Below are 43,466 nucleotides of genomic sequence, written 5' to 3' on the forward strand. Positions count from 1 at the left end.
GCCTTGGGCCGGGCGCCGTTCGGGCGGGCCTCGGTGCCGGGGGCGGGCGCGGGGCCCGGCGCGACGGAGTCGGCCGGGGCGTCCGCGGCGCCGGCCGGGACGGCGGCGGGCTCCGCCGGGCCCTTCTTCTGGCGCGGCCGGAACCACGCGCCGGTGGACTCCGACTCGGAGGTCGCGGGCGGGATCTCCCACTCCGGCGGCAGGTTCGGCGGGGTGGCCGTCCGCGCGCCGCCGTCCATCACCCCGAGGACGGGGGAGGCGGACGCGGCGGAGCGGTGCCGGGGTCCGGCCGGCTCGGTGGCGGCCGGCGGGGCCTCCTCGCCCTGGCCGTCCTCGTTCTTGACGGTGCTGCGGACCACCACGGGCGGGATCGGGCGCGAGCCCGGGATGTTGATCCGGACCCGCGTGGTCAGCGTGGTCTCCGTCTTCGGGGCTTCGTCCTCCCCGGCCGACGCGGAGCCCGGGGCGGCACCGGCACCCGCGCGGTCGCCGCCGGGGAAACCCGGTGTGCCGTAGGGCGGGGTGCCCGACGGGTAGGCGTCCGGGCCCGTCCGCCGAGGCGTCGGGTGGGCGTTGTCAGATTCGCGGCTGCTCAATGCTGCTCTGCTCCGGGTTCGCGGGCGGGCCGTGCGGCGCGACCGCGGTTCGTGGTCGCCGGGCCTGGCGGGCGGCGGTGGGGTACGGGCGTTCTGCGGCACCACCATACTGGGAAGAACTGACCGGTGAACCGGTTCGGATAGAACCTGATACGTCCGGTTCCTCCGGTATGAGAGTACGGCTGTGTGGTCCTGACTGCGCGTCGTACGCGGTACCGTACGCGGGCCGCCGGGGCGGTCAGCGCGGCGGGCCGGGCACTCCGGGGAACCAGCTCGTCCGGGTCGGCAGGGTGGCGCAGATCACGCCCAGGATCGAGCCCGCGAACAGCCAGGCGAGCGACGTGGCGTTGGTCCAGAGCACGTTGTCGCCCTCGGGCCGGGGGACCATCACCAGCAGCAGCGCCAGGAACCAGCCGGCCGCCGGCAGCGCGGCGCCGAGCCGGGTGCCGGTCACCCGCAGGCCCGCGTAGAACGTGGCGCCGGTGGCGGCGAGCGCCAGCAGGACTCCCACGGGCGGCCACAAGGCCTGCACAAATGCTCCGCAGACCGAGACCGCGACGCCCAGCAGGAAGAACAGGACATAGGCCGCGATCCGCCCGATCCGCGGGGGCTGCGGCTCGGCCAGCCGCTCGGCGCGGGTGCCGAGGACGGCCGCCGGGATCGAGCGGCGGCGGGCCTGCGGGGTGGCGGGCTCGGTCATCGGACACTCTCCTCGAAGGTGCTGTCCAGGCCGGCGAAGAGGTCGTCCTCCGGCAGCGGCCGTCCGGCCCGGCCGCGCACCAGCTGGTAGTACTCGGTGGCGACCAGCGGCTGGCCGAGGTCGTTGGAGAGCGTGAACCAGTCGCCGTGCACGGTGATCTGGGTGGCGTGGGCGGCCATCGCGGCCGCCTTGCGGTCGGCGTACGCGGCGCCGTCCAGCACGGTGGTGACCACGGCGTCGTCCACCACGCCGGGTACGTCGGAGGGGCTCGCGACGCCGGGCGACGGCGCCTTGGCGGCCGTCTCGGCCAGCCCCCGCTCGATTACCGACCGGGGCATCCGGTTCCAGTACACCTTGGCGATCCGCCAGGCCGGGCCCAGGTCGGGCCGGTACGCCGGGTCGGCGGCCAGTTCGTACGCGCGCATCGCCACCCGGTGCGCCTGGATGTGGTCCGGGTGCCCGTAGCCGCCGTCCTCGTCGTAGGTGACCAGGACCTGCGGCCGCACCTCGCGGACCACCGCGACCAGGTGGCCGGCCGCCTCGTCCACGTCCGCCCGCCAGAAGCAGCCGGGCACGTCGTTGTCGGGGACGCCCATCATCCCCGAGTCGCGGTAGCGGCCGGGGCCGCCGAGGAAGCGGAAATCGGCGACGCCGACGGCGCGCATGGCGTCGGTCAGCTCGCCGATCCGGTGGGGGCCGAGGGTGTCGTCCCGATCCGCCGTCAGGTGGGCCAGCTCCGGCGGGATCACCTCGCCACCCTCGCCGAGGGTGCAGGTCACCAGGGTGACCAGGGCGCCCTCGGCGGCGTACCTGGCCATCGTGGCGCCGTTGCCGATCGACTCGTCGTCGGGGTGGGCGTGCACCAGGAGCAGGCGGCGGCCGGTAGTCGCGGTCATGGGAGGAAGCCTAACGACCGCGTGCGGGGGGTCAGAGCTTCAGGCCGTTGATCATTCCGGCGAGGTTGCTGGTGACCTGGCTGATCGACGGCGCGATGGAGCTGGACGCCAGGTAGAAGCCGAGCAGCGCGCAGACGATCGCGTGCCCGAGCTTCAGGCCGGAGCGGCGGATCAGCACCACCACGATGACCAGCATCAGCATGGCTGCGGAGATGGACAAAGCCATGTCGGCTCACACCCCTTCTCGGGTGCGCCACCCCTCGGGGAGGGCGGCGGTCGGGACCGTGCGGGACTTGCGGTCGGGCGACCGGGGCCCGGGACGGGGCCTGACGATCACTCGTTGAACCAGTCATACCCGATGTGTGAGGGGCGTATTACGTTCAGTGAGGCTGCACGCGCCGGGGCATGGTGGCACAAATGGGGCGCATGGGCCGGTCGGAAGGGGTGTGGACCCCGTTCGGGGGGCCCGGTCGACGATGCTCCGAACGAGTGATCAAAATCCTCCGGGCGGGGGCGGGGGAACGTCGTAGGGTCTGGTGCCATGACCTCCCACACCCCTGCGGACACCTTCCCGCGGCAGTACGCGCGCACCCTGCGCTACACCGTCGGCGCCCCCCGGTCCTTCTCCGTCGCATCCGACGGCTCCCGGGTCGTCTTCCTGCGCTCCCTGCCCCGCCCCTCGGCCGGGGAGACCCCCCGCGCCGGCGACCGGGCCAACCGCCTCTGGACCCTCGACACCGCCACCGGCGAGGAGCGGATCGCGGCCGATCCGGTCGCCCTGCTCGGCGGCGGCGAGGAGGACCTCTCCCCGGCCGAGAAGGCCCGCCGCGAGCGCAGCCGCGAGGGCTCGGCCGGCATCGTCGGCTACTCCCTCGACGGCGCCGGCGCGCTGGCCGCCTTCGCCCTCTCCGGCCGCCTCTTCACGGCCGACCTGGTCGCCGGCGGCACCGTCGAACTGCCCGCCGAGGGCCCGGTGGTCGACCCCCGCCTCGCCCCGGACGGCGTCCACGTCGCCTACGCCAACACCGCCGGCGAGCTGCGGCTCACCCGCGCCGACGGGACGGCCGACCGGGCCCTCGCGCAGCCCGACGGCCCGGGCGTGACGTGGGGCCAGGCCGAGTTCATCGCCCAGGAGGAGATGAGCCGCGACCGCGGCTTCTGGTGGTCGCCGCAGAGCGACCGGCTGCTGGTCGAGCGGGCCGACGACACCCCGGTGCGCCGCTGGTGGATCGCCGACCCGGCCAACCCGGGCACCGAGCCCGCCGAGATCGCCTATCCCGCGGCCGGCACTGCCAACGCCGGAGTCGGGCTCTGGCTGATCGGCCTGGACGGCGGCCGGACGGAGGTCCGCTGGGACGACGCGGCCTTCCCGTACCTGGCCCGGGTGCACTGGTCGGCGGGCGGCGTGCCGCTGCTGCTCGTCCAGGCCCGCGACCAGCGCAGCCAGCGCATCCTCGGGGTGGACGTCGAGACCGGTGCCACCGAGGTGCTGTTCGAGGAGCACGACGACGCCTGGCTGGAGCTCTTCCAGGGCGTGCCCGCCTGGACGCCGGACGGCAAGCTGGTCCGGATCTCCGACGGTCCGGGCGAGGACGGCGTGCGGGCGCTGGTGATCGGCGACCAGACCGTCACCGGCGCCGACCTGCTGGTGCGCTCGGTGGTGGCGGTGACGGCCGAGGAGGTCTTCTTCACCGCCTCCGGCGGCGCCGGCGAGACCGACCCCGAGCCGGGCTGGATCGCGGTCGGCCGGATCAGCCACGACGGCAAGCGGCTCTCCTGGGAGGCCGCCAACGACCGGCCGTTCACCTCCGTCACGTCGGCGGTGCACGCGGCCGGCATCACCGTGCGGGCCACCGCCGAGCCCGACCTGCCGGGCACGCTGGTGCAGGTCGCCCGGGACCTCCCGGAGGGCGTGGTGGTCGACGTCGTCGCCACCGTCGCGTCCTACGCCGAGACGCCGGTGCTCACCGCGCGCCCGGTGTTCCGCTTCGCGGGCGAGCGCCGCATCCCCGCCGCGGTCTTCCTGCCCACCGGCTACGACCGCGAGCGGGACGGCCTGCTGCCCGTCCTGATGGACCCGTACGGCGGCCCGCACGGGCAGCGCGTCGTCCAGGCGCACAACCCGCACCTCAACTCGCAGTGGTTCGCCGACCAGGGCTTCGCGGTGGTCGTCGCCGACGGGCGCGGCACCCCCGGGCGCGGGCCGGCCTGGGAGAAGTCGATCGCCTTCGACTTCGCCGGCGCGACCCTGGACGACCAGGTGGACGCGGTGCGGGCGCTCGCCGAGGAGTTCCCGCTGGACCTCGGCCGGGTCGCCATCCGCGGCTGGTCGTACGGCGGCTACCTCGCGGCGCTCGCCGTGCTGCGCCGCCCGGACGTCTTCCACGCGGCCGTGGCCGGCGCCCCGGTGACCGAGTGGGAGCTGTACGACACCCACTACACCGAGCGCTACCTGGGCCACCCCGCCGAGCGGCCCGAGGTCTACGCGGCCAACTCGCTGACCGGCCACGCGGCCGGGCTGGAGCGCCCGCTGATGATCATCCACGGTCTGGCGGACGACAACGTGGTGGCCGCGCACACCCTGCGGCTCTCCTCGGCGCTGCTCGCGGCCGGCCGGCCGCACACCGTGCTGCCGCTCTCGGGCGTGACGCACATGACCCCGCAGGAGGAGGTCGCGGAGAACCTGCTGCTGCTCCAGGTCGACTTCGTGAAGAAGTCGCTCGGCCTCTGAGGCGGGCGGCTCCGAGGCTCAGCGGAGGGGGGTGGCCGTCAGGGCGCCGGGCCCCGCGGACGGGCGGTGCCGAGGCGCCCTCCGCTCCCCCCGGCCGCGGGTGCCCGCACGGGGTCGACAGGCCCGGCCCCGGTGGGGACGCCGCTCCCCCGGCACCGACAGACGGCGCGCGACCTGCGGCTTCGGTGGCCGGTACCCGTGACACGGGTACCGGCCACCGGCATGACATCCGTCATGCCGAAGGCACGACGGCGGCCACTGCCGCCGGGCCGGGGCCGCGCGGGACCCTGAGCTGGTGCGAACGACACCAGCAGGGGAGAGGACCGGGTCGATGGGTACCGAGGTGGCCGCCTTCCGGGGCGTGGGCAAGAGCTACGGACGGGTGCGGGCGGTGGACGGGCTCGACCTCGTGCTGCGGCCGGGCGAGACCGTCGCGCTGCTCGGCCCGAACGGCGCCGGCAAGTCCAGCAGCCTCGACCTGCTGCTCGGCCTGCGCGAGCCGGACCGCGGCAGCGTCACGCTGTTCGGCGGCGCCCCGCGGGCCGCGATCGCGGCCGGCCGGGTCGGCGCGATGCTGCAGAGCGGCGGGCTGATGGCGGACGTCAAGGTCCGCGAGCTGGTCGGGCTGGCCTGCGACGTCCACCCGCGCGGCCGGGCCGTCCGGGAGGTGCTCGTCGACGCCGGGATCACCGAGCTGGCCGAGCGGCGGGTCGACAGGCTCTCCGGCGGCCAGGAGCAGCGGGTGCGCTTCGCGCTGGCGATCGCCGGGGCCAACGACCTGATCGTGCTGGACGAGCCCACCACCGGCATGGACGTCTCGGTCCGCCGGTCGTTCTGGGCGAGCATGCGGGCGCAGGCCGACGCCGGGCGCACGGTGCTGTTCGCCACCCACTACCTGGAGGAGGCGGACTCGGTCGCCGACCGCGTCCTCGTGCTGCACCGGGGCCGCCTGATCGCGGACGGTACGTCCGCCGAGATCAAGGCGAAGGCCGGGGCCCGCCGGATCACCTTCGAGCTGCACGACGTGGACGGCCCGTTCGAGGAGGCGGCGCTGCGTCGCCTGCCGGGGGTGCTGGCCCTCGACGTCAGCGGCCGGGTCCCGGGGGTGCGGACCGTCCGGATCCGGACGGCGGACGCCGACGCGGCCGTCGCCGGGCTCTACCGGGCGGGTCTGTACCCGCGCGGGCTGGAGGTGACCGGCCTGGGCCTGGAGCAGGCCTTCCTGACCATCACCGGCGAGCAGGACACCGCCGACACCACCGAGTTCGCGACGGAGGCCGCCCGATGACCACGCTGATCCGGCTGGAGATCACGCGCACCCTGCGCAACAAGCGGTACGTGCTCTTCACGGTGCTCTACCCGGCGCTGATGTACTTCTTCTTCATCCACGCCTACGGCACCGACCAGGTGGCCGGCGGCCTGCCGGTGAAGACCTACTTCATGGTCTCGATGGCCACCTTCGGCGCGGTCGGCGCGGTGCTCACCGGCAGCGCGCAGCGGATCTCGCTGGAGCGCAGGAGCGGCTGGGTGCGCCAGCTGCGGCTGACGGCGCTGCCCGGCCGGGCGTACACCGTCGCCAAGATCGCCGCCGGCGCGGTCACGACGCTGCCCGCGATCCTGGTGGTCTTCGCGGTCGGGGCCGCCCAGGGCGTGCGGATGGGGGCCGCCGAGTGGGCCGGCCTGGCCGTGGCGCTCTGGCTGGGCAGCTTCGTCTTCGCGGCGCTCGGGGTGGCGCTCGGCTACGCGGCGGGGGCGGACTCGGTGCAGACCGTCGTGATGGTCACCTACATGGTGATGGCGCTGTTCGGCGGGACGTGGTTCCCGGTGACCGGCACGCTGCGGACGATCGCCCAGGTCAACCCGGTCTACCTGTACAACCGGCTGGCCGGCTTCACCCGGCCCGGACAGTCGCTGGACCTGGTCGCGGCCGGCGGTCTGGCCGGCTTCCTGGTGGTCTTCACCGCGGCCGCGGCCGTGCTGTACCGCCGGGACACCCGGCGGGCATGATGGCCACCATGTCCGACACGCCCCGCACCCACCGCACCGACGAGCCGGAGGCGGGGCCGGTGTCCTTCATGAACGTCCCCGGCGCCACCGTGGAGAACCGGCGGCAACTGCTGGTCAAGGTCAGCTGGATGCTGCTCTGGATGGTCTACCTGCTCTACCCGGTGGGCGACCTGCTCAAGGACGGGCACTCGCCCGCGGCGACGGTGGCCGGCTGGATCGCCCTGGTGGCGTTCGTCGGCTGCTACGTCAGCCTGGTGGTGTTCCGTTCGATGGCCGGCATGCGGCCGCTGGCCTGCCGGGTGGTGGTCGCGGCGATGATCGTGACGGCGGTCGTCACCTCCTTCGGCCTCGGCACCGCGTGGCTCACGTTCTTCACCTACGCCTCGGTCGCCGTGGCGATCATCGCGCCGGTGCGCTTCGCGCTCGCCGGGGTCGCCGCGATGGCCGGGCTGACCGTCGTGGTCGGGCTGCTCAGCCGGGCCGACCACGGGGACATCCCCACCATCGCGCTCACCGCCTTCCTCTCCGGGGCCGCCATGACCGGGCTGCAGCGCCTGGTCGCGACCATGCGGGAGCTGCGCGAGGCACGGGCCGCCGTCGCCCACCTCGCCGCCTCGGAGGAGCGGCTGCGGATGGCCCGGGACCTGCACGACCTGCTCGGGCACTCGCTGTCGCTGATCACGCTGAAGAGCGAGCTGGCCGGGCGCTTCATGGACGGCGGCAAGGAGGAGGCCGCACGGGCGCAGGTCGCCGACATCGAGAAGGTGGCCCGGCAGTCGCTGATCGACGTCCGGGAGGCGGTGACCGGCTTCCGCCGGCCCACCCTGCCGGTCGAACTCGCCGCCGCCCGGACGGCGCTGGCGGCCGCGCAGGTCACCCTGGAGGCGGCGCCGGAGCTGGTGGACGCCTGGCCCGGGCTGGCCAACGAGGAGGCCGGCGCGCTGGCCTGGGCGCTGCGCGAGGCGGTCACCAACATCGTCCGGCACGGCGAGGGGGCCACGGTCTGCACGGTGCGGGCGGACGAGACGTGGGAGGGCGGCGGCGAGCGGTACGCCGTCCTGGAGGTCTGCGACAACGGGGCCGGGCCGGGCAAGTCCGGGCCGGGCAACGGGCTCTCCGGGCTGGAGGAGCGGCTGGCGCTGGTCGGCGGCCGGCTGGAGACCGGCCCGGGCGACCGCGGCCGGGGGTTCCGGCTGCGCGCGCTGGTCCCGCTGCGCTCGGTCTCCGTCGTGTAGGGGCGCGGGCCTAAGGTCGTCGGCATGAGTGAGATGCGAAACGACGGTGCCCCGTCCGTCCGCGTGCTGCTGGCGGAGGATCAGGGGATGGTCCGGGAGGCGCTGGCCGCGCTGCTCGGGCTGGAGGGGGACATCGACGTGGTGGCCCAGGTGGGGCGCGGCGACGAGGTGGTGGACGCGGCGGTCGCCCACGACGTGCAGGTCGCGGTGCTGGACATCGAGATGCCCGGCATGACCGGGATCGAGGCCGCGGCGGAGCTGCGCCGGCTGCGGCCGCAGACCAGGGTCGTGATCGCGACCACCTTCGGCCGCCCCGGCTACCTGCGGCGGGCGATGGAGTCGGGGGCGGACGCCTTCCTGGTCAAGGACGCCCCGGCGGCCGAGCTGGCGGAGGCGATCCGCCGGGTGCTGCGCGGCGAGCGGGTGATCGACCCGGTGCTGGCCGCCGCCGCGCTCGCCGAGGGGGCGAACCCGCTGACGGCGCGCGAGCGGGACGTGCTCGCGGCCGCCGCGGACGGCGCCGTGAACGCCGAGATCGCCCGCCGGCTGCACCTGTCCGAGGGGACGGTGCGCAACTACCTCTCGATGGCGATCCAGAAGACCGAGGCCCGCAACCGCACCGAGGCGGTCCGGATCGCCCGCGAGAAGGGCTGGCTGTAGGCCCGGTGCGGACCGGACGGACGGGGTGCGGCCCGGCGGCGGTCAGTTGAGCCGGTGCCGGGCCGCCCGGGCCTCCAGGCGGACCTTCGCCGCGGTGTCCGGGTCGAAGGCGTCCAGGATCTCGGCGTAGGCGTCCATCTCGGCCGAGCCGCCGAGGAAGTCGCCGGTCCGCACCAGCAGTTCCGCCCGCTCCAGCCGGAGCTGGGCCGGGTGCCGGGGCAGCAGCAGGGAGAGTTCGGTGGCCCAGAGCTGGGTGCGGGCGTGCTCGGGGCGCTCGGCGGCCCAGGCGCGGATGTTGCCGAGCACCCGCAGCACGGTGTCCAGCGGCTGGGCCGGGGTGAGCAGTTCGGGCGAGAACGGGTGGCCGGCGGCCCGGACCAGGCCGGCCGCGTCCTCCAGGTCGAGCAGCCGCCCGCCGTGGAACGGGTCGGCCAGGACGTAGTCGTCCCCGCCGTCCGGGCCGCCGACCGCGACGATGAAGTGGCCCGGAAGCGCGATCCCGTGCACCGGCACGCCGGCCCGCCGGCCGACCGCGGTCCAGACCAGCGCGAGCATGATCGGCAGGCCGCGCCGGCGCCGCAGCACGTCGGGCAGCAGCGAGGACTCCAGCCGCCGGTAGTCGGACTGCCGCCCGTGGAACCGCTCCCGCCCGCCGAGCACGGCGGCCAGCAGCGCGGCCGTCTCCTCCGGCCCGGCCGGGGCCCGCTCGGCGACGGCGAGCCGGACGGCGGCGGCGTGCCGCTCCAGGGCCGCCTCGCAGGCGGCCAGCAGGGCCTCCAGGGTGGGCGGGTCCCGGGGGTCGTCCGGGTCCGGGACGGGGCTGTGTTCGGCGGCCGCGAGCAGGCAGAGCAGCACCGGATCGGGGTGCTCGGCCCGGGCCTCGGTCCGGAAGCGTGCTCGGCTCTGCTCGGTCACGGTGGCTGCGACGGCTTTCATGCGGGCGGACGGACAGGCGGAACGGAACTGACGGGTGGCACCGACGGGCGGGTGGGGCGGACGGACGTGGTGCCACGACCGCGCTACCCCTGGGGCAGGCGGGCGTAGTGGTAAGTGTGACTGGTCGTGAAGCCAAGTCCGTCATAGAGCGCGATCGCACCATCGTTCTCCGCCTCGACCTGGAGGTGGGCACCGGTCGCGCCCTCCTCGGCGGCCCGGGCGGCGAGCACCGCCATCAGCGTGGTGGCCAGGCCCGCACGGCGGGCGTACGGGGCGACCTCGATCGCGCCGAAGCAGGCCCACGGGCCGTCGATGACGCAGCGTCCGATGGCCAGCGGCGGTTGCCCGGGCGCGCCCGGCGCGGTGGCGAACCAGACCGACGGGCCGCCGTGGATCACCTGCCGCGCCGCCTCCTCCACCGCCGGGTCGCCGGTCACCCGCCGGTACAGCGACATCCACTCGGCGCCGGCCGTCCGGGCGAGCCGCACGCGCCGGTGGCCGGAGCCGAGCCGGGCCAGCGGGGCCAGCGGGGCGATCCGTACCAGCGTCGGCGAGTACGCCGCGCCCAGCCGGTCCAGCTCGCCGCGCAGGTCCTCGGGCGAGCCGGGCGTGCTGACCTCCACCCAGGCCGGCAGGCCGCGCGCCGCGTACCACCGCCGGACGGTCGCGAGCGCCTCGTCCAGGGGCAGGCCGGGGTCGCCGAGGGTCTGGACCGAGTTGGCCCGCCGGGTGAAGCCGGCGGACGCCCGCAGCGTCCACCCGCCGAGCGGCTCCTGCTCGACGGCGGGCCAGCCGCGCGCGGCGATCCGCTGGAGCTCCTCCGGCGGGGCGACGGGCAGCGCGGCCCGCCGGGCCGGGAAGAGCGGCACCACCTTGCCCGCGACCAGCAGCTTCTCCGCGAAGGTGACCGGAGCGCCGCGCCGCGGGGCGACGGTAAGCTCATGATCGTCCCAGGATGTGAGCACACCGATCACATCGCGGAATACCGGCCTGTCGTCCACGAACTCCGCGACACGCCGAACTGACACCCGTAGTCCCACGTCAGAGCGATCTATCCGGACCTCCGGACGGTCCTGGACCGGCCCGCCAGCCGCCATCTGGGCACCTCCTGTGCATTTGCGGTCTCCGACCCGCGATACTAGGGGCGGGCATCGACGACGCCGCGCTCACCCGCGCACGCGAGCAAACAGAATGGGCCGCCGAGCCCTTCCGAGGAGGAACGACAGCGTGACCTACGTCATCGCGCAGCCTTGTGTCGACGTCAAGGACAAGGCCTGCATCGAAGAGTGCCCGGTTGACTGCATCTACGAGGGCGAGCGATCGCTCTACATCCACCCGGATGAGTGTGTCGACTGCGGCGCTTGCGAGCCGGTCTGCCCGGTCGAGGCGATCTTCTACGAGGACGACACTCCGGAGGAGTGGAAGGACTACTACAAGGCGAACGTCGAGTTCTTCGACGACCTCGGTTCGCCCGGTGGCGCCTCGAAGCTCGGCCTGATCGAGCGCGACCACCCCTTCATCGCCGCTCTGCCGCCGCAGAACACCGACGAGCACTGAACGATCGGTGGCAACTGAGCTGTGAGTACCAAGAACAGCACGCACGCGCCGTTCCCGGGCCACCCGGGGGCGGCGCGCCGCGTTTCCGATCTCCTGCCGGTCTTCCCCTGGGACAAGCTGGAGCCGTACAAGAAGACGGCGCTGGCCCACCCCGGCGGGCTCTGCGACTTCTCGGTGGGCACCCCGGTCGACCCGGTTCCCGAGGTGATCCAGAAGGCGCTGGCCGCGGCCACCGACACGCCCGGCTACCCGACCGTCTGGGGCCCGCTGGAGCTGCGCGAGGCGATCGCCGGGTGGCTGCGCCGCCGGGTCGGCGCCGAGATCGGCCCGCAGGCCGTCCTGCCCACGGTCGGCTCCAAGGAGCTGGTGGCCTGGCTGCCGACCCAGCTCGGCCTCGGCCCCGGTGACCAGGTGGCCTACCCGCGGCTGGCCTACCCGACCTACGAGGTGGGCGCGCGGCTCTGCGGCGCGGAGCCGGTCGAGTACGACTCGGTGGACGAGCTGGACGGCTCGCGGGTCCGCCTGCTCTGGGTCAACTCGCCCTCCAACCCGACCGGCCGGGTGCTCGGCGCGGACGAGCTGCGCCGCGCGGTCGAGTGGGCCCGGGAGCACCGGGCGCTGCTGGTCAGCGACGAGTGCTACCTGGAGCTGGGCTGGGAGGCCGACCCGGCCTCCGTGCTGCACCCGGACGTCTGCGGCGCCGCCGACGACGGGACGCAGCACGAGGGCCTGCTGGCCGTCCACTCGCTGTCCAAGCGCTCCAACCTGGCGGGGTACCGCGCCTCCTTCGTGGCGGGCGACCCGGTGGTGGTCAAGGAGCTGCTGGGGGTGCGCAAGCACGGCGGGATGATCGTCCCGGCCCCGGTCCAGGCGGCGGTCGTCGCGGCGCTCGCCGACGACGCGCACGTGGCCGAGCAGCGCGGGCGCTACGCCGCCCGCCGGGCGGCCCTGCGCGCGGCGCTGGAGGCGTACGGCTTCCGGGTGGAGCACTCGGAGGCGAGCCTGTACCTGTGGGCGACCCAGGACCGGCCGTGCTGGGAGACGGTGGCCGAACTGGCCGGGCTGGGCATCCTGGTGGCGCCCGGCGACTTCTACGGGCCGGCCGGCGAGCGGTTCGTCCGGGTCGCGTTCACCGCGACCGACGAGCGGGTCGCGGCGGCCGTGGAGCGGCTGCGCGGCTGACCCGCGCAGCCCGAGCGCGGCGAAGGGGGCCGGTGTCCAGGACGGGACACCGGCCCCCTTCGGTGCTGTGCGGGGCGCGCCGGGCGGCGCCGGATCAGCCGATCGGCAGGCCGCCGAGGCCACCGCCGCCGATCCCGCCGAGCAGGCCGGTGATCGGGCTGAGACCGGCCAGCGGGGAGTTCGGGCCGAGGTCGGCGCCGCCGAGGCGGTTGGCCGAGCCGTGCTCGGCCAGGCCGAGCACGTCCGTGCCGGGGACGTCGGCCGGCAGCGCGCGGCCCAGGGCGCCGAGCGGGAGCGCGTCGGTCACGGCGCTGGTCCCGGGGACGGCGCCGGCGAGCGCACCGGCGCCCGGCAGCCCCTGGGTCAGGCCGGCGGTCTGCGAGAGCCCGCCGACCGGGTTGGCGCCGGCGGCCGCGCTGCGGCCGGTCGCGCCCGGGCCGCCGTTGACGGCCTCGCCGAGCTTGCCGGCCAGTGCGGCGGCGACCTTCGGGGTGATGCCGGAGAGCTGGCCGGTGGTGGCGGCGGTCTTGTCCACCGGGGCGGTCAGCGAGCTGGCCTTCTCGTTCGCCTCGGGCAGCTGGTGGGCGACGATGTTGCCGGTGGCGTCGGCGGTCGCCGGGACGCCCGCGGCGACGGTGGCGGCGCCGGTGTCCCCGGCGGCCTGGCCCAGCTCGTGGGTGGTGTGCTGCAGGGTGGATCCCGCGTCGGTGTTGGTCAGCTGGCCGAGCGGCGCCGCCAGGTCGGACTTGGGCAGCAGCGCGTCGGCGGCGGACGCGGTGCCGGCCGCGACGAGCGGGGTCGCGCCGGCCGCCACGAGCAGTGCGGCCTGGGCGATCCGGCGCGTGAGGGAGTGAGACATGGGGCTCCTCGAAAGGGTCTTGGGTCCGTCCTGTCCGCCGGGCGGACGACGTTCTTACCGCTTCAGAAGCCAGAAGGTTTCGGCCGGTGCAAGGAAACGGCCTTACCGACGATCGGATCGTAGGACCGGCGGCGGGGGCGGCGAACGGCCCGGCCGCGGGCGTGCGGGCGGTGCGGGCCAAGGGGAGTGACGGTTCTTCGGGTCGGGCTCCGGCGCCGGCCGCCCGTCCACCTGGATTGACCGGAATCACTCCTTCGGCGGCAACCCGGACACCAGTGCGTCAGCCCGCCGGAGCGGCCGTTCGGAGCCGCTCCGGCGGCCTTCCGCTCAGGACTTCCCGACCGGGGCGAGCGAGACCAGCACCAGCTTGGTCGAGGTGCCCGTCGGCTGGGGCTTCCAGCCGCCCTCGGACTTGGACTTGCGCCAGATCCTGCCGTCGTAGGCGATCGTCTCGATGCCCAGCTGCTGGGCCTGCGTCACCGCCCAGTGCGCCACCTCCCAGCCGTTCTGCCGCTCGGCGTCCGGGCCGGCGTCGGTGCTCGCCGCCGGGTCCGGGGTCAGCGAGACGGCCTGCTCGGCGCCCTTCACGGTCGAGGTGTAGCCGGCCGCCGGCGTCACCGTCCGGCCGAACTCGCGGCGCACCCGGTCGCTCAGCACCTGCACCCGGTCGGGCAGCGGGGCCGCGGCGGCCGGGGCCGCGGGGGAGCCGGTGGCGGTCGGCGCGGTGTCGTCCGGCTCCGGCTCGGGCGCGGCGAAGTCGTGCACCACGCAGTTCAGCGTGCCCGCCTCGCGGCCGGTCAGCGCCGAGGCGAGCAGCGTCGCCTTGGTCTCGTGCTTGGCGTAGGCCTGCGGGTAGCCGCTCTTCTGCACCTGCTGGGCCGCGTCGGTCAGCGGCAGCCGGGTGTAGCCGGGGACCTTGACCAGGCCGTCCAGGAACTTGTTGGTCGCGTAGACCGGGTCCATGATCTGCTCCACGGTGCCCCAGCCCTGCGAGGGACGCTGCTGGAAGAGGCCGACCGAGTCCCGGTCGCCGCCCGCCAGGTTGCGGATCTTGGACTCCTGCATCGCGGTGGCCAGCGAGATGGTCACCGCGCGGTCCGGCAGTCCGCGCGAGTGCGCCACGGCGGCGATCGTCGCGGCGTTGGCCGCCTGGGGGATCTCCAGGGTGCCCTCGCCCGAGGCCGTCTTGACCGTGCAGCCCTCGGGCGTCAGCTTGGTGTCGCGCAGCCAGTACAGGCCGACCGCGACCACCACGAGCGCCAGCAGGACGACCAGCACCGCGCGCAACGGCCCGCGCCGCCGTCGGGGCGCCGTGTCGCCGCCCTGCTCGCCGCGCCTCTTCCTGGCCACCGCCGCCCCTCTCCACGCTGTTCCTGATCGCACACCGTACCCACTCGGACGGATGTGCGGCGCCACCGGTTGCGATCCGCCGCACGGGGCGACCGGTCGCCCACGACTAGGCTGAAGGACCATGAGCAGCTCTGAGACGCCCCTGGACCTCACCCTCGACGGCGGTGCGCTGACCGCCCGGCTCGTCGACTTCCCCTCGGTCAGCGGCGACGAGCAGGCGCTCGCCGACGCCGTCGAGGCGGCGCTGCGGGCCTACCCGCACCTGACCGTGGACCGGTACGGCAACAACGTGGTGGCCCGTACCGGCCTGGGCCGCGCCGAGCGCGTGCTGCTCGCCGGCCACCTGGACACCGTGCCGATCGCCGACAACGTGCCCTCCTACGTCGAGGGCGACCTGCTCTACGGGTGCGGCACCTCCGACATGAAGTCCGGGGTGGCCGTCCAGCTCCGGCTGGCCGCCACCCTGGCCGAGCCCAACCGGGACCTCACCTTCGTCTTCTACGACTGCGAGGAGGTGGAGGCCCACCGCAACGGCCTCGGCCACCTCGCCGCCCGGCACCCGGACTGGCTGGCCGCCGACTTCGCCGTGCTGATGGAGCCCAGCGGGGCCGCCGTCGAGGGCGGTTGCCAGGGCACCATGCGGATCCAGGTCCGGCTGACCGGGGTGCGCGCCCACGCGGCCCGCGGCTGGCTCGGCGACAACGCCATCCACCACGCCGCCGAGGTGCTCGGCCGGCTCGCCGGGTACGAGCCGCGCCGGGTGGAGATCGACGGCCTGGAGTACCGCGAGGGCCTGAACGCCGTCCGGATCGACGGCGGCGTGGCCGGCAACGTCATCCCCGACGAGTGCGTGGTGACGGTCAACTTCCGCTTCGCGCCGGACCGTAGCGAGGCGGAGGCCGAGAAGCACCTGCGCGAGGTCTTCGACGGCTTCGAGGTGACCGTCACCGACTCCGCCCCCGGCGCCCTCCCCGGGCTCGACCAGCCGGCCGCCCGGGCCTTCCTGGCCGCCACCGGCGGCGTCGCCCGGGCCAAGTTCGGCTGGACCGACGTCGCCCGGTTCAGCGCCTTCGGCATCCCGGCGGTCAACTACGGCCCGGGCGACCCGAACATGGCGCACAAGCGGGACGAGCACTGCTCGCTCGCCGCGATCGCCGAGACCGAGGAGCGACTGCGCGCCTGGCTGACCGACTGAGCCGCCGCGGCCGGCCGGACGGTCCGCCGCCGGCCGGCGCAGCCGCCCGGACCAGCCGGTCCGTCGTCGAACGCCATCTTCCGGTTGCCCAACCGACCTCTCACCGTTGCCTGAAAACCGGGATCGTCGGGCGTAGGGTTTCGTCATGACAGGCACTGGAGACGAGAAGCACTACGGACACGGGCCCGAGCAGGTGGGCGAGCCGCGCCCGAAGAAGGCGTGGCCCGAGAAGCAGAAGGGCCCGGTGCTGGTGCGCCGGGACCAGGTCGGCACCAGCACGACGGACCAGCGCCTGCTGGACACCACCGGCCCGACGGACTGGCTGCACACCGACCCCTGGCGGGTGCTGCGGATCACCTCGGAGTTCGTCGAGGGCTTCGGCGCGCTGGCCGAACTCCCGGCCGCGATCAGCGTCTTCGGCTCCGCCCGGACGCCGGTCGACTCCCCCGAGTACGCGGCGGGCGTGGCGATCGGCCGGGCGCTGGCGGAGGCCGGCTACGCGGTGATCACCGGCGGCGGCCCGGGTGCGATGGAGGCGGCCAACCGCGGCGCCTCGGACGCCGGCGGCCTGAGCGTGGGCCTCGGCATCGAGCTGCCCTTCGAGCAGGGGCTCAACGAGTTCGTCGACCTCGGGCTGAACTTCCGCTACTTCTTCGTCCGCAAGACGATGTTCGTGAAGTACGCGCAGGGCTTCGTGGTGCTGCCCGGCGGCCTCGGCACGCTGGACGAGATGTTCGAGGCGCTGACCCTGGTGCAGACGAAGAAGGTCACCCGGTTCCCGGTGATCCTCTTCGGCAGCGAGTACTGGGGCGGCCTCTACGAGTGGCTGAAGAACACCCTGGTCGCGCAGGGCAAGGCGGCCCCGCACGACCTGGAGCTGTTCCACATCACCGACGACATCGACGAGGTCATGAAGATCCTCGCCGACGCCCGTCGCCCGGCGAACGAGATCTGAGGGCGGCGGGAGCCGAAGGAGGGGGCGCCCTACGCCAGCCCCCGGCGGGCGACCGCCGGGGGGCGGGTGCCCCGGATCGAGGCGACCATGTCCAGCACCTGCCGGGTCTCGGCCACCTGGTGCGCCCGGTAGATCCGGGCGCCCAGCCAGGCCGAGACCGCCGTGGTCGCCAGCGTGCCGAGCAGCCGCTCGTTCACCGGCCGGTCCAGGGTCTCGCCGACGAAGTCCTTGTTGGAGAGCGAGACCAGCACCGGGAAGCCGGTCGCGGTCATCTCCGGCAGCCGGCGGGTCGCCTCCAGCGAGTGCCGGGTGTTCTTGCCGAAGTCGTGCCCCGGGTCGATGACCACCGCGTCCCGCCGCACGCCCAGCTCCACCGCCCGCTCGGCCAGGCCGACCGTCACCCGCAGGATGTCCGCCATCACGTCCGGGTAGCCGGTGCGGTGCGGCCGGGTCCGCGGTTCGGCGCCGCCCGCGTGGGTGCAGACCAGGCCGGCGTCGTACCGGGCGGCCACCTCGGCCAGCTTCGGATCGACCCCGCCCCAGGCGTCGTTGAGCAGGTCCGCGCCCACCTCGCAGACCGCCTCGCCGACCTCGTGGCGCCAGGTGTCCACGCTGATCACGGCGTCCGGGTGGCGCTTGCGCAGCTCCGCCACGAACGGCACGGTGCGCCGCAGTTCCTCCTCGACGGTCACCTCGTCGCCCGGTCCCGCCTTCACCCCGCCGATGTCCAGGATCGCGGCGCCCTCGGCCATCGCGCGGTCGGCGGCGGCGAACGCGGCCTCGTCCGCGAAGGTGGCGCCCTTGTCGAAGAACGAGTCCGGAGTGCGGTTGACGATGGCCATGATCACCAGCTCGTCGTCACCGAATTCCCGTGGTCCCAGGCGCAGTGCCACCGATGTCTCCTCCACAGCTGCTCCGGGTGCGATGATGGCCCCCGGCCTATCGGGAACCATGCTGTCATGATCGTGAGCCGGGCACTGTTGTCAGCGCCGGCAGGGAAGTCGGGAGGACCGCTCGTGTTCTGGGTGATCGTGGTGGCGATGGCCGTCGTGGTCGGAGGCGCCGCGTTGGTGGCGCTCGGCGGGGGCGGCTCGCTGCCGGAGGCGGTGCAGGACCGGATCGCCGCCCGGCTGCCGCAGGACCGTCCGCTGAGCCGGGACGACGTGGACGGCATCCGGCTGCCGATGGCCGTGCGCGGCTACCGGATGGACGAGGTGGACGACGTCCTGGACCGTCTCGGTGCCGAACTCGCCTACCGGGACTCGCGGATCGCCGAGCTGGAGGCCGCCGGCGCGGTCCGCGGCGCCGTCGAGGCCACCGGCCCGGACGCCGGGGCCGAACCGCTGCCCGGGCTGGAGGAGTTCGCGCAGGTGGTGGAGCCCGTCAGCACGCTGACCAAGGGCCCGGAGGGTGCGAAGCCGGCGGCGGACCAGTGACCGGGGCCGGTGCGGCGCTCGGTGCGGACGGCCTGCGCCGCTGCGGCTGGGGCGACTCGGCGGACGACTACCGGCTCTACCACGACACCGAGTGGGGCCGCCCGGTCCACGGCGACGACGCGCTGTTCGAGCGGGTCTGCCTGGAGGCCTTCCAGTCCGGCCTCTCCTGGATCACCATCCTGCGCCGCCGCGAGGGCTTCCGGGCCGCGTTCGAGGGCTTCGCGATCGACAAGGTCGCCGAGTTCGGGCCCGCGGACGTCGAGCGGCTGCTCGGCGACGCGGGCATCATCCGCAACCGGGCCAAGATCGAGGCGTCGATCGCCAACGCGAAGGTCGCCCGCGACCTCGACGGCGGCCTGGACGCGCTGATCTGGCAGTACGCCGGTGCGCCGGACCGGCCGGCACCCCGCACCCTGGCGGAGGTCCCGGCCGTCACCCCCGAGTCGACGGCGCTGGCGAAGGCGCTCAAGAAGGCGGGCTTCCGCTTCGTCGGCCCGACCACCGCGTACGCGCTGATGCAGGCCTGCGGCCTGGTCGACGACCACCTGGCGGACTGCCACGTCCGGAGCGCCCTGCGGGCCGTCTAGGCCCTCCCGGGCCCCGGGAGGGCCCCGCCGGACCCCACCCGGGCCCGCACGGCCCGGGCGGGGTCCGGGCGGGCCTCAGCGCCCCAGGTACGTCGGCTTCTCCTTGGCGATGAACGCGCGGACCGCGATCCGGTGGTCCTCGCTGTCGCCGGCCAGGGTCTGCAGCTCGTCCTCCTTGTCGAGCAGCTCGTCCAGGGAGTGCGAGGCGCCGTACGCGAGCGACTCCTTGATGGCGCCGTACGCGACCGTCGGGCCCTCGGCCAGCTCCTTGGCGAAGACCCGGGCGGTAGCGGCCAGCTCGGCGGCCGGGACGACCTTGGTGGCCAGGCCCAGCTCCATCGCCTCGGTGGCCTTCACCGTGCGCGGCAGCATCAGCAGCTCGGTGGCCTTGGCGTGCCCGACCAGCCGGGGCAGCGTCCAGGAGGCACCCGAGTCGGCGGTCAGCGCGATCCCGGCGAAGGCCGTGTTGAAGCCGGCCGTGTCCGCGACGATCCGGAAGTCGCAGGCGAAGGCCAGCGAGGCGCCCGCGCCCGCCGCGACGCCGCCGACCGCCGCCACCGTCGGCTTGCGCATCCCCGCCAGCGCCCGCACCAGCGGGTTGTAGTGCTCGGAGACGGTCTTCAGCGCGCCCTCACCGGTCTCCTCGGCCCGCTTGAGCAGGCCCAGGTGCTCCTTGAGGTCCTGCCCGACGCAGAACGCCCGCTCACCGGCGCCGGTGAGCAGCACCGCCCGCACCGCCCGGTCCTCGGCGGCGGCGGTCATGGTGTCGCGCAGGGCCACCTTGGTGGCGGTGTCCAGCGCGTTCATCGCCCCGGGGCGGTTGATGGTGATGACGGCGAGGCCGCCGTCCAGCTCGTACAGCACGGAATCGGACATGGGCGAGGGGCTCCCTTGCGATCGGCACAGCTCGGTCGTGTGTCAGGATGCCGGAGCGTGCGGCCGGGTGGGGAGTGTGAGGTATCGCACCTTTCGGCGGCGCGCCGACCGCCGCCGCGCCGGGGCTTATGGCAGGAAATGTGGCGCTTGGAGCCGGTCCGGCCGTGGTTGCGCCGAGAGTGATGTTGGTCATCAGGCCGTGGCATGCGGGATAATGGCTTCCGATCAATGCGTTCGATACCGGCGGTGGACGGACTGCCGGTGCGTAGCTGAGCGGTTGCAGGAAGGGGAACGAGCATGGCGGCCATGAAGCCGCGGACGGGTGACGGCCCGCTCGAAGTCACCAAAGAGGGGCGGGGCATCATCATGCGCGTTCCGCTCGAAGGCGGCGGACGCCTTGTGGTGGAGCTCACGCCTGACGAGGCCGACGCCCTGGGCGAGGCCCTGAAGAAGGCCTGCGGCTGACCGCAGCGGGTGCTCCCCATCTCCTGGAGATGTGCCGCCGGGCCCGGGTACGACACTACGTCGGCCCGGGCTCTGTGGTTCCCGGGCGGCGTGGTTCCCGGGCGGCCGCCGTCGGGGCCCCGGCCCGGTCAGCGCTTCACGGCGCAGAGCAGCCCGTCCGACACCGGCAGCAGCGCCGGCAGCAGCGCCTCGCTCTCCCGGACGTCCCGGACCAGGTCGCGCACCGCGTGCGTCTGCGGGTCCTGCTGGTCCGGCTCGGCCAGCCGGCCCTCCTGGAAGACGCCCTCGAAGCAGACCATCCCGCCCGGCCGCAGCAGCCGCAGCGACTCCGCCAGGTACTCCCGGGACTCCGCCGGGTCCCCGTCGCAGAAGACCAGGTCGTACTGGCCGTCCGCGAGCCGCGGCAGCACGTCCAGGGCCCGGCCCGGTATGAAGCGGGACCGGTTCGCCGCGAACCCGGCCGCGTGGTACGCCTCCCGGGCCAGCTGCTGGCGCACCGGTTCGGTGTCGACGGTGGTGAGCACCCCGTCCGGGCGCATCCCGCGCAGCAGGTAGACGCCGGAGACGCCCGTCCCGGTGCCGATCTCGGCCACCGCCTTGGCGTCCAGGGCGGCCGCCAGCAGCCGCAGACAGGCCCCGCCGCCCGGTCCGATCGCCCTGATACCGGTGCGCGCGGACTGTGCCCGGGCGTAGGTGAGCACCGCGTCCTCGCCGACGAAGGTGTCGGAGAGGGCCACGCGCGCGGGCCCGAACTCGCTGATGGCTGCCTCTTTCGGAGCCCCGGGCGATGGCCCGGTGCCGAGCGGAAGTCGATATTTCCTGGCACAGATTACTGGCCGACCGGGAACCGCGTACGGCGGCGGGCCGTTGCTGAGGAAGGGACCGGTCGACGGATACCCCCGCGATACCCCCCGGGCACTTTTATCCGGGCTTGACGGGCGAGGTGGATATGGTGGTGGCCCTGCTGGGCAGAAGAGCCAACCGAGGAGGTGTGGCCGAGGGCGACGTCCCTGTGCGGCGGCACTCCCGCGGCACCGCGTCAGCCCGTACGCCGAAGCCCGTGATGAACCAGTCTGCGCACTCCACCCTGGACCAGCCGGTCGCCGCGACGCCGGCCGCCGGTACCACCGAGGCACCCGCCGCCCTCGCGAGCTTCGCCGAGGGTCCCGACGCGCAGACCTGGACTCCGCCCTCCTGGGAGGAGATCGTCGAGGCGCACAGCGCCCGCGTCTACCGCCTCGCCTACCGCCTGACGGGGAATCAGCACGACGCCGAGGACCTCACCCAGGAGGTCTTCGTCCGGGTGTTCCGTTCGTTGTCGACCTACACCCCCGGCACGTTCGAGGGCTGGTTGCACCGGATCACCACCAACCTGTTCCTGGACATGGTCCGCCGGCGCCAGCGGATCCGCTTCGACGCGCTCGGCGACGACGCGGCCGAGCGCCTGGCCAGCCGCGAGCCCAGCCCGGCCCAGCACTTCAGCGACACCCACTTCGACGCCGACGTCCAGCAGGCGCTGGACACCCTCGCCCCGGAGTTCCGCGCCGCCGTGGTGCTCTGCGACATCGAGGGCCTCTCCTACGAGGAGATCGCGGCGACGCTGGGCGTCAAGCTCGGCACCGTCCGCAGCCGGATCCACCGCGGCCGCTCGCACCTGCGCGCCGCGCTGAAGCACCGCGCCCCCGGCGCGGCCCCGGGCCGCGAGCGCCGGGGCGGCTCCGAGGAGCCGGTACCGGTGCCGGTCGGCGCCGCCGCGGGTGAGGCCACGGTCGCGCCGGGCGGGCGCGGACGGAGGCGATCGTGAGCGGAACCGGCCGGTCGGGACCGGGTCGGCCGGACGCTCCCGGCAAGGCCGCCGCCTGGCGCGGCGGCTGGCCCCAGCTGGGCCGGCGCGGCCACGAGGACGGCGCCGAGGACCCGCTGCCGCCCGTTCCGGCCCTGCCGGGTGAGGCGTCGCTGCGCGCGGTCGCCGTCCGGCCCGCCGAACCCGCCGCCGAGGAGCACCACCTCGGGGAGCGGCTCTCCGCCTTCGTCGACGGCGAACTCGGCCACGACTCCCGCGACCGGGTCCAGGCCCATCTGGCGACCTGCCCGGAGTGCCTCGCCGAGGCCGACGAGGGCCGCGCCGTGAAGCACCTGCTGACCCGGACCGGCACCCCCGGCCCGTCCTCGGCGCTGATGTCCCGGCTGATGGCCGTCGGCACGCTCCAGGACGAGGACGCTCCCGCCGAGCGGCCGCGCCGGGACGACGACGACCTGCCCGGCGGCGGACTGCCCGCGGCCTGGGGGTCCCCCCGGCCGGAGACCGGCGGCACGCTCGGCGGCAGCCGGCTGAACGGCGGCTCCTTCGGCCGTGGCGCGGGCGCCTTCGGTGCGGGCGCGCTCGGCGCCGACGCACCGGTGCCCGGTGTCGACCCCCGTGCGTTCGGGCGCGGGAGCTCGGTGCTGCGCCCGCTGATGGGCCGGCGCTCCGGCCGTCCCGAGGCCTCCGCGGTGCCGCGCCCGGCCGCGGCCGCCACCGGCCCGGTGGTGACCCGGCAGGCTCCGCCGCGCGGACGCCGCTTCGTCTTCGCCGCCGCCGGGGCCTTCTCGGTCGCCGCGGTGACGCTGGGCGGGGTCGGTGGCTTCGCCGCGCAGAGCGACGATCAGCACGGCACCTCGGTGAGCCCGGCCGGCAACCCCGGCCGCGGCGGCGGGTACGCCCCGATGAAGGCCCAGGTCCCGGTGGACTTCCCGGTCCGCCCGGTGGCGGCCACCCGCAGCGCGACCCCGCAGCAGATCGTGCCGGACCGGACCCCGAGCTCGGGCCTCGCCGGACTGCACCAGGAGAACCGGTAGCGCGGACCGGCCACGGCGGCCATGGCCGTCGACGGCTCTTCACCACGGCTTCATCACACTGTGGGGTCCGGATCCGACGGTGGCCATTACGCTGTAGGAACCTGTTGTCCGACGAGCTGAGGGAGCTTAGGTGTTCAGCGACGTAGGCGGACTGGAGATCCTGACTCTGGTCATCATGGCCATCGTGATCTTCGGTCCGGACAAGCTGCCGAAGCTGATCCAGGACACCATGGGCTTCATCAAGAAGGTCCGCTCCTTCGCCGACTCGGCCAAGGAGGACATCCGCAGCGAGCTGGGCCCGGAGTTCAAGGACTTCGAGTTCGAGGACCTCCACCCCAAGACCTTCGTCCGCAAGCAGCTCATGGGCGGCCAGGACGACCCGCTGGGCCTCAAGGAGATGCGGGACAGCCTGGACATCCGCTCGGTGCTGGACGACAAGCCCGCCGCCGCCGTGAACGGCCACGGGCGCGCCGGCACGGTCAGCATGGACAAGTCCGCCGTGGTGGCCCCGGCCTCCGCCGGCGCCGCGCTCCAGCCCGGCGAGCGCCCTCCGTTCGACCCCGACGCCACCTGATCCCGCGTCGCTCCGCCGACGCCACCGCCCCGCCCGGCCGCACGGCTGAGCGGGGCGGCGGCGTGTGCGCCGCTATTGTGCTGAATGTTCCCGCTGTGCCGTCGGTCACTTCCGGTCGGTTCCGGCCCGAAGGCACCCGGCGGGAACGCCGCGGTACGCCACCATGGGAGCGCACCACGGCAGGAGATCTGCGTTGAGGAGGCCCGGGATGGACGCGACGAGTCATGCGGTGGGGACGGCGACGGCCGACGGCCCGACGGTCGGCGGACAGGCCGGCCCGGCCGACCCACTGGTCCCCTACCTGTCGGCGGACTTCCCCTGGTACGGGCTGGACGACGGCTGGACCGGCCGCCGCTACCTGATCCAGGCCGGCGCCGGCGGCCCGCGCGGTGGCGCGCCCGGCAGCGTCGACTACGGCACCCTCGGCCACGGTGAGGAGCCGGCCCGGCAGTACGAGCCGCGGGACATGCGCAAGTTCGCCGTGGTCGTCACGGTGGCCCGCCGGGGCAGCCGCCGCAGCGCCGACAACACCGGCACGCTGGAGGCGACCTCGGCCTCCTCCGCCGCCTGGCTGGCCGGCTCCGGCCTGCTCGCCTCCACCTGGCCGGGCCAGCTGGACCGCACGCTGCGCCAGGACTGGCTGGACCAGCAGAGCACCCTCGCCTGGGACCTCGCCGACGACCTGGCCGGCCCCGGGTGGTCCACCCTCAGCCTCCCGGTGAACGGTCTGCCGCAGCCCTTCCGCTACCGCGAGTCCGAGTACGGCTGGGTCCTCGCGGGCGAGGCCCCCGGCGTCCTCCTCGGCGCCTACGGCCGCGGTGTCAGCGCCTACGGCACCGGCTTCTCCACCGTCCCCGACCTGACCGCCTACACCCGCCCGTAGCCCGCCCCGGCCCGCCCCGGGACAGCGCGAAGGGCCGGGCGAACCGCCCGGCCCTTCGCGAGGATCAGAACTTGTTCTTCGGGGTGAGGCCGAGGGAGAGGCCGGAGAGGCCGCGCTGGCGGCCGCCGAGCTTGCCCGCGACGGCGCGCAGGGCGGCGCCGGCGGGGGAGTCGGGTGCGGCGAGCACGACCGGGCGGCCGTCGTCGCCGCCCTCGCGCAGCCGGACGTCGATCGGGATCGAGCCGAGCACCGGCACGTTGGCGCCGACGGTCCGGGTGAGCGCGTCCGCGACGATCTGGCCGCCGCCGGTGCCGAACACGTCGATCATCTCGTCGCAGTGCGGGCAGGGCATGCCGGACATGTTCTCGATCACGCCGACGATCTTCTGGTGCGTCTGCACCGCGATGGTGCCGGCCCGCTCGGCCACCTCGGCGGCGGCCATCTGCGGGGTGGTGACGATCAGGATCTCCGCGTTCGGGACCAGCTGCGCGACCGAGATCGCGATGTCGCCGGTGCCGGGCGGCAGGTCCAGCAGCAGGACGTCGAGGTCGCCCCAGTAGACGTCGGCCAGGAACTGCTGGAGCGCGCGGTGCAGCATCGGGCCGCGCCAGACCACCGGGGCGTTGCCGGGGGTGAACATGCCGATCGAGATGACCTTCACGCCGTTCGCCTGCGGCGGCATGATCATGTCCTGGACCTGGGTGGGCCGGCCCTCGACGCCCAGCATGCGCGGCACGCTGTGGCCGTAGATGTCGGCGTCCACCACGGCGACCTTCAGGCCGTCCGCGGCCATCGCGGCCGCGAGGTTCACCGTCACGGAGGACTTGCCGACGCCGCCCTTGCCGGAGGCGACCGCGTAGACCCGGGTCAGCGTGCCCGGCTTGGCGAACGGGATCTCGCGCTCCGGGGCGCCGCCGCGCAGCAGCTGGGAGAGCTCCTTGCGCTGCTCGTCGCTCATCACGTCGAGCTCGACCTCGACGCCGGTGACGCCGGGGACCGCGCCGACCGCGTCACGCACCCGGGTGACGATGGTGTCACGCATCGGGCAGCCGGAGACGGTGAGGTAGACCGCGACGCGGACCTCGCCGCTCTCGGCGATCTCGACCGATTTCACCATGCCGATCTCGGTGATCGGACGGTTGATCTCCGGGTCGTTCACGGTCGCCAGCGCCTGGCGTACGGACTCCTCCGTGACGCCGGCCGCGACCTCTGTCTCGTTGGCCATGCCTTGATGGTACGGCGCCGGGCGTACCGCTTAACCGGTCGGTAGCGTGCTGCCGGTCACAGCATCCCGGAACTCTCCCGGCGTTCGTCGATCTCCTTGAGCAGGGACTGCAGTTCGGAGCGGACCGCGCCCAGCTCCGAGGCGATGAAAGCCCGGGTGGCGACCTCGCCGAGGCCCTGGCGCAGGGCCGCCACCTCCCGGGTCAGGTACTCGGTGTCGGCGATGTTCCGATCGCTGCGGGCGCGGTCCTGCTCCATGTTGACGCGGTCCCGGTCGTCCTGGCGGTTCTGCGCCAGCAGGATCAGCGGCGCCGCGTACGAGGCCTGCAGCGAGAGCATCAGGGTGAGGAAGATGAACGGGTAGTCGTCGAAGTGGACGGCGTCCGGCAGCACCGTGTTCCAGCCCACCCAGACGACCACCACGACGGTCATCCAGACGATGAACCGCCCGGTGCCCAGGAAGCGCGCGATCCGCTCGGAGAGCTTGCCGAAGGCCTCCGGGTCGTACGTCGGCAGGGTGATCAGGCCGGGCCTGGTGGTCCGCGGCTGGTCCAGCCGGGAGCGGGAGGCGACGCCGGTGGAGGGCTCGGCGCGGCGCTCGCGGGCGCCCTCCCGGGCGCGCAGTTCGCGCAGCTGGCGCAGTTGGCGCAGCTCGCCCTGGAGGCGCTGGCGGGGGGTGTCCTCCCGTCGGCCCTTGCGGTCAGCGTCCACCGGTCAGCACCTCTCGCTCGTCGTCCGGTCCGTGCAGGGCGGCCTCGCGCCAGTCCTCTGGCAGCAGGTGGTCGAGCACGTCGTCGACGGTCACCGCGCCGACCAGGTGGTCCGCCTCGTCGACCACCGGCGCGGCGACCATGTTGTACGTCGCCAGGTAGCTGGTGATCAGGGACAGCGGGGTGTCCGGCGGCAGCGGGTCGAGGTCGTCGTCCACCAGCGAGCCGACCAGGGTGTACGGGGGCTCGCGCAGCAGCCGCTGGAAGTGCACGGTGCCCAGGTACTTGCCGGTCGGCGTCTCGTTCGGCGGGCGGCAGACGAAGATCTGCGCGGCCAGCGCCGGCTTGTTGTCCGCGACCCGGACGCGGGCCAGCGCCTCGGCCACCGTGGCGTCCGGCTCCAGCACGATGGGCTCGGTGGTCATCAGACCGCCGGCGGTGTTCTCCTCGTACCGCAGCAGCCGGCGGACCGGCTCGGCCTCGTCCGGTTCCATCAGCTGGAGCAGCCGCTCGGCCTCGTCGCCGGGCAGCTCGGAGAGCAGGTCGGCGGCGTCGTCCGGGTCCATCGCCTCCAGCACGTCGGCGGCGCGCTCGTCCTTCAGCTTGCCGATGATCTCGACCTGGTCGTCCTCGGGCAGCTCCTCCAGGACGTCCGCGAGCCGCTCGTCGTCGAGCGCGGCGGCCACCTCGGCGCGGCGCTTGGCGGAGAGGTGGTGCATGACGTTGGCGAGGTCGGCGGGGCGCAGCTGGTCGAAGGTGGCGAGCAGGTTGGCGGCGCCCTGGCCCTCCTCGGTGAGGCTGAAGCCGGTGACGTCCTGCCAGTCCAGGGTGAGCGACTCGCCCTTGGCCTTGCGCAGCCGGCCGACCCGGCCGACCTGGACGAAGACCTTGCTGATCTCCCACTCGCGCAGCCGGGTCTGCACCATCGCGACGTCCAGGACGGTGACGTCCTGACCGGTCTTGGTCCAGCTGACGGTCCGGTCCAGCAGCTCGCCGAGCACGAGGGTCTCGGACGGGCGCTGTTCGAAGCGGCGCATGTTGATCACGCCGGTGGTGAGCACCTGGCCGGACTCCAGGCTGGTCACCCTGGTCATCGGCAGGAAGATCCGGCGCCGGCCGATCACCTCGACCACCAGACCGAGCACCCGGGGCGGCCGGCCGCCGAGGCGGAGCGTGACCACCACGTCGCGCACCCGGCCGACCTGGTCGCCGTTCGGGTCGAAGACGGCGACGCCGGAGAGGTGCGAGATGAAGACCCGGCTGCCTGCCCCTGCCATGGACTCCCTCGCTCGCTCGGCGCCCCCAGGAGCGCGCGGGCGCGGCCCGCGGCTTGTCGGACCAGCCCCAGGCTACCCGCGCGTCCCGCACCCGGCCCGACGAACCACGGCGCCGATCCGGCCGTCCGGGGAGGGCTGAGCGGTGGCGCGGCGCGGGCTCAGCGCTTGCGGCGCTTGAACAGCAGCTTCGGGAGGCCGGCCGGTACGGGCTCGCGGGTGGTGGCCGAGGTGGGCAGCGGCGCGGTGGCGTGGGACTCGTCGGGCATGGCGCCCGGGTGTTCGGCGAGCAGGTCCCGCCCGGTGCCGGCCGGCTCCAGCCGGAGCACCCGGCACTCGCGGGCCCAGCGGTCGGCGATGGTGTCGGTGTCGGGCGCGTTCAGCCGCTTGCCCTTGAGCTCCTCGACGGCGCCCAGCCAGGCCTCGCCGTGCGGCTCCGGCTCGACCACGCGGGCCGTCCAGCCGGTGAGCCGGCCGCCCTTGTCCTTGCTGCGGACGGTCACCACCGCGCCGGCCCCGGCGGTCAGGCCGTGCAGCGGCTGCTCGGCGCCGTCGCCGACCACGACCACCGCGCCGTCGTGCCAGGCGTGCCAGAGCGGGCGGCTGTGCTCCTGGCCGTCCGCGCGCACCCAGAGCAGGCCGGACTTCTTCGCGGCCTCCTCCAGGAGGGCCCGGTCGAGGAAGTCGTCGGCGGTGGCGGCTGCGGCGGGCGTACGGTCCATGGCGGACAGCGTACGGCCTGAGCTGTCCACGGCGTGTCTCACCGGTCGGGCGACAGTTCCAAGACGGCCGCACGGGCCTTACCTTAGGAGTCGCCCGACTCCCACCCCGAGCCCGAGGAGCACCGTGCCGACCCGGCCCGAGACCGCAGCCCCCGCCACCGCGTCCGGCCCCGCCGCGCCGCCGCAGCCGCTCCCCAGGCTGGACCTGCTGCTGCTCGCCGTCTCGGTCTCCGGCATCTCGCTCTCCGCGCCGCTGATCAGCGCCACCGCCGCGCCCGCCCTGGCGATCGCGTTCTGGCGCAACGTCATGTCGGTCGGCGTGCTGGGTCCGTACGCGCTGCTGCGGCACCGGGCCGAGCTGCGCGGGATCGGCCGCCGGGCCCTGCTGCTGGCGGCGGCGGCCGGCGCGCTGCTCGCCGTGCACTTCGCGCTCTGGATGCCGAGCCTGCGGATGACCTCGGTGGCCTCGGCGACCGCGCTGGTGACCACCACGCCGCTCTGGACCATCCTGCTGATGCGCCTCGGCGGGGTGCGGGCGCCCCGCGCGGTGTGGATCGGCATGACGGTGGCGTTCGCCGGTGTGCTGGTGCTCACCGGGGTCGACCTCACGCTCTCGCCGCGGGCCCTGCTGGGCGACGCGCTGGCGCTGGGCGCGGGCCTCGCCGCGGCCGGCTACATGCTGCTGGGGGCCGAGGTCCGCCGGACCGTCAGCACCACCGCCTACACCCTGGTCTGCTACGCCACCACGGCGGCCGTCCTGCTGGTGGTCTGCCTGGTGGCCGGGACGCCGATGGCCGGCTGGCCGGCCGGCGTCTGGTGGCAGATCGTGCTGCTGATGGTCACCGCCCAGCTGCTCGGCCACTCGCTCAGCAACCGGGTGGTGCGCACCCTCGGTCCGTCCGTCACCTCCACCGCCATCCTGCTGGAGACGCCGGGCGCCGCGCTGATCGCGGCGCTCTGGCTCGGCCAGTGGCCCCCGGTGGCCGCCTACCCGGCGGTGGTGCTGATCCTGCTGGGCCTGGTCCTGGTCGCCCGGGGCGGCCGGCGGTGACGGCCGGCTACAGCCAGCCGTTGCGGCGGAAGCCGCGGTACATCCCGATGCAGATCAGGACGACGCTGCCGAGCACCATCGGGTAGCCGTACTCGTGGTGCAGCTCCGGCATGTAGTCGAAGTTCATGCCGTAGACGCCGGTGATCATGGTGGGCACGGCGAAGATCGCCGCCCAGGCGGTGATCTTGCGCATGTCCTCGTTCTGCGCGACCGACACCTGGGCCAGGTTGGCCTGGAGCAGCGAGTTCAGCAGCTCGTCGAAGCCGTGCACCTGCTCGGTGACCCGCGCGAGGTGATCGGCGACGTCCCGGAAGTACTTCTGGATGTCCGGGTCGACCAGCCGCTGGAGCGGCTCGGAGAGCTGCTGCATGGGCCGCAGCAGCGGCGTCACCGCACGCTTGAACTCCAGGACCTCGCGCTTGAGCTGGTAGACCCGGCCGACGTCGGTGCCCCGGCCGCCCTTGTTGGAGAAGACGTCGAACTCGATCTCGTCGACGTCCGTCTGGAGCCGGTCGGCGACCAGCAGGTAGTTGTCCACCACGTGGTCGGCGATGGCGTGCAGCACCGCGGAGGGACCCTTGGTCAGCAGCCCCGAACCGTCCGCGTCGGCCTCCAGCCGGTGCCGCAGCTCCTGCAGCGAACTGTGCCCGCCGTGCCGGACGGTGATGACGAAGTCCCGCCCGGCGAAGACCATCAGCTCGCCGGTCTCGACCACCTCGCTGGTCGGGGTGAGCTGGTCGTGCTCGACGTAGCGGATCGTCTTGAAGACGGCGAACAGCACGTCGTCGTACCGCTCGACCTTGGGCCGCTGGTGCGCGTGGACGGCGTCCTCGACCGCCAGCGGGTGCAGGCCGAAGCGCTGCGCGATGCCCTCGAACTCGGCCTCGGTCGGCTCGTGCAGCCCGATCCAGCTGAACGAGGCCGCGCCGTCCGGCAGTTGCTGCGAGGCCTTCACCCGGCGGGCCGCCTCGCGCGGGCTGCAGCTCTCGCCGTGCCGCTTGCCGGACTGGTACACCGCGCAGTCCACCACCGCGGAGGCGGACTGGCCCGGGTGGATCGAGTCGAACAGGCCGCTCGCGGAACGGCGGCGGTTGGTGCGGACGGCTGCGCGCAGGCTGTTGATCATCGACATGGCAGGCTCCCTGGGCAGGAGCCGCCGCACGGCGGCACGGTGGCGGATGGCCGTGGTGCGACGGCATGGAACACCGGTGGAATGACGCCTGCGGTCGGTCCTCGGCCTTGCTGGGGCTCGCGCTGGAACGACCGGACGCCGGTGAGGGTGCTCTCCCGGCCGGGGCCGACTTCGCCTGGGTCCGTCTCGAGGAACGCGGCTGCCGATCGGCTACTGGTGCCGCTGTTTCAGCCTGCGAGGCGAGGGGTACGGGGAAGGCGTCCGGGCCGGGTAGAGCTGCCGGTACTGCATGGTCGGCTGGTATCCACCGCAACCACCTCCTTCACGCCGCTGCCCCGGAGAGAGGATCCCCGGTGGCCAGTCGCTCACACTAACATCTGACCGGGCATCGTCGCTGCGACGTTCTCCCGGTGGGCCTGCCGGCTCCGCGGCCGCACCGGTTACGCTCACCGGCATGGCGCACGACTTCCCGCTCTTCGGTGACCCCTCCGGCGGCTCCCACGACCCGGCCGGCCTCTCCCGGGAGGCCGTGCTGGCCGCCGTCGAGGCCCGGCTGCTGACCACCTTCGGCGAGCCGAGCGGCCGCGCCGCGGTCACCTTCCTCGGCGCGGACCGGATCGAGGTGCTGCGCTTCGGCCCGGACGCCGAGGGGCTGGTCCGCTACGCCACGCTCGGGATGGCCGCCGCGCCGATGGCGGACCCGACCGCGCCGGTCGCCGACCAGGTCCGCGGCCCCCGCGCCGAACTGCTGCTGACGATCCGTGGGGCCCGCGACACCGTACTCCGCACCCTGGCCACCTTCGCCGCGACGCCGCAGGTGGAGGGCCTGGTGCTGGCCCCCGGCGGCTCGCTGGACCTCGGCTCTCCGCTCTGGGACGGCGCGCCGTTCACCTCGGTGCTGGCCGCCGAACCGGGCGGTCTGGTGCCCGACCTGGAACTCGACGAGCCGGCCGACCCGGTGCGCTTCCTCCCGTTGCTGCCGATGACGCCCAACGAGGCCGGCTGGAAGCGGGTGCACGGCGCGGCCGCGCTGGAGGAGCGCTGGCTGAAGCACGGCACCGATCTGCGCGACGCCGACCGCCGCGGGGTGCCGCTGGACTGACGCCCGGTCACCGGGGTCCGCAGGGCCCGCCGCCGGGCCGCAGCGGGGGCGCGCGCCCCCGCCGGGCCCGGCGGGGTGCTCCCGCACGCCCGCGCGTCCGGCCGGGCGGGCTCAGCCCTCGATCGGCTTCGCGCCGGTGGCCTGGGCCAGCAGCGCCTCGTAGACGCCGGGGTCGGTGGTGTGCTCGCCGAGCCGGACGCTCTTGCGGGTGCCGTGGTAGTCGCTGGAACCGGTGGTCAGCAGGCCGAGGTCGGCGGCCAGTCCGCGCAGCCGGGCCCTGGTGGGTTCGTCGTGGTCGATGTGGTCGACCTCCAGCGCGGCGAGCCCGGCCGCCGCGAGGTCCGCGATCACCTGGTCGGAGACGGTCCGCCCGCGCTTGACCGCGCCCGGGTGGGCGAAGACCGGCACCCCGCCCGCCGCGCGGACCAGCCGGACGGCCTCGGCCGGATCGGTCTCGTGCTTGCGGACGTCCGCCCGGCCGCCGTTGGCCAGCCATTCCGGGGTGAAGGCGTCGGAGACGGTGGCCACCACCCCCGCCTCGACCAGCGCGCTGGCGATGTGCGGCCGGCCGACCGAGCCGGTGCCGGCGATCCGCTGGACCTGCTCCCAGCTGATGTCGGCGCCCAGCGCGCGGCAGCGCTCGACGACGGCCCGCCCGCGGCGGAACCGGTCGGTGCGCACCAGCTCGCGCTCGCCGGCGAAGGCAGGCTCGGCCGGGTCGAAGAGGTAGGCCAGCAGGTGCAGGCTGATGCCGTCCACCGCGCAGGACAGCTCGGCGCCCGGGACGAGGCTCAGCCGGGTGCCGGAGGGCAGCGCGCGGACCGCCTCGGCGGCCTCGGCGTGGCCGGCCACCGTGTCGTGGTCGGTGAGCGCCACCACGTCCAGGCCCGCGGCGGCGGCCGCCGCGACCAGCTCGGCCGGGCTGTCGGTGCCGTCGGACGCGTTGCTGTGGGCGTGCAGGTCGATGCGCACGGGGTCGGCTCCTGGGGTGGGCGGCGGGTGCCGCCCAGGATAGTGCGGGCGCCCGGCGGGCCGTCAGCCCAGCAGCTGGGGGGAGAGCGCGCCGCAGGGCAGCAGGCCCAGCTCGGCGCCGGCCTCGCGCAGATCCGTGAGGACGAGCTCGTCGTACATCACCAGGGCGGACTGCTCGGGCCAGGCGACCGCCCAGAGCCAGAGGCCGCGGGCCTCGCCGACGAACACCGCGCGATCGGCGGGCGCGTCCGGGACGTGGAACATCGGGGTGGGCCGCCCGGCCGCCATCAGCTTGGCGTCGGCGGGCTTGTAGAGCGAGACGGACTCGCCCGGGTCCGGCCCGGACAGGCCCGCGTACCGGGCGCCGAGCCCCACGCCCAGCTCCTCGGCGACCAGCACCAGCTCTCCGAAGCCGCCCAGCGGCGCCGGCCCGGAGCAGGCGACCGCGGTGGCCCGGGCGCCCGAGACGTCGTCGCCGACGTGCGCGATGCCGGTGTAGAGCCAGCCGACCGGGAGCGGCCAGGGCAGCCAGACGGGCACCTGGGAACGGGCGACGGCCACGCCGAGCGCCTCCACGCTCGGGGGCAGCACGGGCTGCATCGGGTGCACCGCTCCGTGCCGGTCGCACTGCCAGGTGTCTGAGAACAGACCGGGGGCGCGGACCCGACCGGCGCACCTCGGGCAGCTAGGCTCGCCCCTCATAGCCGACAACGCTCCTCCCTCCGGACCGCCGCGTCAAGGACGATCACCCGTACGGAGGGCGCGGCGGTACCTGTCGGTGCGGACACCCGTTGGGCGCCGGGCGGGCGCGCTGCGGGCGGTTCCCGCTAGGGAATGTCCAGCGGCGGGCGGTGGCAAACGTCGGTGCCGCTCCGCGTGGGCCGGGCCGGACGCACTGACGCCCCGTCAACGGCGATCGCGGTGACGGGGCGTCAGTCGGGTATCGGAACGTCGGGATCGGACGCTCCCGGCTCTTCGGCGGCGGGTGAGGGCTCCCGGTCGGAGGCGCCGCGCTGGGTCAGACGGTCGGGCACGGACGGATGAGCAGGCGCTCGCCGGTGCGGGCGGCGGCCTGGACGAGTTCGCGGACGGTCTCGGCGTCGGCGATCACGCGGTCGGTGGCGGTGCCGTGGGCGTCGTCCAGTCGGACGATCTCGAAGCGCATGGGCCTCTCCTTCTCTTGCCCCGTCGGGCGGGGCGGTCGTGGCTGAGTGGGTATCAGCCCTTTCGCGGTCTGTCGGATCGAACGGTCGACGGTCTGCTGAGGCAAAGGGGCTCCCCCTGCTTGCCAAGTGCGTCTGGTACTTCGTGAACCACTGTCTCGTGGTGCTGCTACCGGGCCGTTGCCCGTCCGTAAAGCCCAGGTTTCGGCGGATTGTCGCCAGCGTCGACCCCGACGATGATTCCCGGACAGAATCAAATATTACCGCAACTAACGAATTTTGTCGTGGGACTTCCCTGGGCGGGCGCCGGCGCCCGCCCAGGGAAGGTCCGGGCTCAGCCCCAGAAGGCCAGCAGGGCCTCGGCGGTGGCCTCCGGCCGTTCGGCGTTGGGGGAGTGGCCGGCGTCCTCGATCACCACGCGGCGGGCGCCCAGCCGCTCGGCCATCCGGGTCTGCTCCGGCACCGGCCAGGCGTAGTCCCGGACCCCGGAGAGCACCAGGGCGGGCAGCGCGGCCGCGGTCGCGGCCAGCTCGGCCACCCGGTCGGGCGCGGCGATCAGATGGGCGCCGGTGGTGGCGAGCGCCTGCGGCACGTTGGCCACCCAGCGGCGGTGCAGGAACTCCGCGACCTCGGGGGCGGGGCGGCGGGCCCGGTCGCCGCCGGTCTGCTCCGCCTGCTGCTCCATCTGCTGGAGCACCTGCCAGATCTCCTCCAGGCTCATCGACGGCAGCACGCCGATCAGCAGCTTGGTCCGCTCCGCCTCGGCGGGCTCGATCGAGGCCGGCCCGGTGGACATCAGGGTCAGCGAGCTCCACGGCAGCGGACCGTCGGCGGCCGCCGCCAGGACGGCCTCCCGGGCCACCTGGCCGCCGAAGGAGTGGCCGAGCAGGTGGAGCGGCGCGTCGCCCTCGGCGAGCACCGCGGAGAGCGCCCGGACGTCCGCCCCCAGGGCGTCGACCGCGTAGGCGGCCGGATCGTCGGGGCCGCCGCTCTCGTACTGGCCGCGCTGGTCGACCGCGGTCACCCGGTAGCCGGCCGCGGCGAGCGGCTCCAGGAGCGCGATGAAGTCCTCCTTGCTGCCGGTGAACCCGGGCACGAGCAGGGCCGTCCCGCGGACCGCGCCGGCCGGCTCCGCCCGCAGCGCGGCGAACTCCCCGCGCGCCGTCGGCACCCGCAGGGCGCGCGCGCAGCGGGGGAGGATGAGGAACGGCGGCGTGCTCATGGGCGATCTCCTGCGTGCGCGGGTGCGGTGCGGCGGGGCGACTGGCGCCGGTGACGCCGAGCGTAGCCGGGTGGAAACGCCGCAGGGGGCGACGCCGCCCGGTGGCCGGACGGGGTCGCCCCCTGCGCGTGGTGCGTGACCGGATCAGCTCTCCGGGGCCGCCTCGGGGGCCGCAACCGCCGGGCGGCGGGTGCGGGCCCGACGACGCGGGGCCGCGGCCTCGGCCGGGGCGTCCGCGCCGGCCTCGGGGGCCGCGGCGGCCTCGGCGACCGGCTCGGCCGTCGCCTTGGCCCGCGAGCGGGTCCGCTTCACGGCCGGCTTCCCCTCGGACTTCTCCGCGGTCTGCACGGCGGCGGCCGGAGCGGCGGCCTCGGTGACCGCGGCGGGCGCCTCGGTCACCGCGTCGACGGCGGTCTCGCCGGCGGCGGCGCGGGGACGGCGACGGCGGCGGCGCGGGGCCGCGCCCTCGCCCTCGGCACCCTCGACGGCCGGAGCCGCCGGGGCGTCGACCGCGGCGACGGCCTCGGTGGTCGCGTCGAGCACGGCGTCACCCTCGACCGTGGAACCACCGCGGGTGCGACGGCGCTCGCGGGCCCGGCGGGCGGGCTTCTCCTCGGCCGCCTCGGCGACGGGGGCGGCGCCCCGGCCGCCACCGGTCCGGCCGCCCTTGAGGGCGCGACCGGGCGCCGAGCGGGCCCCGCGACCGCCGGTCTCGCCGAGGTCCTCGACCTCCTCAGCGCCCAGCCCGGCCCGGGTCCGCTCGGAACGCGGCAGCACACCGGTGGTGCCCTTGGCGATCTTCAGCAGCTCGAACAGGTGCGGCGAGGTGGAGTAGGTCTCCTCCGGCGCGTTGAACGACAGGTCCAGCGCCTTGTTGATCAGCTGCCAGCGCGGGATGTCGTCCCAGTCGACCAGGGTGACGGCGGTGCCGGAGGCGCCGGCGCGGCCGGTCCGGCCGATCCGGTGCAGGTAGGTCTTCTCGTCCTCGGGGCACTGGTAGTTGACGACGTGCGTCACGCCCTCGACGTCGATGCCGCGGGCCGCGACGTCGGTGCAGACCAGGACGTCGACCTTGCCGTTGCGGAAGGCCCGCAGGGCCTGCTCGCGGGCGCCCTGGCCGAGGTCGCCGTGGACGGCGCCGGCCGCGAAGCCGCGCTGGGTCAGCTGGTCCGCGACGTCGGCCGCAGTGCGCTTGGTGCGGCAGAAGATCATCGCCAGCCCGCGGCCGTCGGCCTGCAGGATGCGCGAGACGAGCTCGACCTTGTCCAGCGAGTGCGCACGGAAGATGTGCTGCTCGGTGTTGGCCACGGTGGTGCCCGTGTCGTCCGGCGCGGCGGCGCGGATGTGGGTCGGCTGGTTCATGTACCGGCGGGCGAGGCTGATGACCTGGCCCGGCATGGTGGCCGAGAACAGCAGCGTCTGCCGCTTGGCCGGCAGCATGGTCAGGATCTTCTCGACGTCGGGCAGGAAGCCCAGGTCGAGCATCTCGTCGGCCTCGTCCAGGACGAGCGAGCGGACCCGCGAGAGGTCCAGCTTCTTCTGCCCGGCCAGGTCCAGCAGGCGGCCCGGGGTGCCGACCACGATGTCGACGCCCTTCTTGAGCGCCTCGACCTGCGGCTCGTAGGCCCGGCCGCCGTAGACGGCGAGCACGCGCACGTTGCGGACCTTGCCGGCGGTCTGCAGGTCGTTGGTGACCTGGGTGCAGAGCTCGCGGGTCGGGACGACGATCAGCGCCTGCGGGGCCTCGTGGAGCTGCTCCTCGGTGCCCCGGCCGGCGTCGACGTCGGCCCGGACGACGACCCGCTCGATCAGCGGGAGGCCGAAACCGAGGGTCTTGCCGGTGCCGGTCTTGGCCTGGCCGATGACGTCGTGGCCGGTCAGCGCGACCGGGAGGGTCATCTCCTGGATGGGGAAGGGGTGGATGATGCCGACGGCCTCCAGGGCCTCGGCGGTCTCCGGGAGGATCCCCAGGTCCCGGAAGGTGGTCTTGATGGGTTCAGCGTTGGTGGACAGGGTGCTGCCTCTTCCGTGTGGAGGGGCCGAGAACGAGCGGCGGGCGGGCAGCCGCGCTGCTGCGTACGGGCCTGGACGGCCCTGGTACAGCTGCGTGGACGCACAACCGCGCCGGTCCCTGCGGCCGGCCGGTCCGCGGGGCCCGGTGAGGGGCGCGGTCACGGCGGCGTCGGGGAGGATTCCCTTGAGGGACCTGCGCGGGACCTTGCGCCGTGCGGCGCGGTCTCGGCGGCCCTCGCTCGGCCACTGATGCGGTGCCAAGGCTTGAAGTCCAAGCCATGGTCGGAGCCGATCGGCTCTCCGACCGGGCATCCGCGTACGTGAGTGCCCGGCTTCCGGTGCGGGCACGTCCTGCCGGACGGTGCCGCTACGAAGCGGGCTTGCCCGGCGCACCGAGACGGCGGTGACACCGTGCGAGCACTACGGACCTCGCTACCACCATACAGTCACGCGACGACTCGAACACGTGACGCGTCTGACATCGCCCGCGCCGTACCGTCGCGCCGGCTCCGCGCCGGGCTCCCCGCGCACCGGTCGCGGAGCGGGTGCCGGGGGCCACCGCGCGTGTGCGGGGGGCCGCGCCGGACTAAGGTGGCAGGTCATGGAGACCCATGGTGAGACGCAGGACGACACGGCCGGCTCGATCGGGGACTGGGCGAGCTGCTCGGCCGATCCGGGCTACCGGGCGGCCGTGCTGGACCTGCTCGGCGCCCTCGCGTACGGCGAGCTGAGCGCCTTCGAGCGGCTCGCCGAGGACGCCAAGCTCGCGCCGGGCCTCGCCGACAAGGCCGAGCTGGCCCGGATGGCCTCCGCCGAGTTCCAGCACTACCAGCGGCTGCACGACCGGCTCGCGGAGGTCGGCGCGGACCCGCAGGAGGCGATGCGGCCGTTCGTCGAGCCGCTGGAGCTGTTCCACCGGATGACGGCACCCTCGGACTGGCTGGAGGGCCTGGTCAAGGCCTACGTCGGCGACGCGATCGCGACGGACTTCTACCGCGAGGTGGCCGTGCGGCTCGACGACGACACCCGGGACCTGGTCCTCGGCGTGATGTCGGACACCGGGCACGCCCAGTTCGCGGTCGACAAGGTTCGGCAGGCCATCGAGGCCGACCCGCGCTCGGGCGGCCGGTTGGCGCTCTGGGGCCGGCGGCTGATGGGCGAGGCGCTGAGCCAGGCCCAGCGGGTGGTCGCCGAGCGCGACGCGCTCTCCAACCTGCTGGTCGGCGGCGTCCAGGTGCAGGGCTTCGACCTGGTCGAGGTCGGCAAGATGTTCAACCGGATCACCGAGGCGCACACCAAGCGGATGGCCGCGCTGGGGCTCGCCTCCTGAGCTGCCCGGCCGGGCCGGCGGGGCTCAGGCGTGCCGCTGCCGGCGGTGCGCGCCCGCCCGGTGCGGGCGGTGCCGGTGGGCGGGCTGGCGCCCGGCCGCGAGGTCGGGCCGGGCCAGCACCGAGGTGAGCAGTGCCGAGGCGACCGCCGCGATGCCGATGCTGGCCGCCGGGACCCGGCCGTCCAGCGTGAAGTGCGTGATCACCCCGCTGAGCAGGGCCGACACCAGCGCCGTCCCGAGCGTCAGCCCCCGGCCGGCCGGGAAGTACGCCGGCAGGGCCAGCAGCGCGGTGGCCCCGACGATCAGGCCGACGAGGGCGAAGGCGATCGACTCGACCAGCAAGGGTGCCTCCCCGGTGCGGTGGGCGGCTCCGGACGGCCGCACTTGTCGCCGTACCCCGGTCCACCCGGCCGTACACGCAGTGGTGCCCCGTTCCCCGGGCGGGGAACGGGGCACCACGAAGCAGCTCAGAGCGTGCCGAACCCGACCTTGCGGGCGGCCTGCTCGCCGATCTCCACGTACGCCAGGCGCTCGGCCGGGACGATGACGCGGCGGCCGTGCTCGTCGGTCAGCGCGAAGAGCTTCGAGGGGCCCTCCAGCGCCTTGGCGATCGCGCTCTCGACCTCATCGGCGGTCTGCGAGCTCTCGATCACGATCTCGCGCGGCGCGTTCTGCACGCCGATCTTGACCTCCACGACTTCCGTCCCTCCGGGTTGCAGCCAGCCACGCGCGGTCACCGGACCGCCTGGGACAAGCGTTCGTGGTGATCGCGCCGTACGGCTTCACCATAGAGCACCGGATCAGTGCCCTGGCGAAGGTCGGCGGATCACTGGTCGGCGGCCTGCGCCTCGGCGGCCTCGGCGGCGGGGTGCATCGGGAAGCCCTTCAGGCCGCGCCAGGCCAGGCTGGCGACCAGCCGGACGGCTTCGTCGCGGGGGATCTCCAGGCCCTGGGAGAGCCAGTAGCGGGCGGTGATCTGGGCCAGGCCGCAGACGCCGGCGGCGAGCAGCTTGGACTCGGCCTCGGGGAGGTCGGTGTCCTCCTGGATGACCTTGCTGACCAGGGTCGCGCTGGCGTCCGAGGCCCGCTCCACCCGCTCGCGGACGGCCGGCTCGTTGGTCAGGTCCGACTCGAAGACCAGCCGGAAGGCACCGGACTCGCTGGAGACGTAGTTGAAGTACGCCTCCATCGTCGCGGCCACCCGGTGCTTGTTGTCGGTGGTCGCCGCGAGCGCCTCGCGGGTCGAGTCGACCAGGGCGTCGCAGTGCTTGTCCAGCAGCGCCAGGTAGAGCTCCAGCTTCCCGGGGAAGTGCTGGTACAGCACCGGCTTGCTGACGCCGGCGCGGTCGGCGATGTCGTCCATGGCGGCCGCGTGGTAGCCCTGCGCGACAAACACCTCCTGGGCGGCACCGAGCAGTTGTTCACGGCGGGCGCTTCGCGGCAGGCGGGCACCGCGCGGGCGCTCCTGCGCCTCCTGGATGGCCGTCACGGCGCTCCTCACTTCACGGGTTGTTCGGGGCTGGCAAGATGACCGATTCTACTTTTCGGTAACCGCGTTCGCGCTTGGCGAGCGTGAGAAAAGCACCGAGCCCCCTTGTCAGGAGCCCACAATACGGCGCTGACCACCGGCGACGGCAGTGGTGCGACAAGAGCTGGGACGGCCCCGGTGCACCCGCGGCTCACTACCATCGTCCACCATGAGCGGCGCCGAGCAGCGGGTACGTACGGAGGCGGGGGATCCCGCGGGGGTCCGGACGGTCGGAACCGCCGGTGCGGAACTGGCGGTGCACCGGGCCGGCGGCGAGGCCGCCGGCGGCCGGGAGCAGGCACTCTTCGTGCACGGACTCGGTGGCTCGGCGGCCAACTGGACGGCGTTGATGGAGCGGCTGGCAGGCCTCGTCGACGGGGAGGCGGTGGACCTGCCCGGCTTCGGGCACTCGGCGCCGCCGGCCGACGGGGACCTCTCCGTGTCCGGACACGTGCGCGCGGTGACCGGCTACCTGGAGGCGACCGGCCGCGGCCCGGTGCACCTCTTCGGGAACTCGCTCGGCGGCGCCGTCGCCGTCCGCCTCGCCGCGCTCCGGCCCGACCTGGTGCGCAGCCTGACGCTGATCTCGCCCGCGCTGCCCGAGCTGCCGCCGCAGCGCACCGCCTGGCCGACCGGGCTGCTCGCGGTGCCCGGCCTGCCCGCCCTGCTGGGCCGGCTGCCGTCGAACGGCCGCAGCCCGGAGGACGCCACCGAGGGCCTGCTGCGGCTGGTTTACGGGGATCCGCGGAGCCTCTCGCCGGCGGCCCGGGCCGAGGCGGTCGCCGAGTACCGGCGGCGGACCGCGGTGCCGCACGCGATGCGGGCGCTGACCGGCTCGGCCCGCGGGATCGTCTCGGCGTACGCCGAGCGGGGCGAGCAGGCGCTCTGGCGGCAGGCGGAGCGGGTCACGGCGCCCACGCTGCTGGTGTACGGCCTGCGCGACAAGCTGGTCTCGTACCGCTCGGCGCGACGGGCCTGCGCGGCGTTCGGGGACGCCCGGCTGCTGGTGCTGCCGGACTCCGGGCACGTGGCGATGATGGAGCACCCGGAGCGGGTGGCCCGGGCGGTGCGGGAGCTGCTGGCGCGGGGCTGAGCGGGGGCGCGGAGCCGCCGGCGCGGGGCCGGGCGGGGCGCGGAACGGGCCCGGCGGGGGCGTGGGACGGACGGGCGGTAACGCCCGGCTCCGGGGCGAGGTCACGCCGGTTCACTCGTTCAGGTGGCAACCAGGCATGTGACCGATGGAGGGCCGGGGCCCGGTCCTACCTTTCTGCTGTCGGACCGAACAGGTGTGGGGGAGTGGCGGCCGCCGGAGGAGCCGGAGGGCGGACGCACGCAGGGAGCCGGTGGTGCGACCGCCGGCCCGGGCCGCGGTGCTTCCGGCCGACCGGACTCCTCCGCCCGGGCCGCACCCGTGCCCGCACGGGGCGCCCGGGTGCCGATCGAGCCGCTCCAGCCATCCGTCGTCCCGTTCTGTTCTGGAGGTCTCCCGTGCGCGTTGCACTGCTCACCGAGGGTGCCCGTCCGCACCCCGGACACGGCGTCGGCGGCTGGTGCGCCCGGCTGGTGGAGGGTCTCGCCGAGCACGACTTCGAGCTGTTCGTCCTGGCCGGCGCGGCCGGTTCGGGCATCGCCGAGAGCCCGCTGGGGCGCTGGCTGGGGGTGCACGAGCTGGCGCTGTGGGGGCGCCGCCCGGCCGGCCGGCTGCCCGGCGCGCTGCGCGGACGCCAGTACGCCCGGGCGTACGAGGAGCTGGTCCGGGCCCTGGTGATGCCGGGCGAGCGGGCCTCCTTCGGGGCGGGGCTGTACCGGCTGGCGGCGCTCGCCCGGGAGGACGGCGGCCTGTCCGCGTTCCTGGCCTCCGCCGCCGCCCGGCGCACCCTGGAGCGGGTTTGGCGCTCGCCCGGCGCCGACACCACGGCCGGGCAGCCGCTGGTCCGTGACGTGCTGGTCGCGGCGGACCTGCTGGAGCAGTGCCTGCGCCCGCTCTCGGCCCCCTGGTACGGCGCCGGGCCGGGCGGCCTCGGCTCGGCCGACCTCTGCCACGTGGTCGGCGGCGGTCCGGCGGCGCTGCCGGCGCTGGTGGCCAAGCGGCTGCACGGGGTGCCGTTCGTGGTCACCGAGCACGGGCTGCACCTGCGCGAGCAGTACCTCGGCTACCGCGAGGCGCCCTACCGCTGGCCGGTCCGGGCCCTGCTGCTCTCCTTCTTCCGCTCGCTCACCGAGGAGACGTACCGGCAGGCCGCGATACTGACCCCCGGCAGCGCCCACGACCAGCGGTGGCAGCGCCGCTGCGGCGCCGACCCGGCGCGGACCAGGGTGGTCCACGAGGGCACCCCGGCGGTGGCCCGGGCCGCGGCCGGGCCGGAGCCGGCCGCGCCGACGCTGGCCTGGGCGGGCGCGCTGGAGCCGGGCCGGGACACCGAGCTGATGCTGCACGCCTTCGCGCGGGTCCGCGCCGAGCTGCCCGCGGCCCGGCTGGTGGTCCACGGCGAGGAGGCCGTCCCGGGCTACCGGGCGCACTGCGAGGCGGTGGCCGACCGGCTGGGGGTGGCCGGGGCGGTGGAGTTCGCCGGGCGGCCCGACCCGGTGGCGGCGGCCTGGGAGAGCGGCACGGTGGTGGTCTTCTCGGCGCTCTCGCAGCGCGGCCCCCGGCTGCTGGCCGACGCGATGCTGAGCGGCCGGGCGGTGGTCTCGACGGACGTCGGGGTGGCCCGGGAGGTGGTGGGCCCGACCGGACTGCTCGTCCCGCCGCGCGACCCGCGGGCACTGGCGGGCGCCTGTCTGGCCCTGCTGCGCGACCCGGAGCGGCGGGCCCGGCTGGGGCTGGCGGGCCGGTTGCGGGCGCAGGAACGCTTCGCCGTGGAACCGGTGGTCGGCGCGTTCCGGGAGATCTACCTGGAGCTGGTCTCGCAGTGGCCGGCCTTCCCGGCGGCCCGGTCCGGTGGTGCGGCCGCCGAGCGGCCCCGTCCGTTCGCCCGGCCCGCCGAGTACTGGCTGGCCGACCGCCGGGACGGCGCCGGCACCGGGCAGCCGGTCGGCGAGGGGCAGGGCGAGGGCGCGGGCGAGGCGTCCGAGCGGCCCGGCGCACTCGCGGAGGCCCTCTGATGGCCGGCGGCGCGCCGGTCGCCGGGAGCGGCCCGGCCACGGGGCCCGGAGTCTTCGGCGATCCGGTGCGGGAGGTGATGGCGGAGCACCGGGAGCTCTGCGAGCGGGCCGTCGATCCGCTGGAGATCGCCGCCGGGCTGGAGGAGGCGGGCTGCGGGCCGGAGACGGCCGCGCGCTGCCGGCACGCCGATCTGTTCTCGCTCGCCGACGAGCTGTACGCCCGGGTGCCGCGCCGTCCGCCGCCGGACCCGGCGGCGGCGGACGGCCACCGGCCGCGCCGGTGGGGTGCGGCGCTCCGGGCGGCGGCGCTGGCCGTGCCACCGGTCGGGGCGGCCGTCGGGGCGGCCGGGCGGTGGCCGGTGCTGCTGCCGGCCGCCGCCGTGCTCGCGCTGGGGTCGGC

44 protein-coding genes and 2 pseudogenes are annotated in these 43,466 nt (G+C 74.8%); 22 read left to right on the forward strand and 24 right to left on the reverse strand.

The genetic code is table 11. The annotated features are described in order from the left end of the window. The 4 genes and pseudogenes from ACFWA9_RS18955 to ACFWA9_RS18970 form a co-directional block, all read right to left on the reverse strand. Positions 1 to 596: pseudogene (locus tag ACFWA9_RS18955) on the reverse strand (hypothetical protein); the annotation flags it as partial. 238 nt (positions 597 to 834) lie between these two features. Further along, complete coding sequence (locus ACFWA9_RS18960; protein WP_329489453.1) at positions 835 to 1,296, reverse strand: DUF6113 family protein; 462 nt, start codon at positions 1,294 to 1,296, stop codon at positions 835 to 837. Next, complete coding sequence (mshB, locus tag ACFWA9_RS18965; RefSeq protein ID WP_352295910.1) at positions 1,293 to 2,192, reverse strand: N-acetyl-1-D-myo-inositol-2-amino-2-deoxy-alpha-D-glucopyranoside deacetylase; 900 nt, start codon at positions 2,190 to 2,192, stop codon at positions 1,293 to 1,295. Before mshB ends, ACFWA9_RS18960 begins: the two co-directional genes overlap by 4 nt. 31 nt (positions 2,193 to 2,223) lie before the next feature. After that, positions 2,224 to 2,418: a DUF2304 family protein gene (locus tag ACFWA9_RS18970; RefSeq protein WP_045939028.1), complete on the reverse strand. Its 195-nt coding sequence runs from the start codon at positions 2,416 to 2,418 to the stop codon at positions 2,224 to 2,226. 315 nt (positions 2,419 to 2,733) lie between these two features. Here ACFWA9_RS18970 and ACFWA9_RS18975 point away from each other — a divergent pair, with 315 nt between their 5' ends. The 5 genes from ACFWA9_RS18975 (at position 2,734) to ACFWA9_RS18995 (ending at position 8,825) form a co-directional block, all read left to right on the forward strand. Beyond that, entirely contained in the window at positions 2,734 to 4,923 is a 2,190-nt protein-coding gene (locus ACFWA9_RS18975) for a prolyl oligopeptidase family serine peptidase (protein ID WP_380388371.1), read from the forward strand. Between the two features lie 331 nt (positions 4,924 to 5,254). Further along, the gene (locus tag ACFWA9_RS18980) at positions 5,255 to 6,211 is read left to right on the forward strand and encodes an ABC transporter ATP-binding protein (RefSeq protein ID WP_380388373.1); all 957 of its coding nucleotides are present in this window, start codon (positions 5,255 to 5,257) and stop codon (positions 6,209 to 6,211) included. Continuing rightward, positions 6,208 to 6,930 (forward strand): ABC transporter permease, encoded by a 723-nt coding sequence (locus tag ACFWA9_RS18985; protein ID WP_380388374.1) that lies wholly within the window; start codon positions 6,208 to 6,210, stop codon positions 6,928 to 6,930. The genes ACFWA9_RS18980 and ACFWA9_RS18985 overlap by 4 nt, the downstream gene beginning before the upstream one ends. A gap of 8 nt (positions 6,931 to 6,938) precedes the next feature. Next, complete coding sequence (locus tag ACFWA9_RS18990) at positions 6,939 to 8,165, forward strand: sensor histidine kinase (protein ID WP_380388376.1); 1,227 nt, start codon at positions 6,939 to 6,941, stop codon at positions 8,163 to 8,165. Positions 8,166 to 8,198: 33 nt separating this feature from the next. After that, positions 8,199 to 8,825 (forward strand): response regulator, encoded by a 627-nt coding sequence (locus ACFWA9_RS18995; RefSeq protein WP_380388404.1) that lies wholly within the window; start codon positions 8,199 to 8,201, stop codon positions 8,823 to 8,825. Between the two features lie 42 nt (positions 8,826 to 8,867). Here the strand turns inward: ACFWA9_RS18995 and ACFWA9_RS19000 are convergent, their stop codons facing one another. Together ACFWA9_RS19000 and ACFWA9_RS19005 are read right to left on the reverse strand one after the other, a co-directional pair. After that, positions 8,868 to 9,761: a transglutaminase-like domain-containing protein gene (locus tag ACFWA9_RS19000; RefSeq protein WP_352295895.1), complete on the reverse strand. Its 894-nt coding sequence runs from the start codon at positions 9,759 to 9,761 to the stop codon at positions 8,868 to 8,870. An 83-nt stretch (positions 9,762 to 9,844) separates the two neighbouring features. Beyond that, positions 9,845 to 10,726, reverse strand: a complete 882-nt coding sequence (locus ACFWA9_RS19005; protein WP_359803292.1) for a GNAT family N-acetyltransferase — start codon at positions 10,724 to 10,726, stop codon at positions 9,845 to 9,847. Positions 10,727 to 10,988: 262 nt separating this feature from the next. Here ACFWA9_RS19005 and fdxA point away from each other — a divergent pair, with 262 nt between their 5' ends. Together fdxA and dapC are read left to right on the forward strand one after the other, a co-directional pair. Then, the gene (gene fdxA / locus ACFWA9_RS19010) at positions 10,989 to 11,318 is read left to right on the forward strand and encodes a ferredoxin (RefSeq protein ID WP_329489462.1); all 330 of its coding nucleotides are present in this window, start codon (positions 10,989 to 10,991) and stop codon (positions 11,316 to 11,318) included. Positions 11,319 to 11,339: 21 nt separating this feature from the next. Further along, complete coding sequence (gene dapC, locus ACFWA9_RS19015; protein WP_329489463.1) at positions 11,340 to 12,500, forward strand: succinyldiaminopimelate transaminase; 1,161 nt, start codon at positions 11,340 to 11,342, stop codon at positions 12,498 to 12,500. A gap of 94 nt (positions 12,501 to 12,594) precedes the next feature. Here dapC and ACFWA9_RS19020 read toward each other — a convergent pair whose 3' ends face one another. Both ACFWA9_RS19020 and ACFWA9_RS19025 read right to left on the reverse strand, forming a co-directional pair. Next, a complete protein-coding gene (locus tag ACFWA9_RS19020) occupies positions 12,595 to 13,359 on the reverse strand; it encodes a hypothetical protein (RefSeq protein WP_380388379.1) in 765 nt (254 codons plus the stop codon). A gap of 327 nt (positions 13,360 to 13,686) precedes the next feature. Continuing rightward, the gene (locus ACFWA9_RS19025; RefSeq protein WP_380388381.1) at positions 13,687 to 14,709 is read right to left on the reverse strand and encodes a hypothetical protein; all 1,023 of its coding nucleotides are present in this window, start codon (positions 14,707 to 14,709) and stop codon (positions 13,687 to 13,689) included. 121 nt (positions 14,710 to 14,830) lie between these two features. Between ACFWA9_RS19025 and dapE the strand changes: the two genes are divergently transcribed. Next, positions 14,831 to 15,904 (forward strand): succinyl-diaminopimelate desuccinylase, encoded by a 1,074-nt coding sequence (dapE, locus tag ACFWA9_RS19030; RefSeq protein WP_380388382.1) that lies wholly within the window; start codon positions 14,831 to 14,833, stop codon positions 15,902 to 15,904. 145 nt (positions 15,905 to 16,049) lie between these two features. Continuing rightward, positions 16,050 to 16,859 (forward strand): TIGR00730 family Rossman fold protein, encoded by an 810-nt coding sequence (locus ACFWA9_RS19035; RefSeq protein ID WP_329489467.1) that lies wholly within the window; start codon positions 16,050 to 16,052, stop codon positions 16,857 to 16,859. A gap of 29 nt (positions 16,860 to 16,888) precedes the next feature. On the opposite strand, the gene folP is transcribed toward ACFWA9_RS19035, so the two are convergent. After that, positions 16,889 to 17,701, reverse strand: a complete 813-nt coding sequence (folP, locus tag ACFWA9_RS19040) for a dihydropteroate synthase (protein WP_352295922.1) — start codon at positions 17,699 to 17,701, stop codon at positions 16,889 to 16,891. Positions 17,702 to 17,875: 174 nt separating this feature from the next. Between folP and ACFWA9_RS19045 the strand changes: the two genes are divergently transcribed. Continuing rightward, the gene (locus ACFWA9_RS19045) at positions 17,876 to 18,295 is read left to right on the forward strand and encodes a DivIVA domain-containing protein (protein WP_352295877.1); all 420 of its coding nucleotides are present in this window, start codon (positions 17,876 to 17,878) and stop codon (positions 18,293 to 18,295) included. Next, positions 18,292 to 18,882, forward strand: a complete 591-nt coding sequence (locus tag ACFWA9_RS19050) for a DNA-3-methyladenine glycosylase I (RefSeq protein WP_380388385.1) — start codon at positions 18,292 to 18,294, stop codon at positions 18,880 to 18,882. The genes ACFWA9_RS19045 and ACFWA9_RS19050 overlap by 4 nt, the downstream gene beginning before the upstream one ends. Before the next feature lie 75 nt (positions 18,883 to 18,957). On the opposite strand, the gene ACFWA9_RS19055 is transcribed toward ACFWA9_RS19050, so the two are convergent. Beyond that, positions 18,958 to 19,758, reverse strand: a complete 801-nt coding sequence (locus ACFWA9_RS19055) for an enoyl-CoA hydratase-related protein (RefSeq protein ID WP_329489470.1) — start codon at positions 19,756 to 19,758, stop codon at positions 18,958 to 18,960. A 297-nt stretch (positions 19,759 to 20,055) separates the two neighbouring features. Between ACFWA9_RS19055 and ACFWA9_RS19060 the strand changes: the two genes are divergently transcribed. Beyond that, on the forward strand, positions 20,056 to 20,223 hold the full coding sequence (locus tag ACFWA9_RS19060) for a DUF3117 domain-containing protein (protein WP_014137929.1): 168 nt from the start codon (positions 20,056 to 20,058) through the stop codon (positions 20,221 to 20,223). A 128-nt stretch (positions 20,224 to 20,351) separates the two neighbouring features. On the opposite strand, the gene ACFWA9_RS19065 is transcribed toward ACFWA9_RS19060, so the two are convergent. Next, positions 20,352 to 20,960, reverse strand: coding sequence for an O-methyltransferase (locus ACFWA9_RS19065; protein WP_329489471.1), 609 nt, complete (start codon positions 20,958 to 20,960; stop codon positions 20,352 to 20,354). 326 nt (positions 20,961 to 21,286) lie between these two features. Here ACFWA9_RS19065 and sigE point away from each other — a divergent pair, with 326 nt between their 5' ends. From sigE to ACFWA9_RS19085, 4 genes are all read left to right on the forward strand, one after another. After that, the gene (gene sigE / locus ACFWA9_RS19070; RefSeq protein WP_380388406.1) at positions 21,287 to 22,027 is read left to right on the forward strand and encodes an RNA polymerase sigma factor SigE; all 741 of its coding nucleotides are present in this window, start codon (positions 21,287 to 21,289) and stop codon (positions 22,025 to 22,027) included. Then, complete coding sequence (locus ACFWA9_RS19075) at positions 22,024 to 23,061, forward strand: anti-sigma factor (RefSeq protein ID WP_380388387.1); 1,038 nt, start codon at positions 22,024 to 22,026, stop codon at positions 23,059 to 23,061. Before sigE ends, ACFWA9_RS19075 begins: the two co-directional genes overlap by 4 nt. Before the next feature lie 130 nt (positions 23,062 to 23,191). Then, positions 23,192 to 23,635 (forward strand): sec-independent translocase, encoded by a 444-nt coding sequence (locus tag ACFWA9_RS19080; RefSeq protein WP_380388389.1) that lies wholly within the window; start codon positions 23,192 to 23,194, stop codon positions 23,633 to 23,635. A gap of 208 nt (positions 23,636 to 23,843) precedes the next feature. Beyond that, the gene (locus ACFWA9_RS19085; RefSeq protein ID WP_329489474.1) at positions 23,844 to 24,518 is read left to right on the forward strand and encodes a hypothetical protein; all 675 of its coding nucleotides are present in this window, start codon (positions 23,844 to 23,846) and stop codon (positions 24,516 to 24,518) included. Between the two features lie 64 nt (positions 24,519 to 24,582). Here the strand turns inward: ACFWA9_RS19085 and ACFWA9_RS19090 are convergent, their stop codons facing one another. The 4 genes from ACFWA9_RS19090 to ACFWA9_RS19105 form a co-directional block, all read right to left on the reverse strand. After that, on the reverse strand, positions 24,583 to 25,743 hold the full coding sequence (locus tag ACFWA9_RS19090) for an Mrp/NBP35 family ATP-binding protein (RefSeq protein WP_329489475.1): 1,161 nt from the start codon (positions 25,741 to 25,743) through the stop codon (positions 24,583 to 24,585). Positions 25,744 to 25,799: 56 nt separating this feature from the next. Further along, complete coding sequence (locus tag ACFWA9_RS19095; protein ID WP_380388407.1) at positions 25,800 to 26,393, reverse strand: DUF1003 domain-containing protein; 594 nt, start codon at positions 26,391 to 26,393, stop codon at positions 25,800 to 25,802. A gap of 49 nt (positions 26,394 to 26,442) precedes the next feature. After that, positions 26,443 to 27,729 (reverse strand): magnesium transporter MgtE N-terminal domain-containing protein, encoded by a 1,287-nt coding sequence (locus ACFWA9_RS19100; RefSeq protein WP_352295863.1) that lies wholly within the window; start codon positions 27,727 to 27,729, stop codon positions 26,443 to 26,445. Between the two features lie 158 nt (positions 27,730 to 27,887). After that, positions 27,888 to 28,448, reverse strand: coding sequence for a hypothetical protein (locus tag ACFWA9_RS19105; RefSeq protein WP_352295860.1), 561 nt, complete (start codon positions 28,446 to 28,448; stop codon positions 27,888 to 27,890). 124 nt (positions 28,449 to 28,572) lie between these two features. On the opposite strand from ACFWA9_RS19105, the gene ACFWA9_RS19110 reads away from it, so the two are divergent. Further along, complete coding sequence (locus ACFWA9_RS19110) at positions 28,573 to 29,499, forward strand: DMT family transporter (RefSeq protein ID WP_380388392.1); 927 nt, start codon at positions 28,573 to 28,575, stop codon at positions 29,497 to 29,499. A gap of 7 nt (positions 29,500 to 29,506) precedes the next feature. On the opposite strand, the gene corA is transcribed toward ACFWA9_RS19110, so the two are convergent. Beyond that, on the reverse strand, positions 29,507 to 30,631 hold the full coding sequence (gene corA, locus ACFWA9_RS19115; protein WP_352295858.1) for a magnesium/cobalt transporter CorA: 1,125 nt from the start codon (positions 30,629 to 30,631) through the stop codon (positions 29,507 to 29,509). A 454-nt stretch (positions 30,632 to 31,085) separates the two neighbouring features. Between corA and ACFWA9_RS19120 the strand changes: the two genes are divergently transcribed. Next, positions 31,086 to 31,733 carry a suppressor of fused domain protein gene (locus ACFWA9_RS19120; RefSeq protein ID WP_329489479.1) on the forward strand — a complete coding sequence of 216 codons (648 nt, stop codon included), beginning with the start codon at positions 31,086 to 31,088 and terminating at the stop codon, positions 31,731 to 31,733. Positions 31,734 to 31,844: 111 nt separating this feature from the next. Here ACFWA9_RS19120 and ACFWA9_RS19125 read toward each other — a convergent pair whose 3' ends face one another. From ACFWA9_RS19125 to ACFWA9_RS19145, 5 genes are all read right to left on the reverse strand, one after another. Further along, entirely contained in the window at positions 31,845 to 32,705 is an 861-nt protein-coding gene (locus ACFWA9_RS19125; protein WP_352295855.1) for a PHP domain-containing protein, read from the reverse strand. 63 nt (positions 32,706 to 32,768) lie between these two features. Continuing rightward, the gene (locus tag ACFWA9_RS19130) at positions 32,769 to 33,407 is read right to left on the reverse strand and encodes a DUF6758 family protein (protein WP_329489481.1); all 639 of its coding nucleotides are present in this window, start codon (positions 33,405 to 33,407) and stop codon (positions 32,769 to 32,771) included. A gap of 316 nt (positions 33,408 to 33,723) precedes the next feature. Continuing rightward, positions 33,724 to 33,870 (reverse strand): hypothetical protein, encoded by a 147-nt coding sequence (locus ACFWA9_RS19135; RefSeq protein ID WP_329489482.1) that lies wholly within the window; start codon positions 33,868 to 33,870, stop codon positions 33,724 to 33,726. Positions 33,871 to 34,202: 332 nt separating this feature from the next. Next, positions 34,203 to 35,090 (reverse strand): alpha/beta fold hydrolase, encoded by an 888-nt coding sequence (locus tag ACFWA9_RS19140; protein WP_380388396.1) that lies wholly within the window; start codon positions 35,088 to 35,090, stop codon positions 34,203 to 34,205. A gap of 144 nt (positions 35,091 to 35,234) precedes the next feature. Further along, positions 35,235 to 37,364, reverse strand: coding sequence for a DEAD/DEAH box helicase (locus ACFWA9_RS19145; RefSeq protein ID WP_380388398.1), 2,130 nt, complete (start codon positions 37,362 to 37,364; stop codon positions 35,235 to 35,237). 340 nt (positions 37,365 to 37,704) lie between these two features. Here ACFWA9_RS19145 and ACFWA9_RS19150 point away from each other — a divergent pair, with 340 nt between their 5' ends. Then, positions 37,705 to 38,433: a ferritin-like fold-containing protein gene (locus tag ACFWA9_RS19150; RefSeq protein ID WP_329489484.1), complete on the forward strand. Its 729-nt coding sequence runs from the start codon at positions 37,705 to 37,707 to the stop codon at positions 38,431 to 38,433. Positions 38,434 to 38,457: 24 nt separating this feature from the next. Here the strand turns inward: ACFWA9_RS19150 and ACFWA9_RS19155 are convergent, their stop codons facing one another. The 3 genes from ACFWA9_RS19155 to ACFWA9_RS19165 form a co-directional block, all read right to left on the reverse strand. Continuing rightward, positions 38,458 to 38,775, reverse strand: coding sequence for a hypothetical protein (locus tag ACFWA9_RS19155; RefSeq protein WP_329489485.1), 318 nt, complete (start codon positions 38,773 to 38,775; stop codon positions 38,458 to 38,460). Between the two features lie 125 nt (positions 38,776 to 38,900). Continuing rightward, on the reverse strand, positions 38,901 to 39,128 hold the full coding sequence (locus ACFWA9_RS19160; protein WP_329489486.1) for a DUF3107 domain-containing protein: 228 nt from the start codon (positions 39,126 to 39,128) through the stop codon (positions 38,901 to 38,903). A gap of 131 nt (positions 39,129 to 39,259) precedes the next feature. Then, entirely contained in the window at positions 39,260 to 39,922 is a 663-nt protein-coding gene (locus ACFWA9_RS19165) for a TetR/AcrR family transcriptional regulator (protein WP_329489487.1), read from the reverse strand. Between the two features lie 208 nt (positions 39,923 to 40,130). Here ACFWA9_RS19165 and ACFWA9_RS19170 point away from each other — a divergent pair, with 208 nt between their 5' ends. The 3 genes and pseudogenes from ACFWA9_RS19170 to ACFWA9_RS19180 all read left to right on the forward strand — a co-directional run. Beyond that, positions 40,131 to 41,054 (forward strand): alpha/beta fold hydrolase, encoded by a 924-nt coding sequence (locus tag ACFWA9_RS19170; protein WP_380388401.1) that lies wholly within the window; start codon positions 40,131 to 40,133, stop codon positions 41,052 to 41,054. Positions 41,055 to 41,449: 395 nt separating this feature from the next. Further along, positions 41,450 to 43,066, forward strand: coding sequence for a DUF3492 domain-containing protein (locus tag ACFWA9_RS19175; RefSeq protein WP_380388402.1), 1,617 nt, complete (start codon positions 41,450 to 41,452; stop codon positions 43,064 to 43,066). Further along, a pseudogene (locus ACFWA9_RS19180) lies at positions 43,066 to 43,466 on the forward strand (hypothetical protein); the annotation flags it as partial. The gene ACFWA9_RS19175 and the pseudogene ACFWA9_RS19180, both read left to right, overlap by 1 nt.

This window comes from Kitasatospora sp. NPDC059973 (assembly GCF_042737525.1).
Classification (GTDB): domain Bacteria; phylum Actinomycetota; class Actinomycetes; order Streptomycetales; family Streptomycetaceae; genus Kitasatospora.

Bases quoted from the DNA above. Each gene is read 5' to 3' on its own strand.
- ACFWA9_RS18960 (WP_329489453.1), bottom strand. From the start codon at position 1,296: ATGACCGAGCCCGCCACCCCGCAGGCCCGCCGCCGCTCGATCCCGGCG.
- mshB (WP_352295910.1), bottom strand. From the start codon at position 2,192: ATGACCGCGACTACCGGCCGCCGCCTGCTCCTGGTGCACGCCCACCCC.
- ACFWA9_RS18970 (WP_045939028.1), bottom strand. From the start codon at position 2,418: ATGGCTTTGTCCATCTCCGCAGCCATGCTGATGCTGGTCATCGTGGTG.
- ACFWA9_RS18975 (WP_380388371.1), top strand. From the start codon at position 2,734: ATGACCTCCCACACCCCTGCGGACACCTTCCCGCGGCAGTACGCGCGC.
- ACFWA9_RS18980 (WP_380388373.1), top strand. From the start codon at position 5,255: ATGGGTACCGAGGTGGCCGCCTTCCGGGGCGTGGGCAAGAGCTACGGA.
- ACFWA9_RS18985 (WP_380388374.1), top strand. From the start codon at position 6,208: ATGACCACGCTGATCCGGCTGGAGATCACGCGCACCCTGCGCAACAAG.
- ACFWA9_RS18990 (WP_380388376.1), top strand. From the start codon at position 6,939: ATGTCCGACACGCCCCGCACCCACCGCACCGACGAGCCGGAGGCGGGG.
- ACFWA9_RS18995 (WP_380388404.1), top strand. From the start codon at position 8,199: ATGCGAAACGACGGTGCCCCGTCCGTCCGCGTGCTGCTGGCGGAGGAT.
- ACFWA9_RS19000 (WP_352295895.1), bottom strand. From the start codon at position 9,761: ATGAAAGCCGTCGCAGCCACCGTGACCGAGCAGAGCCGAGCACGCTTC.
- ACFWA9_RS19020 (WP_380388379.1), bottom strand. From the start codon at position 13,359: ATGTCTCACTCCCTCACGCGCCGGATCGCCCAGGCCGCACTGCTCGTG.
- dapE (WP_380388382.1), top strand. From the start codon at position 14,831: ATGAGCAGCTCTGAGACGCCCCTGGACCTCACCCTCGACGGCGGTGCG.
- ACFWA9_RS19035 (WP_329489467.1), top strand. From the start codon at position 16,050: ATGACAGGCACTGGAGACGAGAAGCACTACGGACACGGGCCCGAGCAG.
- folP (WP_352295922.1), bottom strand. From the start codon at position 17,701: ATGGCCATCGTCAACCGCACTCCGGACTCGTTCTTCGACAAGGGCGCC.
- ACFWA9_RS19055 (WP_329489470.1), bottom strand. From the start codon at position 19,758: ATGTCCGATTCCGTGCTGTACGAGCTGGACGGCGGCCTCGCCGTCATC.
- ACFWA9_RS19060 (WP_014137929.1), top strand. From the start codon at position 20,056: ATGGCGGCCATGAAGCCGCGGACGGGTGACGGCCCGCTCGAAGTCACC.
- sigE (WP_380388406.1), top strand. From the start codon at position 21,287: ATGAACCAGTCTGCGCACTCCACCCTGGACCAGCCGGTCGCCGCGACG.
- ACFWA9_RS19085 (WP_329489474.1), top strand. From the start codon at position 23,844: ATGGACGCGACGAGTCATGCGGTGGGGACGGCGACGGCCGACGGCCCG.
- ACFWA9_RS19090 (WP_329489475.1), bottom strand. From the start codon at position 25,743: ATGGCCAACGAGACAGAGGTCGCGGCCGGCGTCACGGAGGAGTCCGTA.
- ACFWA9_RS19100 (WP_352295863.1), bottom strand. From the start codon at position 27,729: ATGGCAGGGGCAGGCAGCCGGGTCTTCATCTCGCACCTCTCCGGCGTC.
- ACFWA9_RS19105 (WP_352295860.1), bottom strand. From the start codon at position 28,448: ATGGACCGTACGCCCGCCGCAGCCGCCACCGCCGACGACTTCCTCGAC.
- corA (WP_352295858.1), bottom strand. From the start codon at position 30,631: ATGTCGATGATCAACAGCCTGCGCGCAGCCGTCCGCACCAACCGCCGC.
- ACFWA9_RS19120 (WP_329489479.1), top strand. From the start codon at position 31,086: ATGGCGCACGACTTCCCGCTCTTCGGTGACCCCTCCGGCGGCTCCCAC.
- ACFWA9_RS19130 (WP_329489481.1), bottom strand. From the start codon at position 33,407: ATGAGGGGCGAGCCTAGCTGCCCGAGGTGCGCCGGTCGGGTCCGCGCC.
- ACFWA9_RS19135 (WP_329489482.1), bottom strand. From the start codon at position 33,870: ATGCGCTTCGAGATCGTCCGACTGGACGACGCCCACGGCACCGCCACC.
- ACFWA9_RS19140 (WP_380388396.1), bottom strand. From the start codon at position 35,090: ATGAGCACGCCGCCGTTCCTCATCCTCCCCCGCTGCGCGCGCGCCCTG.
- ACFWA9_RS19150 (WP_329489484.1), top strand. From the start codon at position 37,705: ATGGAGACCCATGGTGAGACGCAGGACGACACGGCCGGCTCGATCGGG.
- ACFWA9_RS19170 (WP_380388401.1), top strand. From the start codon at position 40,131: ATGAGCGGCGCCGAGCAGCGGGTACGTACGGAGGCGGGGGATCCCGCG.